Origin of the sequence: Colwellia sp. MB3u-55 (assembly GCF_014076785.1) — a bacterium.
GTDB lineage: Bacteria > Pseudomonadota > Gammaproteobacteria > Enterobacterales > Alteromonadaceae > Colwellia_A.
Map to the genome: position 1 here is coordinate 1 of NZ_JACGUS010000108.1, position 57,671 is coordinate 57,671.

Annotated in this window: 45 protein-coding genes and 3 tRNA genes (1 of these 48 running past the window's edge); 20 read left to right on the plus strand and 28 right to left on the minus strand. The window is 38.4% G+C overall.

Annotation, left to right across the window (positions count from 1 at the left end; genetic code table 11):
* Window positions 1–1,148: 1,148 nt before the first annotated feature.
* Complete coding sequence (locus H4J66_RS20615; RefSeq protein ID WP_409049359.1) at window positions 1,149–1,883, plus strand: PEP-CTERM sorting domain-containing protein; 735 nt, start codon at window positions 1,149–1,151, stop codon at window positions 1,881–1,883.
* A 927-nt stretch (window positions 1,884–2,810) separates the two neighbouring features.
* Here the strand turns inward: H4J66_RS20615 and H4J66_RS07890 are convergent.
* Entirely contained in the window at window positions 2,811–4,772 is a 1,962-nt protein-coding gene (locus H4J66_RS07890; protein WP_182172838.1) for a methyl-accepting chemotaxis protein, read from the minus strand.
* A gap of 483 nt (window positions 4,773–5,255) precedes the next feature.
* On the opposite strand from H4J66_RS07890, the gene H4J66_RS07895 reads away from it, so the two are divergent.
* Window positions 5,256–6,806 carry a response regulator gene (locus H4J66_RS07895; RefSeq protein WP_182172841.1) on the plus strand — a complete coding sequence of 517 codons (1,551 nt, stop codon included), beginning with the start codon at window positions 5,256–5,258 and terminating at the stop codon, window positions 6,804–6,806.
* An 88-nt stretch (window positions 6,807–6,894) separates the two neighbouring features.
* Here the strand turns inward: H4J66_RS07895 and yfbR are convergent, their stop codons facing one another.
* Window positions 6,895–7,488 carry a 5'-deoxynucleotidase gene (gene yfbR, locus H4J66_RS07900; protein WP_182172844.1) on the minus strand — a complete coding sequence of 198 codons (594 nt, stop codon included), beginning with the start codon at window positions 7,486–7,488 and terminating at the stop codon, window positions 6,895–6,897.
* 23 nt (window positions 7,489–7,511) lie between these two features.
* Window positions 7,512–8,726 carry a pyridoxal phosphate-dependent aminotransferase gene (locus H4J66_RS07905; protein ID WP_182172847.1) on the minus strand — a complete coding sequence of 405 codons (1,215 nt, stop codon included), beginning with the start codon at window positions 8,724–8,726 and terminating at the stop codon, window positions 7,512–7,514.
* 169 nt (window positions 8,727–8,895) lie between these two features.
* On the opposite strand from H4J66_RS07905, the gene H4J66_RS07910 reads away from it, so the two are divergent.
* Window positions 8,896–9,486, plus strand: a complete 591-nt coding sequence (locus H4J66_RS07910; protein ID WP_182172850.1) for a hypothetical protein — start codon at window positions 8,896–8,898, stop codon at window positions 9,484–9,486.
* 100 nt (window positions 9,487–9,586) lie between these two features.
* Window positions 9,587–10,909 (plus strand): hypothetical protein, encoded by a 1,323-nt coding sequence (locus H4J66_RS07915; protein ID WP_182172853.1) that lies wholly within the window; start codon window positions 9,587–9,589, stop codon window positions 10,907–10,909.
* Window positions 10,910–11,088: 179 nt separating this feature from the next.
* Here H4J66_RS07915 and H4J66_RS07920 read toward each other — a convergent pair whose 3' ends face one another.
* Complete coding sequence (locus H4J66_RS07920) at window positions 11,089–12,786, minus strand: proline--tRNA ligase (RefSeq protein ID WP_182172856.1); 1,698 nt, start codon at window positions 12,784–12,786, stop codon at window positions 11,089–11,091.
* Between the two features lie 361 nt (window positions 12,787–13,147).
* Between H4J66_RS07920 and H4J66_RS07925 the strand changes: the two genes are divergently transcribed.
* The 3 genes from H4J66_RS07925 to H4J66_RS07935 are packed head-to-tail and all read left to right on the plus strand — an operon-like array spanning window position 13,148 to window position 17,199.
* On the plus strand, window positions 13,148–14,080 hold the full coding sequence (locus H4J66_RS07925; protein WP_182172859.1) for a MoxR family ATPase: 933 nt from the start codon (window positions 13,148–13,150) through the stop codon (window positions 14,078–14,080).
* Between the two features lie 9 nt (window positions 14,081–14,089).
* Window positions 14,090–15,127 (plus strand): DUF58 domain-containing protein, encoded by a 1,038-nt coding sequence (locus tag H4J66_RS07930; RefSeq protein WP_182172862.1) that lies wholly within the window; start codon window positions 14,090–14,092, stop codon window positions 15,125–15,127.
* A complete protein-coding gene (locus H4J66_RS07935; RefSeq protein WP_182172865.1) occupies window positions 15,124–17,199 on the plus strand; it encodes a DUF3488 and transglutaminase-like domain-containing protein in 2,076 nt (691 codons plus the stop codon). The genes H4J66_RS07930 and H4J66_RS07935 overlap by 4 nt, the downstream gene beginning before the upstream one ends.
* Here the strand turns inward: H4J66_RS07935 and H4J66_RS07940 are convergent.
* From H4J66_RS07940 to H4J66_RS07980, 9 genes are all read right to left on the minus strand, one after another.
* The gene (locus H4J66_RS07940) at window positions 17,196–17,921 is read right to left on the minus strand and encodes a DUF2982 domain-containing protein (RefSeq protein ID WP_182172868.1); all 726 of its coding nucleotides are present in this window, start codon (window positions 17,919–17,921) and stop codon (window positions 17,196–17,198) included. The two genes, H4J66_RS07935 and H4J66_RS07940, sit on opposite strands and share 4 nt — an antisense overlap.
* Before the next feature lie 151 nt (window positions 17,922–18,072).
* On the minus strand, window positions 18,073–18,261 hold the full coding sequence (locus H4J66_RS07945) for a hypothetical protein (protein ID WP_182172869.1): 189 nt from the start codon (window positions 18,259–18,261) through the stop codon (window positions 18,073–18,075).
* A gap of 86 nt (window positions 18,262–18,347) precedes the next feature.
* On the minus strand, window positions 18,348–18,959 hold the full coding sequence (gene ureG / locus H4J66_RS07950) for an urease accessory protein UreG (RefSeq protein ID WP_182172872.1): 612 nt from the start codon (window positions 18,957–18,959) through the stop codon (window positions 18,348–18,350).
* Between the two features lie 53 nt (window positions 18,960–19,012).
* Entirely contained in the window at window positions 19,013–19,750 is a 738-nt protein-coding gene (locus H4J66_RS07955) for an urease accessory protein UreF (protein ID WP_182172875.1), read from the minus strand.
* On the minus strand, window positions 19,740–20,192 hold the full coding sequence (locus H4J66_RS07960; protein WP_182172878.1) for an urease accessory protein UreE: 453 nt from the start codon (window positions 20,190–20,192) through the stop codon (window positions 19,740–19,742). The genes H4J66_RS07955 and H4J66_RS07960 overlap by 11 nt, the downstream gene beginning before the upstream one ends.
* A gap of 45 nt (window positions 20,193–20,237) precedes the next feature.
* Window positions 20,238–21,941: an urease subunit alpha gene (gene ureC / locus H4J66_RS07965; RefSeq protein WP_182172881.1), complete on the minus strand. Its 1,704-nt coding sequence runs from the start codon at window positions 21,939–21,941 to the stop codon at window positions 20,238–20,240.
* 2 nt (window positions 21,942–21,943) lie between these two features.
* The gene (locus tag H4J66_RS07970) at window positions 21,944–22,249 is read right to left on the minus strand and encodes an urease subunit beta (protein WP_182172884.1); all 306 of its coding nucleotides are present in this window, start codon (window positions 22,247–22,249) and stop codon (window positions 21,944–21,946) included.
* 61 nt (window positions 22,250–22,310) lie between these two features.
* A complete protein-coding gene (locus tag H4J66_RS07975) occupies window positions 22,311–22,613 on the minus strand; it encodes an urease subunit gamma (RefSeq protein WP_070373972.1) in 303 nt (100 codons plus the stop codon).
* Window positions 22,614–22,667: 54 nt separating this feature from the next.
* Window positions 22,668–23,579 carry an urease accessory protein UreD gene (locus tag H4J66_RS07980; RefSeq protein WP_182172887.1) on the minus strand — a complete coding sequence of 304 codons (912 nt, stop codon included), beginning with the start codon at window positions 23,577–23,579 and terminating at the stop codon, window positions 22,668–22,670.
* Between the two features lie 515 nt (window positions 23,580–24,094).
* Between H4J66_RS07980 and H4J66_RS07985 the strand changes: the two genes are divergently transcribed.
* A complete protein-coding gene (locus H4J66_RS07985) occupies window positions 24,095–25,693 on the plus strand; it encodes a cation:proton antiporter (protein WP_182172889.1) in 1,599 nt (532 codons plus the stop codon).
* Window positions 25,694–26,071: 378 nt separating this feature from the next.
* Entirely contained in the window at window positions 26,072–29,974 is a 3,903-nt protein-coding gene (locus H4J66_RS07990; protein WP_182172892.1) for a response regulator, read from the plus strand.
* 460 nt (window positions 29,975–30,434) lie between these two features.
* Here the strand turns inward: H4J66_RS07990 and rimK are convergent, their stop codons facing one another.
* Complete coding sequence (rimK, locus tag H4J66_RS07995; protein WP_182172895.1) at window positions 30,435–31,361, minus strand: 30S ribosomal protein S6--L-glutamate ligase; 927 nt, start codon at window positions 31,359–31,361, stop codon at window positions 30,435–30,437.
* 301 nt (window positions 31,362–31,662) lie between these two features.
* Between rimK and H4J66_RS08000 the strand changes: the two genes are divergently transcribed.
* Window positions 31,663–31,836 carry an amidohydrolase family protein gene (locus H4J66_RS08000; RefSeq protein WP_220463241.1) on the plus strand — a complete coding sequence of 58 codons (174 nt, stop codon included), beginning with the start codon at window positions 31,663–31,665 and terminating at the stop codon, window positions 31,834–31,836.
* 117 nt (window positions 31,837–31,953) lie between these two features.
* On the opposite strand, the gene H4J66_RS08005 is transcribed toward H4J66_RS08000, so the two are convergent.
* Both H4J66_RS08005 and htpX read right to left on the minus strand, forming a co-directional pair.
* Entirely contained in the window at window positions 31,954–33,672 is a 1,719-nt protein-coding gene (locus tag H4J66_RS08005; RefSeq protein ID WP_182172898.1) for a SulP family inorganic anion transporter, read from the minus strand.
* Between the two features lie 14 nt (window positions 33,673–33,686).
* Window positions 33,687–34,556, minus strand: coding sequence for a protease HtpX (gene htpX, locus H4J66_RS08010; RefSeq protein ID WP_182172901.1), 870 nt, complete (start codon window positions 34,554–34,556; stop codon window positions 33,687–33,689).
* A 323-nt stretch (window positions 34,557–34,879) separates the two neighbouring features.
* On the opposite strand from htpX, the gene H4J66_RS08015 reads away from it, so the two are divergent.
* Entirely contained in the window at window positions 34,880–35,230 is a 351-nt protein-coding gene (locus H4J66_RS08015) for a hypothetical protein (RefSeq protein ID WP_182172904.1), read from the plus strand.
* A 265-nt stretch (window positions 35,231–35,495) separates the two neighbouring features.
* Here the strand turns inward: H4J66_RS08015 and H4J66_RS08020 are convergent, their stop codons facing one another.
* Window positions 35,496–35,942, minus strand: coding sequence for a RimK/LysX family protein (locus tag H4J66_RS08020; protein WP_220463242.1), 447 nt, complete (start codon window positions 35,940–35,942; stop codon window positions 35,496–35,498).
* 265 nt (window positions 35,943–36,207) lie between these two features.
* Entirely contained in the window at window positions 36,208–36,585 is a 378-nt protein-coding gene (locus tag H4J66_RS08025; protein ID WP_182172910.1) for an RNA-binding S4 domain-containing protein, read from the minus strand.
* A gap of 616 nt (window positions 36,586–37,201) precedes the next feature.
* Between H4J66_RS08025 and H4J66_RS08030 the strand changes: the two genes are divergently transcribed.
* Entirely contained in the window at window positions 37,202–37,819 is a 618-nt protein-coding gene (locus H4J66_RS08030; protein WP_182172913.1) for a response regulator transcription factor, read from the plus strand.
* Window positions 37,820–37,927: 108 nt separating this feature from the next.
* Here the strand turns inward: H4J66_RS08030 and H4J66_RS08035 are convergent, their stop codons facing one another.
* Window positions 37,928–40,441 carry a S8 family serine peptidase gene (locus H4J66_RS08035; protein ID WP_182172916.1) on the minus strand — a complete coding sequence of 838 codons (2,514 nt, stop codon included), beginning with the start codon at window positions 40,439–40,441 and terminating at the stop codon, window positions 37,928–37,930.
* 345 nt (window positions 40,442–40,786) lie between these two features.
* On the opposite strand from H4J66_RS08035, the gene H4J66_RS08040 reads away from it, so the two are divergent.
* Window positions 40,787–43,288, plus strand: coding sequence for a S8 family serine peptidase (locus H4J66_RS08040; RefSeq protein ID WP_182172919.1), 2,502 nt, complete (start codon window positions 40,787–40,789; stop codon window positions 43,286–43,288).
* Window positions 43,289–43,815: 527 nt separating this feature from the next.
* On the opposite strand, the gene H4J66_RS20295 is transcribed toward H4J66_RS08040, so the two are convergent.
* The 6 genes from H4J66_RS20295 to H4J66_RS08060 form a co-directional block, all read right to left on the minus strand.
* A complete protein-coding gene (locus tag H4J66_RS20295; RefSeq protein ID WP_259368631.1) occupies window positions 43,816–44,142 on the minus strand; it encodes a S8 family serine peptidase in 327 nt (108 codons plus the stop codon).
* Entirely contained in the window at window positions 44,099–44,785 is a 687-nt protein-coding gene (locus tag H4J66_RS20300; protein WP_259369091.1) for a S8 family serine peptidase, read from the minus strand. The genes H4J66_RS20295 and H4J66_RS20300 overlap by 44 nt, the downstream gene beginning before the upstream one ends.
* 132 nt (window positions 44,786–44,917) lie before the next feature.
* Complete coding sequence (locus H4J66_RS20305) at window positions 44,918–45,223, minus strand: hypothetical protein (protein WP_259368629.1); 306 nt, start codon at window positions 45,221–45,223, stop codon at window positions 44,918–44,920.
* A 387-nt stretch (window positions 45,224–45,610) separates the two neighbouring features.
* Window positions 45,611–45,686, minus strand: a tRNA-Val gene (locus H4J66_RS08050).
* A gap of 38 nt (window positions 45,687–45,724) precedes the next feature.
* Window positions 45,725–45,800: transfer RNA gene (locus tag H4J66_RS08055), tRNA-Val, on the minus strand.
* 30 nt (window positions 45,801–45,830) lie between these two features.
* Window positions 45,831–45,906, minus strand: a tRNA-Val gene (locus H4J66_RS08060).
* Between the two features lie 343 nt (window positions 45,907–46,249).
* Here H4J66_RS08060 and gltX point away from each other — a divergent pair.
* From gltX to H4J66_RS08085, 5 genes are all read left to right on the plus strand, one after another.
* The gene (gene gltX / locus H4J66_RS08065; protein WP_182172922.1) at window positions 46,250–47,662 is read left to right on the plus strand and encodes a glutamate--tRNA ligase; all 1,413 of its coding nucleotides are present in this window, start codon (window positions 46,250–46,252) and stop codon (window positions 47,660–47,662) included.
* Window positions 47,663–47,750: 88 nt separating this feature from the next.
* The gene (locus tag H4J66_RS08070; RefSeq protein WP_182172926.1) at window positions 47,751–48,272 is read left to right on the plus strand and encodes a hypothetical protein; all 522 of its coding nucleotides are present in this window, start codon (window positions 47,751–47,753) and stop codon (window positions 48,270–48,272) included.
* A 141-nt stretch (window positions 48,273–48,413) separates the two neighbouring features.
* Window positions 48,414–49,757, plus strand: coding sequence for a DEAD/DEAH box helicase (locus tag H4J66_RS08075; protein WP_182172929.1), 1,344 nt, complete (start codon window positions 48,414–48,416; stop codon window positions 49,755–49,757).
* Between the two features lie 27 nt (window positions 49,758–49,784).
* A complete protein-coding gene (locus H4J66_RS08080; RefSeq protein WP_182172932.1) occupies window positions 49,785–50,540 on the plus strand; it encodes a transporter substrate-binding domain-containing protein in 756 nt (251 codons plus the stop codon).
* 12 nt (window positions 50,541–50,552) lie between these two features.
* Complete coding sequence (locus H4J66_RS08085; RefSeq protein WP_182172935.1) at window positions 50,553–51,548, plus strand: fatty acid desaturase; 996 nt, start codon at window positions 50,553–50,555, stop codon at window positions 51,546–51,548.
* Window positions 51,549–51,669: 121 nt separating this feature from the next.
* Here H4J66_RS08085 and H4J66_RS08090 read toward each other — a convergent pair whose 3' ends face one another.
* Both H4J66_RS08090 and H4J66_RS08095 read right to left on the minus strand, forming a co-directional pair.
* A complete protein-coding gene (locus H4J66_RS08090) occupies window positions 51,670–52,521 on the minus strand; it encodes a 23S rRNA (adenine(2030)-N(6))-methyltransferase RlmJ (RefSeq protein WP_182172938.1) in 852 nt (283 codons plus the stop codon).
* Between the two features lie 96 nt (window positions 52,522–52,617).
* The gene (locus H4J66_RS08095) at window positions 52,618–54,210 is read right to left on the minus strand and encodes an ABC-F family ATPase (RefSeq protein ID WP_182173038.1); all 1,593 of its coding nucleotides are present in this window, start codon (window positions 54,208–54,210) and stop codon (window positions 52,618–52,620) included.
* Window positions 54,211–54,476: 266 nt separating this feature from the next.
* Between H4J66_RS08095 and H4J66_RS08100 the strand changes: the two genes are divergently transcribed.
* Complete coding sequence (locus H4J66_RS08100) at window positions 54,477–54,809, plus strand: MGMT family protein (RefSeq protein ID WP_182172941.1); 333 nt, start codon at window positions 54,477–54,479, stop codon at window positions 54,807–54,809.
* Between the two features lie 142 nt (window positions 54,810–54,951).
* Here the strand turns inward: H4J66_RS08100 and H4J66_RS08105 are convergent, their stop codons facing one another.
* On the minus strand, window positions 54,952–57,237 hold the full coding sequence (locus H4J66_RS08105) for a TonB-dependent receptor (protein ID WP_182172944.1): 2,286 nt from the start codon (window positions 57,235–57,237) through the stop codon (window positions 54,952–54,954).
* Window positions 57,238–57,623: 386 nt separating this feature from the next.
* Between H4J66_RS08105 and H4J66_RS08110 the strand changes: the two genes are divergently transcribed.
* Window positions 57,624–57,671, plus strand: the 5' end (the start) of a protein-coding gene (locus H4J66_RS08110; RefSeq protein ID WP_182172947.1) for a M20/M25/M40 family metallo-hydrolase. Its footprint extends 1,638 nt past the window's final position; the window shows 48 of its 1,686 coding nt (coding positions 1–48); the start codon lies at window positions 57,624–57,626; its stop codon lies beyond the right edge, outside the window.

The window sequence follows — 57,671 nt, forward strand, 5'->3', positions numbered from 1 at the left end:
GTGTATCAGATAAACTGATTTGTTGTGAACGAGGCTTGGGCATAAAAATCACCACACTTATAAGAGGGTAAATTAAGTGTAGTTTATTGTTGAAAAAACAAACAAGTTATTATGGGTGGCTTAATGGTGGTTAATACGGCGTATCAGATAAAATAATTTGATGTGAACGAGGCTTAGGCATAACAATCACCACACTTAACAGGGGTGATTTAAGTGTAGTTTATTGTTGAAAAAACAAACAAATTATTATGGTTGGCTTAATGAGAGATGTTCGATTTCACTATGGGGGCTCATTGCGTCATAGAATTTAGGATGTGCGCTAAGCGGAATTAATTATTTGATAGTTTAGGGGGGGACAGTCCGTTAAAGGTCATGTTGCTGAACGTATATTTAGGTATATTAACTAAAGTTTTTTCATAATATTTACTGCGATAACACTTCCTAACTAATCTCCTGCTGTGACGTTTAATCAAGTTTGTAAAAGTGAGGGCATTCATATATGACGACCAAAGCTGTTCCAGTTGGTTAATCAAATATAGTGTTTAGTCTTTATTTTGCTGGTATTAAAAAATTTTCTTAACTTGCTGCTCGGTTAGCGCAGGCGATTTAGGTTTTGGTCGATGAAATGGGGTTGTCATCATGGCTGCCAAACCGAAAGTTAGCCAATGAACCGACTACCAGAGGCTCCATGGGAGCATAGCCGATGAAAAAATAAAAAACTTTTTTAGTGTCTGGTTATTTTACACTTCTAACTGACTTATATCAGTGCTTTTTATATGCCCTTGAATTTTAAGTATATTAATGTGTTGGTATGTGTTTTGCTTTTGGTCACATATCACAAGTGATGACGTTTCACTTTTTAGCATTTTCCTTGAATAACAGTGTTTTGAAGGAATAAAAAGGAATATCAAATGAAAACGAAATTTTTAAGCTCCATGCTGGCTGGCATCGCCTTCACTCTTAGTAGCCAATCAGCACTAGCAGGACTAATCTCCTTCGATTACGAAGGACAGATTGTTCAGTATACAGTCAACACAACAGGTACCTACGAGATATTCGCGGCAGGAGCAAGCGGGGGAAAGAGCAGATACCAACAAGGGGGGGCTGGAGCAATTAAAGGAGGCAGTCTGTTTCTAACTACAGGGCAGATGCTCTCCATTGCTGTTGGTGGAAAAGGTATAAATGGTAATCATTCCGGCGGCGATGGTAATTATTCTGGCGGCGGCGGTGGTGGCAGTTTTGTTACTTTAAATTCAGGCCCCACTTTTGATTCTTTAGTTATCGGTGGAGGTGGAGGTGGAGGTAACTACAGCCAAGACTATGGAGTGGGCCAAGATGCGAATTTAGGCACCTCCGGTGATTCAGGAGGTAGGTGTTTTCAGGATGCTGACTACAGTGTTGGCGGAGTAAATGGCAATGGAGGTGAAGGTGCTAACTGCCGTAAAAACAAATCTCCACGAAGGAACGCAGCTGGTGGTGGTGGCTTCTTCACGAACGGGGGTAACGGTGGTGGCGGCGGTGTCGGTGGTGGACAGTCCTTCCTTAATGGGCTTGCAGGCGGCACGAACTATTATCCGAACGGGAGAGGCGGATTCGGTGGCGGCGGCAGCGGTTACAATGGTGGCGGTGGCGGTGGCGGTTATAGTGGTGGCGCCGGTTCCTCAAGATTTTATGGCGGTGGCGGTGGCGGCTCTTTTTTTAGCACTAATGTCGCTTTACAACCCAGTGAATTGACCCCTGTTGGAGGCACTGGACACCGTGGTAATGGCTACGTAACACTTGAACTAATATCGGACACAGTGCCAGTGACAGAACCGACCACGCTTGTTATATTAGGGCTAGGGCTTGCTGGTCTTAGACTGTCACGCCGTAAGAAAACGTAAATATAGCCTACAAAAAAGCCTGCTAGCCCGCAGGTTTTTTTATTTCTGTACGTTGGAAAATTTTTCGAATTAGCAAATAATTAACGTACGGCTCCCACTAATTAACATGCGCTAAGATGCCCTAGTTTAGAGCCCGCTTATATGTATTTCTGAAAAGTGGCATAAGTGAGGGTTAAACCAAATTCCCAATCAGTTTAGTTTTTAGCACTAATATTTGTTGGTGCTAATGCCACCTTGGTGCGCTATAGCGGAAATAAACATCTTCAAGTCTAATAGTTTTTTACAGTTAGGAAAGTGGCATTAGTGAGCCTTAGATAATTAATTTACCGACCATTTTTATGTACTACTGCCAAGGTCTTTTTAGTGTGATTTACGTAAATGAACATAAAAAATTTTTCCTATATTTTCTAATGAATCTATTTTGCTGCTAAATTAATAACTTAATGATAAATTTGGTACGTTTATGTAACATAGGAATTTAGACGCGTTTATCTCAATTAAATCTTCAACCATTTGTTTTTTATCGGTTTATACTGTTTGGAGTATGTGCATAACGTGCCATTTTTGGGATCGAATAACACATAGCCTGTTACTTTTATTCATAAAAGACACTCAAAACAGATAAGCTTGCTGGCCACTTACTAAATCTATTATATAAAGTTTTGTGTGTGAATTAATCAGCTCGATATGTCGACAGTTTAAATCGAAATACACACTAATAAGGCGTTAGGTTACTAAGGAAAGTTTATTAAATGCGCTCACCAGTATTTTTGGTCTATGGGGCGCATTACTTATAATCTTTACTAAGCAATAATAAGGTGTTTAAGTAGGGCAAACAAGTGGGCTAGAGCCTGTAACAAAATCTGTTACAGGTTGGTAATAAATAGTTAAAATATAGTGCTTCGTTATTTAATACTAATATTGGTGTTAATTATTGACTTTAAAGCGACCGACTAAATTTGTTAAATCTTTGGATAAAACAAGTAAGTCATTCGATCCGTCGGCCAATGTATCAGCAGTATTAACAATACCTTTTGCAGATTGATTGATGCCACTAATATCGTCATTGATCAAGTCCGATGAACTGCACTGTTGATCTGCGGCTTGAGTAATACGCGAGATATTTTCTTTCATTTGTCCAACCAAAGTACTGATTTGGTTAAATGATTGATTCGCTTGTTCAATTTTATCGATAGCCTGTTTCGATTGTTCGACATTCACGCCCATTTGTTGAGAAACAACACGTGTTTTATCTAGCAAGTTCATTAATACAGCATCAATTTCTTCGGTAGCGCCTCGCGAGCGTTGCGCTAATGTTCTCACTTCATCTGCGACCACAGCAAAGCCTCGCCCTTGCTCACCCGCTCTTGCCGCTTCAATAGCCGCATTAAGTGCTAACAGATTGGTTTGTTCAGCAATGCTTCTGATAACATCTAATATTTTAGTAATATTCTCACTTTCTAGTTCAAGTGACTTCATCGATTGAGATGATTCACTTAACGATTGATTTAACGAACTCACTTCACTTACCGTGACAGAAATTAACGAAATACCTTTTTTTGAGTACTCTTCAGTTTTCATAATAGTCGTCGAACTTTCTTGGCAGTCGTTTGATGTTTGATGTGCGATATCTGTCATCGTTGCGATAAGGTTATTGACATTATTTATTGATTGTTCTTGTTTATGGCTGACTGATTTTACATCAGCGATTTGTATACCCGATTGATTAGCCACCACATTTAATGTTGATGCACAGGTTTTAATATCAACAACAAGCTGATGAATCGAGTCTAAGAATTGATTAAACCATTGAGCCAATTCACTGACTTCATCTTGACCAATAATCTCTAGTCGCTTAGTTAAATTTCCATCACCTTGTGCAATATCACGTAAACCTTCAGCCACACGGTTAATGGGTTGAACAATACGATTGGCTAACCAAAATCCTATGGCAATAAATAATGTCACCATGATAAAGGCAATCACGGTAATGGTCTGACTCAGATTATATGCAGGCGCCAAAATTTCATCGCTATGGATGACGCCAACAAAACGCCACTTTAGTTCTTTTGAATAATAACTGGCAACGTCAACATCTTCACCTAAATGCTCGGTAGAAAAATGATCTTGATTTGGACTTTTTTGTAATATGGAAAATAATGATGATGATGAAAGATCTTTAATATTTTTGAAGTTATTCTCTGGTGTTTTGGCATCAGCTAATACGGTTCCTGACTCATCAATAAGAATGAGATAGCCGCTTTCACCTAGTTTTGTATTACTTAATATATCCGTTAATGTTGAAAGGGTAACATCTAGACCTTGTACACCTATAATGTCGCCTTGCTTATTTTTGACCACTAATGCAGAAGTTACTACAGGTTTTCCTATGACATCTTGATATGCTTCAGTAATAATTGGAGCGTTGGGAGAGGCTAGCGCCTGTTTGTACCAAGGACGTTGTCTTGGATCATAACCTCCAAGCACCTCTAATGGATATTGAACAAAGCCACCTTCTTTGGTACCTGTGTATACGTATAGTAAATCAGGGTGTGATGAACCAAAATCTTCATATAGCTTATATAAATTTAATTCTTCGACAGAATCATTTTTTGGCTCCATCATATGTTCAGAGTCAATATAAGTATGAGTATTATCAGGAAGTTGGGTTGTCAATTTATTTTGAGCTAAAAATTTTACGTTAGCTTTGATCTGTTGAAAGAACAGTTGAAAGCCGTTGTCTACCTGCCTTAACTCATCGTGAGTGCGTTCCACAAAGCTTGTTGAAGATTTAGAAATTGTCATTGATATACTGACAATTGCAATAGCAATAATTGGTAAAATAACTGTAGCAGCAAAGCTCAACGTTAGTTTAGAGCGAATATTCATAAAAAATTCATTAAATAATCGTAAATGTAGCCATAATATAACTGAGAATGATACTGAGACCAAGCCCAAATGAGTCAGAGTGAAAGTATTGGCTAAACTACAAAACTGTGACCGATTTTACTTCACCACTTCAGTATCTTAAAAATCCAAAAGTTTTCAAAAAAGCTTCAACCAAATTACAGTAAATTCAGGTCCAGTTGAGCCGTTGAAAAAAAGGCTCTTCTCGCAGACACAAAAAAAACACGCCTCAACAAACTTCACGGAAAAATCTCTTGCCATCTATGATTATTAGTTGTGTTTTTTTAGTGAAAGTTTATCAGTGAAGAATAGCCACTTTGCTTTGTCTATAGGTGTTTTAGTTTATATTGCGCATTATTTTAAGGCTTTATTTATTATATTTACCAATTATTTACATAAATAGCAGAAAATATTCTATATATTTATTACACTTAGGGTTAACTATAACAATAATACGAATTAATAATGTCAAACTTTCTCTTTAAAGAAGAATCTGCAGGCGAGTCCTTAACGTCAAAACCAAAGAAGCACAAGGTCTGGCGGATACTTGTCATTGATGATGATGAATCTGTGCATCAAGTCACTCGACTGGTTTTAGCGGATGCTACTATTGAACACAGAAGCTTGGAAATTGTTTCGGCTTATTCTTCTATTGAAGCACGTGAGATATTATTAAAAGATGATACCTTTTGCATGGCCTTTGTTGATGTTGTTATGGAAACTGATCATGCAGGCTTAGAGCTTGTTGAATGGATCCGTAATACCTTAAAAAACCAAGCAATACGTCTTATTCTAAGAACGGGTCAGGCGGGTTCAGCTCCTGAAGCTAAAGTGATTAAAGAATTTGATATTAATGACTACAAAGAAAAAACTGATTTTACTGCCGGTAAAATGACTACAACTGTCTACGCAAGTATTCGCGCTTACCGTGACATAATGACGATACAGCGTAGTTTAGATGCTTTTAAACAGTTAATAAAAGCCACTCATGATCTTTTGAAAATCAATCAATTCAAGCCTTTTGGCTCTGCTGCTTTAGAACACTTACTGACCTTAATGGATGTTGACAGTTCTGCGCTTTATATTGCCCGAAGCCAATTAGAATATGATGAAACTAGTTCAAATCTGATTATTGCCTGTACCGGTAAGTATGTGAGTGAGTCAGATAGTCTTGAAGCGTCAGATATTTCTAGTGATGTTAAACATTTAATCCAGAAAGCGTTCGAAAATAAAAAGCATTATTTCACTGATGAGATATTTGTTGGATATTATGAAACATCAGGGAATTCAGTCTCGGTACTTTATATTGAATTCGAAGATGACGCAGAGCATTTTAAAGCCAGTTTAGCCGAGTTATTTGCCACTAATATTGCCCTTATCCTTGATAGTTTATCTAAACAACATGAGCTAGAAAAAACTCAGAAAGAACTGCTCTATATCGTTGGAGAAGCGATTGAAACGCGTAGTAAAGATACTGGGGCTCACGTTCATCGAGTTGCACTTATTTGTGAACTGTTAGCGAAAAAATTACAACTAAGTGAGGCCTTTATTAATGCTATTCGCTTAGCTGCACCACTGCACGATATTGGTAAGGTGGTTATTCCCGTTAATTTACTTCATAAACCGGGCAAGCTTGATAACAACGAATGGGAAATTATGAAAACTCATGCCGACGCAGGGTTTCAATTATTATCAAAATCTAAAACGAGTGTTTCAAAGTTAGGTGCAAGGTTAGCACGTTATCATCATGAAAATTGGGATGGCAGTGGTTATCCCGATGGCTTAAGTGGTGAAGAAATACCGCTTGAAGCACGTATTATGGCTATTGCCGATGTTTTCGATACCTTGGGCTCTGAAAGTTGTTATAAAGATAAATGGTCTGATACCGAGATAAAAGCTTTCTTAATTGAACAAAGCGGCAAAAAGTTTGAAGCAAAAATGATTTATGTGTTTATAGAAAACTATGATGAGTTTTGCCAAATTAGAGTGTTGAATCCAGGTGAATCTCCATTGTAAAACTGTATAAGCAGCCGAGGTTATTGTTGTCAATTAGTGGAAGAGTAGAACATTTTTATTAATGTTCTACTTTGAAGTTAACATAAACTTAATTTTGGCTAATTTTATCGACGGTAGCTGAACAAGCTTCAAGGAATATATCCATAAAATATTCAACTTCAGGCATTTCTTTTTTTAAGCCATCTAGTTTTATTTCTAAGCGCTCTTTAACGTGTAAAAATTCAGGGTTGTGGTGATTGAGCTCATCGAGTGCTTTGATATAAGCAACTAAAATGTCCGCTGCTTTTACTATCGCTTTATAATGGATTTCAACGTTATCTTGAACAATAATATCCGAAAAAAGTTCTTGAAACTCTTCAGGTAAAGACGCTAAACATTCTTTTTCTGCTAAGTACTCTATCTTCTTGAATTCTCTTGCAATTTCTTTGTTAGCATATTTAGTTGGACTAACAATATCTCCGTAGCGAGTTTCACTTGCCTCATGATATAAAGCGATAGTGGCAACACGGTCAGCATTGATGTTACCTCCAAATTTCTTATTTTTAATGACCGCTAGCAAGTGAGCGACAATCGCAACTTGATGTGAGTGCTCGGCAACGTTTTCTGGCTTCACACAAAACATTAGCGCCCAACGTTTGATTAACGGCATTCTGAACATCCAAGCTAAAAAAGTACTCTGCATGATTATTTCCCTTATATAAGTAGTTATTGGCTATAGGTACTGAAAAAATTCTTAAGTTTGGTCATTGCTGGCACTAATTCGTCAACATGGGGGAGAAAAACCAAACGAAAATAATTTTTCTCCTGAATGTTAAACGCACCGCCATGGACCAAAAGAATTTTTTCTTGTCTGAGTAAATCTAAAATCATTTTTTCATCATCAAGAATATTAAATTTTTCTTGGTCAACTTTAACAAACAAATACAAGGCCCCCATCGCAGGGTTACAAGATAAACCATCAATTTCGTTGATCATTTTATGCGCTAGATTTCGCTGCTTGATTAAACGGCCATCATCCTTTATCAATTCATTAATACTTTGATAACCACCTAATGCTGTTTGAATAGCATGTTGACAAGGGACGTTGGCACATAAACGCATCGAAGCAAGAATATTCAAGCCTTCTAAGTAATCTTCAGCATGGAATTTAGGACCACTAATTACCATCCAGCCAGCACGAAAGCCAGCGATACGGTAATTTTTTGATAAACCGCCCATGGTAATAATTAAGACATCTTGTGCCAAACTCGCGGTAGGTATATGGGTAGCTTGATCGTACAAGATTTTGTCATAAATTTCGTCACTAAAAATAATTAAGTCGTACTTACGTGCTAGTTCAATGATGCCCTTTAACAGCGCTTCACTGTAAACAGCGCCCGTTGGATTATTGGGGTTAATGAGCACAATAGCTTTGGTTTTATCAGTGATCTTGTTCGCCATATCTACTAAGTCAGGAAACCATTGGTTTTCTTCGTCACAGCGATAATGAATAGCTTTACCACCCGATAGCGCTACGGATGCTGTCCACAAGGGGTAATCGGGTGCGGGTATCAAGACTTCATCGTCATTATTTAATAACGCTTGCATCGCCATCACAATTAATTCACTGACACCATTACCGATAAAAATATCTTCAACGCTAACATCTAATATACCTTGTTGCTGAAAATACTGCATCACGGCAACACGTGCCGAATAAATACCTTTAGATTCGCAATACCCTTGAGCTGTCGGTAGGTTGCGAATAACATCTTTTAGAATATCATCGGGAGCAGCAAAACCAAACGGGGCAGGGTTACCGATATTAAGCTTTAATATTTTATGGCCTTCATCTTCTAATTTTCGGGCTTCGGCGGCGATTTGTCCTCTAATTTCATAACAAACATTATTCAATTTTGATGATTTTTTGATGTTTTTCATTAGCGGTGTCTCATAGAATATTTTTAATATTGTGGTTGATGATATATTCCTCATTGTTACTAATAATCAACCGCTTTGAAACAGTTACTTGCAAATTTTTTATAGCATTAATGAAATAAAAGCGTCATCTTGTTATTAATTGAGTGAAATTTAAGCACGGAGGTCAATAATGCCATTACCTTTATTATGGTTAGGGGCTGCTGCAATATCAGCATTCGCGGTAAAAGAGTTAGCCGATGACCTTAAGAAACAGCAAAGAAAACGCTTTTATTATCGTGATGCACAATGTCTTGGTCGGTTTAATGAACATGAATCTCCGGTTGTCCAGTATCCAACCGATTTGTTTACTACTACGGAAAAAGTGAAACCAGAAATTGGCGCAATTGTTTGTTGTGGCGTTGGCGGTATACTTGATCACACCGCTATTTGGGTTGGTGATAATACCATTGTTGAACTCGATGGTAATGGTTTAATTAAAGCTATTTCGGTGCAACGCTTTACTAAGGAGCGCTCAGGAAAGCATATTTTTATTGCTTGTGATTCAACAGCAAAACCTTTTGCCAGTGAACTTGCCGCGCAACGTGCTCAGCAACAAATTTTTCAATACCGAGATTATCATATGATAGAAAATAACTGTCACCAATTTATTTGGCAATGTTTTAAACCCCATGATAAGAATTTAACAACGTTTAAGGCGCTTAATATTCGCTTAGCGAGATTATACGATCGGAAAATTTATTGGGATATTTGTGATTGCTGATCAGTTAATTAGATAAAATAGTGGTATTTATCACTATACTTTTACCGGTAAGGCAATCAGAATATAGCTCAATAATATTGTGTACAATGAAGGTTTACTTTTGAAGCTTTGGTTAAAAAGAATTTTACTCTTGTTCGTTTCACTGTTTTGCTTTGCTATCATTGTCATTTTTATGGCTTTACAGTCAACGCCGCAGTTGCAAAGAACACATCAAATTGATGCTAATTCGGCGACAGAAAATAAACGTATTGCTCAGCGTTTAATTCAGTCCTTAAAGAGTGATCAGCAACCGATTAAATTGCAAGCTACTCAGGCTGAACTTCATGGACTCAGTGCTTTTGGTCACCGAGCCATTCCACAACTAAGCTCTGATGTAGTTTTATTTAAAGACAGTGCTTTAATTAACTTTTCTATAGCCTTGCCTTTACCCAAGCTTATAAAATACCTTAATGTGGAGATGATGCTTGTTTCTTCAAAGGAAGGTCTTGATTTGGGCACCGTTTATATTGGTAATGTTGCGCTACCGGGTAATGGATTACTTAAATTGGCTGAATGGTTTACTAACCTATATGTAAAAGAAGAATTTGGCAGCACGCTATTAAGTATGATCAAAAGTGTTGATATTAGTGCAGAGAAAATTTCTGTAGATATTGTACTTTCAGATGATTTAAAAAATGAGCCATTAAGCAATAAAAATAGTCTTTTTGCTTTACGTGATCAACTTGCCTTATATGGTGATGTTGAGGTAATACGGTTTTACTATCAAAGCCTTGTTGACACGATTGAGCAGTCAAAAACGCTTAAACTTTCGTTTGCTCAATATGTTGGTTTTACTTTTGGTTTAGTAAAACAACGTAATTTAGCCGCAATAACTGATTCACCGGCAAAAGAGAATCGAGCGGCTTTAATGGCCTTAGTGCTTTATTTTGGTACCAATAAGTTTGAGCTCTTAGTAGGGGATATTTCTAAGCTGTCAGCGGAGCAAATACAACAGCGCACAATACGCCGAGCAAGGGTTACGTTACGTGAAAGAGTGGACATTCAAAAGCATTTTATTTACTCCGTTGCTTTGCAGTTATTTGGTACCAGTACCGCAAGTAATGCTATTGGCGAGCTAAAAGAATTTTTAGACTCAAACAGTGGTGGTAGTGGTTTTAGTTTTGCCGACTTAATGGCCGATCGGGCTGGAACTCGCCTGGCAATGCTGGCGACAACCTCTGATGAAAGCGCCTTAAAAGTGCAAGAACACTTGGCTGATATCATTGATGAAACCCTGATTTTACCTGAGTTGACGGGGTTACCCGAAGGTATATCCCAACAGAAATTTGAACAATATTATCGTGATATTGATTCGTTAGTTTATCGTAGCATGCTACAAAGCATTGATGAGCGTTTACGTAAAATTCCTGTTTATCAAAATTAACGACAGCAATAGTCAGCAATAAAAAACGCGACCTTAAGGTCGCGTTTTTATGTTCAATATGAAGGTATATGTTCACAACTGCCTGGGTGTTAGCGCCGAAGATGGTCTTTCTCAAATACCATCAACTCTCTAGTCATTATTACTGAATCCTTGCATCTCACCGCTAAACAATGTGATGTTTAGCTAAATAAAGACATGATATCACTGATTGCCATTAACGATTTTTCACCACTAATACGGTTTTTCACTTCAACGTTCTGTTCATCAAGATTACGTTCACCAACAATTAATAATATTGGCGTACCAATTAATTCATGGTCGGCAAACATCACACCCGGACGTTCTTTGCGGTCATCGAAGATAACTTCAATGCCAGCTTGCTGTAATTGTGTGTATAAAGCTTCTGCGGTGTCTTTAACACGAGCAGACTTTGCCATATTCATTGGAACAATCGCTACTTGAAATGGTGCAATAGCTGCTGGCCATTTTATGCCATTTTCATCATGATTTTGTTCAATAGCCGCTGCAACAATACGTGAAACGCCTATGCCGTAACAGCCCATAGTTAACGTTTGATTTTTACCATTTTCTGTTAATACGCCACAATTCATTGCTTGAGCGTATTTTTCGCCTAACTGGAAAATATGGCCCACTTCAATACCGCGCTTAATGACAATATTACCAAGACCACAAGGGCTAGTATCGCCTTCGACGATGTTACGGATATCTTGAATGTTGATTTCATCACAATCACGTTTCCAGTTAACCCCAGTATAAGATTGACCGTTTACGTTGGCACCACAGACAAAGTCGCTTAGATGAGCAGCACTGCGGTCTACAATAACGTCAACAGATAAGCCTTTAGGGCCTAATGAGGTGATATGGCAGTTAGCAATTGCAGATATTTGTTCATCAGTTGCAAATGTTAAAGGTGAAGCGATAACAGATAAATTTTCAACTTTAACTTCATTTAGTTGATGATCGCCACGAAGCACTAGAGCAATGAATTTTTCTGGCTCACCTTTAGTACTAGAGCCAAGCACTAATAGTGTTTTAACCGTAGTTTTTAAATCTATGTTTGAGGTTTTTATTAATCGTTCAAGCTTTAATTCTACCCTAGTCAATTCCTGAGTTGGCTCTGCTCGTTCGCCTAATGGCGCAATAGCTTCAGCTTTCTCAACGTTTGCGGCAAAATCGCTACCATCACTAAAGGCGATATCGTCTTCGCCAGAATCAGCTAAAACATGAAATTCATGTGAAGCTTCACCACCAATAGAACCTGTATCAGCAATGACTGGACGGTAATCCAAACCTAAACGGTCGAAAATACGGCAATAAGCGTCAAACATAATTTGGTAAGTTTTCTTTAAACACTCTTCACCTAAATGGAAAGAGTAGGCGTCTTTCATTAAAAATTCACGACCACGCATCACACCAAATCGAGGGCGTATTTCATCGCGAAATTTTGTTTGAATTTGAAATATATTCAGCGGTAACTGTTTATAACTATTTATTTCATTAGCGACTAGTTTTGTAATGACTTCTTCGTGCGTTGGACCTAAAACGAAGGCGCGATCATGACGGTCATTTATGCGCAGTAGCTCAGGGCCGTAATCATTTAAACGTCCGGACTCTTCCCATAAATCAGCAGGTTGAACCATAGGCATTAATACTTCAATAGCGCCTGCTCGCTCCATTTCTTCACGAACAATATTTTCAACTTTTCTTAATACTTTGAGACCTGTGGGTAACCAAGTATATAAACCCGAAGCAACATTTCGAACAAGTCCGGCACGTAACATTAATTGGTGACTGATCACTTCGGCGCTGGCTGGCGTTTCTTTCAAGGTAGAAAGCAGGTATTGAGTAGTACGCATTGACTAAAGGTTCCGTAAAATATCAAGTATATAATTGTTAGTTATTCTAGCAGGGCGGGGCGATGGGCAAAAGGAAAATATAAACTCAGATGAATAAAGTTTAACGCATCAAAGAGTCAGTTTTAGCTATCTGCACCGGTTATTTAATTAAATAAAATAAAGTCTAATCATTAAGTGCCAGTTTACATTTTCGTTACTTGATCTCATGCCCGCATCAAGGCCAGGTAAAATGATTGCCCTTTGGTATTAATTACGGGTGTTTATCTTAAGTAATTATTGATATTATTTTGGCAGTTCTGTTACTTTATCGGCAGGTATATTTAATGACAACAACTCTTTTAAATGGCGTGGTGATCACTTTATGCAAGTTTTAGTTACGGCAATTTTAGCTCAGGTCGGCTCGGTTGTTTTAGGTAAGCCTAACGAAATACGTCTAGCTCTGGCATGTTTATTAGCAAAAGGTCATCTTTTAATAGAAGATTTACCGGGCATGGGTAAAACCACGTTAGCGCAGGTGTTAGCACAAACGCTTGGGCTTAGTTATCAACGAACGCAGTTTACCAGTGACTTGTTACCAGCGGATGTTATTGGTATCTCAATATTTAATCCTGACACTAAAAAGTTTGAGCTCCATCGAGGACCAATTTTTAATCAGGTGGTGTTAAGTGACGAAATCAACAGAGCAAGTCCTAAAACACAAAGCGCTTTACTTGAAGCAATGGAAGAGCATCAGGTTAGTATTGATGGGACAACCTACCCACTGCCACAACCTTTTTTTGTTATCGCCACACAAAATCCTTTAATACATGCGGGCACATACCCTTTACCCGAGTCACAACTCGATCGATTTATGATGCGTATATCTTTAGGGTTTCCTGATATAGCGGCAGAAAAACAAATTTTACAAAGTGAAAGTAGCCACGCGAGCTATAAAAAGCTATTACCTTGTGTTGATACCGACAAACTTATCGCCATGCAGGCAGCGGTATCACAAGTGACGGTATCAGATAATATTATTGACTATGTTATCGCCTTAAATCATGTCAGTCGCCAACAGGGGTTTGCTGGTAGACCTTTATCACCAAGAGCCGGACAAGCACTGGTGGCTGCTGCGAAAGCATGGGCTTTTATCGATGAGAGGACCTATGTCATACCCGAAGATATTCAAACCGTCTTTAGCTCGGTCTGTCAGCATAGACTTGAGTTGACCACTCTTGGCTTTGGAGAGCAACAAGAGAACATTTCAGCGCAGGTTATTGCACAAGTTAATGTTTTAAATCCACTGAATTCATAATGTATATCAATGGTGTTAACCATAAATAGCGTTAACTCAACAATAGAGACGACAGTGACAAAATTGGCAATACCGATAAAAAATTATCTTAGTCGCTTTGTTAATAAGCAATTTCATCATTGGCTAAAGCGTCGGATACCGCCTGCAAGAAAGCATAAATTATCAAATCATAATATTTTTATTATGCCAAGCCGCTTTGGTGTTGCTTATCTCTTTTTTGTGGTGTTGTTATTCCTGTTAGCAACCAACTATCAAAATAATGTCATCATGTTATTAAGCTACTTAATGGCGAGTGTGTTCATTACCACTATGATGCAGAGTTTTTTTAACTTATCGGGTCTGGCAATATCTGCAGATAAAACTGCCCTAGGGTATGCAAATCAAAATATACGCTTTGCTATTAATATATCTTCAGCTAATAAACGTCTTGCGATTAACTTTTGCTTTGATGACCAAGCTGTTCTTCATCTCCCTCAAAGTGAGCCTGGCGAACAAACTGTTTATGTTTGCTGCTCCTACCCAAACCGAGGGGTATATAATCCGGGTCGGTTGAAAGTGTCGAGTGAATATTCGTTAGGTTTATTTACCTCCTGGACAAGAATCGATTTTGACCAGCAATGTATTGTTTATCCTCAAGCCATGTCCTTAAGTTATCGACAAAGTGATTTTGGCGATGCAGAACAAGAAAATGTATTTTCACAAAGCAGTAAACCGGGTGTCGAAGATTTTTTTGAACTTAAAGCCTATCTTCCGGGAGAGCCACTTTCTCGTCTTGCTTGGAAACAATTCGCGCGCGGTCAAGGTCGGTTAACTAAGCATTATCATCAACAACAAGGAACCAGGTGTTGGTTAAAGCTTAACGATATGCCCAATCACGGACTGGAGAAGCAACTTGCGTACTTGTGTTTTCTAGTCAGTGAATACCACCGCAGCGAGCAAGTATTTGGTTTAGATTTAGCAGCAGAAAAAATACAGCCTAGCCAAGGTGAACTTCATTTTAAACAATGTTTAATGGCGCTAGCCATTTATCCTAAGTCGCCGCGATGATAAATAATACAGTGACAGGTGAAAAATTTAGCTTATTACCACAACATGCCTGGGTGTTGCTTGTTTGTCAGTGCCTAAATTTAGCCTTACTTGTTAATGAATTAACCCGCTGGATGTTGCTCATTATTGCTGTTTGTTTATGCTGGCGTGGCTTAACACTTATCAAGCCAGCAATAAAACCACAGCGACTCATTATCTTATTACTGGCTTGCTCTGGTTCTATTGCTATAGCACTAAGTGGTCGAGAATTAGGGGTCTTATTAAGCATGTTACATTTGCTTTGCTTTGCTTATGCTTTAAAAAGTTTAGAGTTAACTAGCCGCAAAGATTTTTATCAAATTGTCCTACTGGGTGTTTTTATACTGGCATCAGTGCTTATTTTCTCCCAATCTTTATTTTTGTCGCTTTTCGTCTTTTGCTTACTGGTGTTAAATTTAAGCTTGCTGTTAGCCTACTTTTCAGCGTCACTGAACATTAAAAATAATCTTTCTCAAAGTGCAATAACCGTGTTGAAGAGTATTCCGCTTGCTGTAGTTTTATTTATCGTTTTTCCTCGAGTTGCACCTTTTTGGCAAGTACCATCAGCAAAGTCTGCCCAAACCGGTTTAGCAGAAAGTGTTACACTGGGAGATATAGCCAATTTAGCTAGATCTTCAGCATTGGCCTTTCGAGTGAAATTTTTTACCGATATCCCGCAATACAATCAATTGTACTGGCGAGCAATGGTGATGGATGTTTTTGATGGGCGGACATGGCAACAGAGCAAAAATAGTTGGGCAAATATTGAGGAGCAGGCAAGTTCACTTAGTTTTACCCAGTCGACATTAAACGGAGTACAAACCCTTTATCAAGTCATGGTTGAGCCGAGTTATCAACGTTGGCTTTTTTCTTTAGCCGTGGTTGACCCTAAAAGTTTGACCAATAACCAAGTGACCATCAGGCCATTACCCAATTACACCATTATAAATAGTAAGCCTGTAAGTCAAACAACCAGTTATCAAATCAGTAGTTATACTCAATCATTGCTTAATGAGCCGTTAAGCGACGATCAATGGCTAACAAGTTTACAACTACCTACCGCCAGTAACCCTAAGCTGAAAGCGCAAGGCCAACAACTTAAGTTAAACTACCCAGATGAAATCGAACGTGCACAAGCTATTTTGGATATGATTAGAGAACAAGACTTCTATTATACGCTAACGCCGCCTTTATTAAATCGCGCTAAATTAGGGGATGAATTAGACCAGTTTTTCTATCAAACTAAAAAAGGCTTTTGTGTTCATTATGCCAGTGTCTTTACTTTTATGATGAGAGCGTCTGGTGTTCCTGCTCGCTTGGTCACTGGCTATTTAGGTGGCGAGTATAATAAACAAAGTGGTCATCTTAGTATCTACCAATATGATGCCCATGCATGGGCTGAAATTTGGGTTAATGGCCAAGGTTGGGTAAGGGTAGATCCCACGGCGGCAGTTAACCCAGAACGAGTAGAAAGTGGGCTTTCACAAATGTTACAGCAAGATGCCCTGTTCAATAACGACTTGCTAAATTTACATCGATACAAACACCTCGCTTGGATCAATAATCTGCGCTTACAGCTTGATGCGCTAGATTATCAATGGACAAGATTGGTTTTAGGTTATTCATCAAAAAAACAATATGATTTACTTAAACAATGGTTTGGTGATCTACATGCTTGGAAAGTAGCGGCAATTATTGGTGGCTCATTAATGTTAATGATGGCTGTGTTGTGGTTAGTTAATTTAAAGAGGGGTAAAGGTAACCCGCCGGTAAAATGGTTAACTCAGTATCAGCAAATAATAACGCAATTAAAAGCTAAAGGCTTAATAAAGCCTGACACTATGCCCGCGAGTCAATTTTCAAGGCTAGTTATTGAACGATTTCCTATGTTATCGAAAAACTTCATTGGCTATACCCAATGCTTTGAGGCACTCATGTATCAAGCATTATCCCCTCAGCAAAAAGAGCAGTGCCTAATCGAAATGGATCGCTACCAAAGACAATTAAAAAAACAATTAAAGCAGCTGAAAAAAACATCAACGGGCAGCCATTAATTTACTTGATAAGTTGAGCTTGCCATTTTACATTGTTTTAGTAGTTGGCTGAACTCATTAATGCCGCGGTCAAAACTGTCAGCAGGCAAGAATAAATGGTAACCAAAAGCAGAAGATAATCGTTCACTTTGATGGAGAAATGCCGCAATAGGGCCTTTTACATGCTCTCCAGTTGATAGAATAAAGGGTTCAAAATTCATTTGAGCTTGTTCCATTGTCATTAGCTGATGCAATACCCCATAAACAATTAATCCTTGTTGTTGATGGATTAACCTATTCGCTAATCTAACGGAAATGTTTTTTGCGATATTATCGATATGAACCAATCGTATACCGATATAAGGCAATGTTTCGCGTTCTACACCAACAACTTCAGCAACAATATTAATATTTTGTATATCTTGCCATGTTAATTGCCAGTGACCATAACGGTGATTAAAGGTTATTTTATCAGGCGTCAAATAGAGGCTAATGGCAGGTTCAAAAAGTTTAACTGCACCTACCAAAATAATAACCAGACAGAGAAGGATCATAAAAATGTAGGCGAATCTATATGATTGCCAATAATGTTGAGCGAATAAAAGCGTAGTAAGTAAAAGTAACACGCCAAAAATAACAAGAGAGATGCCGTTATGTTTAGCGATAGGTTTAATTATTATGCTTGGATGTTGCACAGCTTTACCTGTCATTTGACCATCATTATTTTTTATTGATAATGCCAATATGCCTAATTATTTGTGCGGTTAACAGTATATTTTTAAATATACTGTCTCCGATGCTCATTAATATATGTTTATGCCTGCTTGAGTGCATCATATTATCACCACAAATAACTATATTTATCTGTGGTGTCCTATTCACACTTAAAGGATATTAGTTTTTTTGTGAGCGCTTATCGTTAGACCATACGGCGACTTTATAGACAACTAGGACAAATATAGTCCAAAAAATAGCATGATAAAATGCATGAAAAGAGCCTTCACCCAAACCGTGATCATCATGGGCGAATGCTTGCGCCGAAAAGAGGTAAATAAAACTGACAAGTAGGGTTATAAATTTCATGGTTAATCCTTTTTTTAATGTTTAATGTTTAATGTTTAATTTTTGTTGTTTACTAGCAATAGATAATGATGTCGTTATCGCAAACATTACATCTGCAACATGCCTTCTTTTTCGATAAAGGCTATGATCTCGGCCAAACCTTGTTGTGTTTTCATATTTGAGAAAACAAAGGGTTTATCACCGCGCATTTTTTTAGTATCTCTATCCATCACCTCAAGTGATGCGCCGACTAAATCAGCAACATCTATTTTATTAATAATTAATAAATCAGACTTAGTGATACCCGGACCTCCTTTACGTGGGATTTTATCTCCGGCTGAAACATCAATAACATAAAGGGTTAAATCGGAAAGTTCAGGGCTAAACGTTGCGCTTAAGTTGTCACCGCCACTTTCAATTAATACAAAGTCTAGAGTGGGGTGAAGCTCTTGTAGTTCGTCAATGGCTGCTAGGTTCATTGAGGCATCTTCGCGAATCGCCGTATGAGGACAGCCACCGGTTTCAACGCCGATAATTCTGTCTGCTGCGAGAGCGTCATTTTTAGTTAAAAACTCAGCATCTTCACGAGTATAAATATCGTTGGTGACCACTGCCATATCATATTTATTACGTAGCGCTAGACATAGCTGTCGTAATAATGCGGTTTTTCCTGAGCCTACCGGGCCACCAACACCAATGCGTAAAACTTGTTTTATCATTTTTTATTTCTCTTTTTATTTTTATAAAGCATGTTATTAATCAACTTAATATATTAAGAACGAAAAAGTCGTGAATATTGTGTTTCATGCCAAGCACTTGCCATGGCTAAGTGCGGCAGACTGGCACCAATATCGTTATCTGAAATACCGTTTGATTTTTCAATAATTAATGGCGTCTGTTCAGTTAATTCAAATAGGAGATTTTGTGCCTGAGTTTGCCCAAGAGGCACTAATTTTGTTGCTGCCGCGACTTGATTGTCGATGTATGTCCAGCAGTAACCACTTTGTGCTGAAATTAAATCTAAATTAAAGACATAAGCGCAAAGCGCAAAAGCACTAACAAAGCTAATTTCTTTAAGGGTTATTATTGTTTGATAAGCGGCTAAATTAAGGTTGTTTAGCTGTTTCAGTAATCTTATTAAGGCTTTGCCCATTGCTAAATCAGCCAATAATAATTCATGACTTTCTCGACAAGCAATTAAATGGGTATTCCAGTTGTTAAAGTCGTCAAAATCATTTATCGATAACGCGTTAAATAGCCGTTTTAAAATGGCTAAATCGGTTTGTGCTATAGACTCCTCTAAATTAATCTTTATCCAACTTGCGGTCGTTTCTGATGATGTTAACCAACCCATTTCAACGCCATATTCTAATGCTTGTGAAAACGCAAACCCGCCCACGGGTAGGTTTGCGCTGCATAACTGTAATAACCGATTAAGCTTAATCGGCTCGGCGAGTGTTATTTCTGCTGGTACTAGTGACACAGGTTTCACTGCAGGTTTAGTGTGCATGGACGTGGCCTTGGCTACTAACGCCATAAGCACCATTTTCAGGTTCAAATATTGTTGGGGTATTATCAATCGTTAAACCATATTTCTGTGCAAGTTCTTCTAATACGTGATCGGGTTTAAAACGTACCCATAACTCGCCTATTTGCAGTGAGGTGTGTCGATTACCTAAGTGATAACAAACTTTACAAAAGGTTAACCAGTCAGTTGCAATAGCGGTTGATACAGGCTCCGCTTGACCTTTTATTTCAATGAATAATCCACAGTCTGTTTTTAGTACTTCACCGACTAATAATGGCTGTCCACGCGCCATAAAAATACCTATGTCAAAACCACCATCCGTTTTACCTTTAATACGTGCTTTTTTACGGGTGTCTTGATCTAACGTTATTGAGTCAGCTATATTATGGTGAGTATGGTCAAAACGCTGATGTGCTTGTAGCATGTAATTTCCTAATCTTTTAGTTTTATTGAATCACTTATTTCTTATTTAAAATAGGCAGTAAAGTTGTGCAAGTGGCAAGGTTACTGCAGGCTCACAGGTTAATAATTCGCCATTGGCACGTACTTCATATGTTTGAGCATCAACGTCTATTTTTGGCTGCCAACTATTATGAATCATGTCGTTTTTACCAATGTTTCGAGTGTTTTTACAGACACCAATCATCCGTGTCATGCCTATTTTTTCAGGGACATTAGCGTCAATAGATGCTTGTGACATAAAAGTCATTGAGGTTTTGGCTGAAGCACTGCCAAAGGCTGCAAACATTGGGCGGAAATAGACAGGTTGCGGTGTTGGAATAGACGCGTTTGCATCGCCCATTGGCGCTGCTGCTATCATGCCAGATTTTAAAATTAGCGCAGGTTTTATACCAAAAAATGCCGGTTTCCATAACACTAAATCAGCTAGTTTACCGACCTCAATAGAGCCAACCTCATGGCTAATGCCGTGGCTAATAGCAGGGTTTATAGTATATTTAGCGATATAGCGTTTTATACGAAAGTTATCATTTCGTTCAGTATCGGGAGCTAATGGTCCTCGTTGTTGTTTCATTTTATGTGCGGTTTGCCAAGTACGGGTGATCATTTCACCGACTCGTCCCATGGCTTGTGAATCAGAAGCGATCATACTAATAGCGCCTAAATCATGCATAATATCTTCGGCGGCAATACTTTCCTTGCGGATACGTGAATCAGCAAAAGCAATATCTTCAGGAATAGACGGGTCTAAATGATGGCAAACCATTAACATATCCAAATGTTCATCAATAGTATTAATGGTATAAGGGCGTGTTGGGTTGGTGGAAGACGGTAAAACATTAGCCTCACCACATGCTTTAATAATATCAGGTGAATGTCCACCACCAGCACCTTCAGTATGATAGGTATGAATAGTACGGCCTTTAAATGCTCCTAAAGTGTCCTCAACAAAACCAGACTCATTTAAGGTATCGGTATGAATCGCTATTTGAACATCGTAACGGTCGGCAACCGATAAACAATTATCAATTGCCGCGGGGGTTGTTCCCCAATCTTCATGAAGCTTTAAACCACAAACACCCGCTTCAATTTGCTCTTCTAGGGCAAGTGGTAAGCTTGCATTCCCTTTGCCTAAGAAACCAAAATTCATCGGGAAATCATTTGTTGCTTGCAACATTTTATGAATATACCAAGGACCTGGTGTGCAAGTCGTCGCCTTAGTACCTGTTGCTGGGCCTGTACCTCCACCAATCATAGTCGTAACACCCGACATGAGTGCTTCATCTATTTGTTGTGGACAAATAAAATGTATATGGGCGTCGATACCGCCTGCGGTCAGTATTTGCCCTTCGCCGGCTATAACCTCGGTGCCGGGACCCACTTCAATATCGATATTGTCTTGAATATCAGGGTTGCCTGCTTTACCTATAATCGCGATACGACCCTCTTTAATACCAACATCAGCTTTAATTATTCCCCAGTGATCAAGAATAACGGCGTTGGTAATCACTAAATCAACGGTGTCAAAGCATGATGCTTGGCTTTGTCCCATGCCATCTCTAATGACCTTTCCCCCACCAAATTTTACTTCTTCACCGTATTGTGTGAAGTCTTTTTCAACCTCTAACCATAAATCTGTGTCGGCTAAACGAACTCGATCACCGACTGTTGGTCCAAACATATGTGCGTAGGCGTTTTTATCAATACTGGCCATGATTATAAGTTTCCTTGTATTTCACCGCGAAAACCAAAGATCCTGCGTTTGCCTTGAAAGGCAACCAGGCTTACTTGGCGTTCTTGCCCAGGTTCAAAACGAACGGCGGTACCTGAGGTGATATCTAAACGATAACCTTTGGCGTGTTCTCGATTAAAATGCAAGGCAGGGTTTACTTCAAAAAAATGATAATGAGAGCCAACTTGAATGGGTCTATCGCCTGAATTAGCCACGGTAATTTTCAATCGTTCACGGCCTACGTTGAGTTCGTGGTCGCCTTGGTCTGTTTTTATTTCACCTGGGATCATCTTTGCTTCTCTTGTGTTTAATGTCTAACTATGTCTTATGTAACCTTCTTTAGAGGTTTAGTTAAATGATAGGGTTATGAACAGTGACAAGTTTGGTGCCATCTGGAAATGTAGCTTCTACTTGCACATCAGGAATTAATTCTGCAACTCCTTCCATGACTTGATCACGGGTTAACAACGTACGGCCATAATCCATCATTTGAGCGACAGTTTTACCATCTCTGGCCCCTTCAATAATCTCCATTGAAATATAAGCCATAGCTTCAGGATAATTTAATTTCACACCACGCTTTAAGCGTCGCTCTGCTAATAATGCGGCAGTAAAGAGCAATAATTTATCTTTCTCTCTTGGTAGTAAGTCCATGCTGTTGCACCTTTGTTTGTTTATTTAATAGTAAGGGGGTCATTAAGTGTCTGATCAGGTATGCCAAATACGCGGAATGTTTGCTGGTTTTTCTAGGTATACTGGTCTTATTTTTTGCCATAATTTAATAAAAAGTGCTTTGCATTCTTCACTATGTTCACCTAAATAACGTATCACTAATAACTGGCGTATTTGGCTGATACTCACTTTTTCTTCGGCGTTTTCTTCAACCATACAGTCGCGTAATTGCGCTACGAGTGCTTTATTGTCAGCATCGCTAAGGAGACCTGCTGGGGCATAAGCTAAAAAAGTGGCAAAAACACTGTGGCTATTTAAACCTGCGATGTGTTGATGTACTCCATTGCTAGGTTTTATCGAAATTCTATCGTGATAAATTAAAGTGTTTTCACAATAAATACGGTTTAATTGGCTATAATTGCCATATTTAAAGGGTTGATTTGAAAGGGGTAAGCCCAAACAGGTAATATCCCAACCTAAATAAGCGCTATCACTTTTAAAGTGAACATCAACAGTATTAAATCCATCAGCCCCCTCATAAACGATCGTTTCTAAGGGGAAATTTTCACACTTCGCCTGATGGTTAAGAATAATATCAAGGTGTTGAACTTGTTTGGGATCACCAATTGTTAAGTTTGTTCGAGCGCGATAAAAGCGGTTAGCCCCCGGCGTAGTTATTAAACTGTGGGCTTGTCTGTTGAGTTTAATGTTAATGTTTAATTCATCACCTGAAACTATGCCCGCTGGCGGGTGTAACAAATAAATATGTGCGCAATCGACTCCTTCAGGGTAGAAAGCTTTTTGCACGCTTAAAGGTCCATTGCGTTGAGTACGGGTAAGTTGAGTGCCAGTCGATGTAAAACTAAACTCTAAAGATAAGCTGGCAAACCATGCATTTTTAGGTGCAGGGTTAATGGGTAAACTATTGATGGCTGGCTTAGCTGTCATGGTTATATGGGCTACTTTTTATTCTAACTTTCGCTGAAAGTAGAAGGGGATGCATGGCTAAAGCTGTTTTGCACAAACTACGCCAAATAATAAAAGTTAATTATTTCAGTGTTATAACGAGATTGATTGGCTAAAAAAATAATGTCATCTAAGTATGGCTGTTAATTTGTTAAGTTATTGTTTTTAATTCTTTTATTGCGCTGGTGTCAAAGGCAATATCAGTTTGGCTTAAGGGTTTAATTGCGTTTAGGAGACAAAGGTTTAGCTGTGAATTAAATTAAACGCTTATCATGGCGGCTATTTCATCAATAGAATCAAGGAGGGTATTGCACCGCTATGGTGCTTACGCTTTAAAATGGAGCGATTAATTGAGTATTAAAAATAAACAGTGTGTTAGTGATTTTTTAAGTTATTGTATTTAAATGTTAAATTTTAATTTTATATGGTCTGTAATGTGCATAGACGTTAATGAGTTAAATTTTACTATACATCAACAGATGAATTAAAAGGATAATATGGACGCTATACTTGTTATTATTGCAGTCTCGTTAGCACTTGCTAGCGTTATCAATATAGTGTTAACCAAGTTCTCAATTTCGCACATTATTGGCTACATTATTACCGGCACCATAGTAAGCAATATTTTTGATTTCAATGGCAGTGACAATATTTATTCTCTTGAACTTATTGGTGAATTTGGTATTGTTTTTCTTATGTTTACGATTGGCTTGGAAATGTCTTTTGCGAAGCTAGGTAAAATGAAGGAATTGATATTTTTTAATGGTTTTATCCAAGTTACTTTTAGCGCTATTGTTATTTTTATACTTGCATTTTATTTCTTTAATATTGAACCGATACCCTCATTAATTATTGCGCTTTCATTTAGTTTATCTTCAACAGCTATCGTATTACCTTACCTGAAAAAATCAAAAGATATATTGACACCCTACGGTAAAAAATCAGTTGCTATACTGGTTTTTCAAGACTTAGCCGTTATCCCTATTTTACTCTTAATGGGTTTTCTCTCAAATAATGAATTGTCTCTAACCGATGTGCTGCTAAAAACTTTTTTGTATGCCAGTGGTATTATTATTTTTATGTTCACGATAGGTAAAAAAATAATTGCTTGGTTACTGCATTTTTCATCGAATGCGCTAATGGAAGAACTGTTTTTAATATCGGTATTTACTATCGTATTGGGGGCATCAATTATTGCTCATAACCTCGGCTTTACTTATTCTTTAGGCGCCTTCATAGCGGGGATGATTATTGCCGAAACTAAATTTCACATGAAAGTTGAATCCGATATATCTTCATATAAAGATCTTTTTTTAGGTGTTTTTTTCTTTTCTATTGGCACAAAAATAGACGTTGATTATTTTATAACTCATCTTCATTGGGTTGCGAGTGTACTCGTCCTTGTTATGATAATAAAAGCGACGATTATTTATTTTTTGATGAGAAAAAAATCGAATAAAAGCGAATCAATTAAATCTGCTGTTGCCTTATGCCAAGTAGGAGAGTTTTCTTTTGTGATTTTTGCTATGGCAATAAGTCAAAATCTGATAGCAAAAGATTTAGCGAGTTTTCTGATATTAGTTACCGTTTTATCTATGATATTAACTCCCTTTATGGTCAGTAATATTTATAAATTAGCCGCACTTTTTGTCGTTGAATTTTTTGAAGCTGATAAAATAACCACGGTAAAGGTGACTAATCACACCATCGTTTGTGGTTTTGCTATTTTAGGTCGTATTGTAGCGAAAGAGCTGACAAATAATGGCATCAACTTTTTAATTATTTCGGATAATTTACAACATGTATTATTGGCAAGAAAGCGTGGCTATAACGCTTATTTTGGTCACCTAGATAAAACGCCCGTACTTGAGTCATTAAAAGTAGAGCAAACAACAAGTATCATTATTACGGTCAACACATTAAAAAACAAACAAATAATTTGCCAAGCCGTACTCGATTACTATCCTAAGGCAAACTTAGTCGTTAAAGTGAATTCACTTGAGGAGAAAAAGGCACTCGCGGGCATTAATATTAACGTTTTTGTTCATGCTCAACATGAAACTGCGGTGCTATTAGTTAAAGAGAGTATGGTTTAAATTGAAGCCTATGACCTGAGTAACAATAATTTCTTAGCTTGATTGGGGCTGTAATAACTCTCTTGGCAAAATTTTTTCATCGCTAAAATCTATTAAAAACCGGTAGATGACATAATAATATTATTTTAGTCCGCTTTATATCTATTATAATTTCACTTCCATATAGAGATTCATCAATAAAAGTTAGCCAGTAGACCTTGAATAAGTTATTGATTATTTGATCTAATATTTAGTTAATGTGAATATAGGTTCTATACTTGGGCAGAGATAATATTCGACAATTAATTAATGGGTTAAGCTAGCCTCGTTGTCTTAGAGATAGTCAGGTCATTGCTGAAATCGCCGCTGGGCCCGCTAAAGGATTGTAAACAAAATAATATGACTAATATTAAAACGCTTCAACAGAGAATTAAACGTCGTAACTCATTAGCGATAGCTTTAATTGCTGTGTTAATTAGCCTATCATTTTTAAGTTTGATGCTATTATTTAATCAACAAGCCAAAGATGCTGAAACGATTAATCTTGCTGGCGGCCAAAGAATGTTGTCACAAAAAATAGCTTATCTAGCCATTCAGCATTATCACAATATAACTACGGCTGAAATTGATGAGAAGGTGACAAAAAATCTTTTCGATACGGTCAAATTGTTTACGACTAACCAGCAACTTTTAACAATGATGGTGGTTAACGAATCTAATAGCATGCCTAGTGAATTATACTTATGGTATTTTAACGCGCCGACTGATCTTAACAAACGGGTCAATCACTTCGCTGAAAGTGCTATCGCGCTTAGTCTGACTCAAAACAAAAAGAATGCTGAGGCGATAGTTAAAGAAAAATTCAATCTAGAGTCTAATAATAATTTACTGATTTCTTTAGATCTAGTCGTTTCCAAAATAGAGCAGCATACTAATCAGCGTATAGTTAACATAGAAAGACTCGAGGCGTTTTTATGGCTGGTCTCAATGGCCCTATTATTTGCGATAAGCTTCTTCATTTTTAGACCGCTGCAACGGCTCATTAGCAATTATCACCATGAACTTTCACTTTCTAAACAAAAAAGTGTCGAGTTAATGCTGGCGATAAATAAGCACGCGATTGTTTATCGAGTCAATGTCGATGAAAAGGGTACGTTAACGGAAGTTAATCAACGTTTTCTTGATTTCTATCGTTACCGTGAAGAAGAGATCCTTGGTCACAGTGTTGTTGAAATCTGCGCTGAAAGTTATACCCAAGACGATTATAAAAATATATTTCTAACAGCTATCGCTAAAGAATATTGGCATGGCGAATCCATTAATAAAATCAAAGGTGGCCGAGAGCTATGGTTAAGTACCACCATAGTGCCACTGATTAACAATGACAATAAGGCAGAATCTTTTATTGTTATTCAGAACGATATTAGTGGTATTAAGCAAACTGAACTGACTCTTAATAAACTCCATAAAATAACCTCGGATATAGACAAAAGCTTAATTGATAAAATTCAAAACATTTTAGAGCTTGGAAAAAAAATATTTAATTTGCCGCTTGCGTTGATCAGTGAAATTCATCATCAAGAATATCGAGTTGTCTATTGCCATACTCCGAATAATGAAATTAATCCTGGAGATATTTTTGATTTAGGCAATACCTATTGTTTTCATACCTTACATGCAAACCAGCCTATTTCTTTTTACCATGCAGGTGAAAGTGAAATAAAAGATCATCCGTGTTATCAAGCTTTTGGTTTAGAAAGCTATATTGGTGTGCCACTGACTGTTGATGGCAAACTGTTTGGCACATTAAGTTTTTCTGGCCCTGAGGCATCGGCAAGCCCCTTTACCACGAGGGAATTAGACCTAATTCAATTATTTTCTCATTGGATAAGTGTAGAGTTAACACGTGTTAAACATAAAAATAGATTGTTAGGGCAACAATCTTTAATGGAAGGAATGGCACAGCAAGCTCGCATTGGTGTCTGGGAAGTTGACCTAATTAACAACAATGTTTACTGGTCAAAAATGACTAAAGTCATTCATGAAGTGCCTAATGACTATCACCCCGAACTATCTCAGGCAATTAATTTTTATAAAGAAGGAGAAAGTAGAGATAAAGTACAAGCGTTAATTGCCAAGTGTATGAAAGACGGTAGTGCTTACGAGGAAGATATGGAGTTGGTCACTGCCAAAGGTAAAGAAATTTGGGTGTCTGCTCGTGGTCGTTCCGAGTTTACCGATGGGAAATGTGTGCGTTTGTATGGCTCATTTCAAGATATTACTGATAAAAAGGTAAGCCAACAGCGTATTAGCCATCACAACCAACGAATGAGATTAGCAACAGACTCTGCCGGTATCGGTGTGTGGGAACTTAACTTGCTTAGTAATGAATTAAAGTGGGACAATTGGATGTTTAAGCTTTATGGTGTCGACCGTCAACCAGCTTTAAGTGCGAAAGACGTTTGGGACAAAGGTGTACATCCTGAAGATATCGAGAAGGCCGGTCGTGAATTCATTAATGCAATTAAAGTACACGGTCAGTACAATACACAATTTCGAATTATATGGCCAAATGGCGAAATAAAGTATATCAAAGCAGCGGCGATTATCAGTTACGACAATAATAAAAAACCGGTATCAATGATAGGTGTGAACTATGACGTTAGCGCAATCGTTGAGAATGAAATCGCTCTTATTAAAGCGAAAGAGCAAGCAGAAGTAGCGGTAACCGCTAAAAATGAATTTTTTGCTAGTCTGAGCCACGAAATACGAACACCAATGAATGGTGTTATTGGTATGCTGGATTTAGTTAAAGACTCTGTGTTAAGCCAAGAACAAAATCATCGAATAGGTATCGCCAAGCAAAGTGCTCACTCGCTTTTAGCATTAATTAACGACGTTTTAGATTTCTCCAAAATAGACGCTAATAAGTTAGAACTTGAAAATGTTAGTTTTAACATACGTGATATGGTTGGTGACTTAGCCGAATCTTTTGCGCAACAAGCTCAGCACAAAGGCTTAGAGTTAATCGTTGACCTTGTTGATATTGAAGAGTCGCTAGTGGTTGGCGATCCTAATCGACTTCGTCAAATATTGACCAATTTATTAGCTAATGCTATTAAGTTTACCAAACAAGGCGAGGTGGTTATTCGTCTTTGCCAGCAAAATCACTCGACAACGCATTGGCGAATTATTGCTGAAATATCTGATACTGGTATCGGTATACCAAAAGATAAGCAGCAAGGATTGTTTGAAGTGTTTAGTCAAGTTGATGCTTCAACAACACGAGAATATGGCGGCACAGGGCTTGGTCTTGCTATCGTTAAAAAGCTTTGCTTATGTATGCAAGGCAGTGTCGATGTTGATAGTAACCCAGGTGAAGGTAGTACCTTTAGCTGTGATTTATTGTTAGAAAAATCAGCGGATTCTTTATTGTCTCAACCTGTAAAAGCTTTGCAAGGCAAACGTGTGCTGGTTATAGAGCAAAATCCATCCTGCGCTAACGTTATTAAACGCCAATTAAACTGCTGGCATGTAGAAGCTGATATCATAACAACCTTACAACCTGCGCTCACGGCTCTTAATAAGCAAACAGAAAATGACCACTATGATTTGTTGATCATCAATCAACAACTTGCCGACTTAGATGCTTTAGCATTTGTTAAAACAGTGCGCTTAAATCCTGTGCATAAAAATCTAAAAATAATGTTTATGACGCTAATGAGCATTCAGCATGATTTAGCCGATAGCACGGCAAGTGGTATTGATGGTTTTTTTCCTAAACCGGTAATTACCACAGATTTACAACGAGCATTAAACACTTTATTAGCTGAACCTGAAAAACAGCTCATCAGTGAAGTGACTATGGCTAAATCAACACGTTTATCTGATGAGGATAGTAGCTGGACAAAAAAGGTTAAATTACTACTGGTAGAGGATAATCGAGTTAATCAAATGGTTGCTATGGCGGTATTGAAAAAAATAGGAATAACCCAATGTGTTATTGCCATTAACGGTAAAGATGCCATTGAAAAGCTTAAAGCAAGTGATGAGAGCCAGCCATTTACTTTTATTTTTATGGACTGTCAAATGCCTGAAATGGATGGTTACCAAGCGACAGCCTCGATTAGGAAAGGTAATGCAGGAGCTCGCTATCTAAATGTTCCTATCGTTGCTATGACGGCCAATGCGATGGTTGGTGATGAAGAAAAGTGCTTGTCTGCAGGGATGGATGATTACTTGGTTAAGCCGATCAATAAAGAACAAGTGAAAGAGGCAATCAAAATATTTCAATTAAAATAGCCGCTAGGCATAAAAAGTTAAACCAATATTGAGCGTAAGAAAATAGTAAAAATCGCGTAAAAAACAGCCGTCTTAATAGGGAGGTTTGGTCATAATATTAATGTTTATTAGACGGCTCTGTGTTGTTATCACAGCAAAAGTGATTATTTTAAAAATATATTTTAGTGATTTTAGTGATTTTATTGTGAATATCATTGATAGTTTTTTATCTTGTTTTTGAATAATAGAAAACGTCTAATCTATAGGCTAGTAAGCATTCTTGCAATGATGTATACAAACCAACGATAGCTCATTTTATCGTTGGCTTGAAAGCAGAAAACCGTAAATATTCTCTTCAAGTTAAGGTCATGCAGTATGTCAGTGCATTGACCGGTATTGAGTGAACTCAGAGGATGTTGTGGTCGTGAAGACTGAAATATCGGCTGTCACGACCCTAAATTATCGCGATTAAACAATGGGATTACCCTTTACCTTGGGTGCGATTTCGATTGGATTTAGCGCTAGCATTCTTTTCAATAAACTTTTTCTCAATAAACTTGAAGACCATGGTGGCAACATCCTTTTCAGTCGTGGCTTCAATACCGGCTAAACCCGGCGAAGAATTTACTTCCATGACCACAGGGCCACGTTCGGCGCGCAGTAAATCAACACCACAAACGTTCAGCCCCATAATGTTTGCTGCCGATACGGCCGTTGCTCTTTCTTCTGGGGTAAGCTTAACGAGTACCGCTGAACCGCCGCGGTGTAAATTTGATCTAAATTCACCCTCGGCGCCTTGACGCTTCATTGCGGCAACAACACGGTCTCCAACAACAAAACATCGAATATCAGCACCACCGGCTTCTTTGATAAACTCTTGGATTAAAATATCAGCGTTTAAACCCATAAATGCTTCAACAATCGCTTCTGCTGATTTAGTTGTTTCAGCAAGTACGACGCCAATACCTTGTGTACCCTCCAGTAACTTAATCACGCAAGGTGCGCCACCGACGTTCTTAATTAAATCTTTTACATTATCAAGACGATTAGCAAAGCCGGTTCTTGGTAAGCCGATGCCTCTTCTTGACAGAAGTTGCATAGAGCGTAACTTGTCTCTAGAGCGACTAATCGCTACAGATTCATTGACACTAAAAGCACCGGTCATTTCAAATTGACGGACTACAGCGGTGCCATAGAAAGAAATTGATGCGCCAATACGCGGTATAATAGCGTCGTACTGTGGCAGCTCTTTACCTTTATAGCGCACAACAGATCTATCACTAGTGATATCCATATAACAATGCAGTGTATCGATAACGTCAACTTGGTGACCCAGCGCTTCACCTGCTTCTTTTAAACGACGAGTCGAGTACAACTTCTTGTTTCTAGATAATATTGCTATTTTCATGTTTGATTTCCTGTTTTTATAAAGAACAATAGTCTATAGACTAGACTGTTTCTAAATAGTCACAAAAAATAAAAGTTTTTTGACAAAGGCGGTAAACAAGCTCAACTTTATTGTGCATAGTCAATATGACCATTTCAAATTTTATCTGATGAGTACAGCATATATTGTAGACCGATGATAAAGCACCGTCTTCTTTTGGATTAGCTTTATAAAAAAACAAATTCAATGGTTTGTGTTGAATTGGTCGCGAGCCTTTAATGATAGGTATAAAGCTGATATGACATCACAATAAATTTTAAAATTGGCGACGAATAACGCGGCTGATTTAATAGTGATGTCAAAGCGTTTAAGAACACTCGAAGTCGGAAAAGTTGCTGACATTATTACCATGAACGCTAGCCCTTTCGTTGATATTAATGAATTATTAGCTGTTGATTTTGTAATGAAGTCAGATGACATGGTCAAGTCTAAGTAATTGCGTAACCATTAATACAAAGCTTGTTTAATCTTTGTTAAACAGGCTTTGTACTTATCATATTGAGTGATGCTGTTTATTGCAGGACTACCATAAAAAGCATGGCATTATTTTACGCTAAAGCGTCAGTTCTTCTGCGCTGCTGACGGTTTCGGTGATTTGTTTACGTTGGTTCATTCTCAAGGCTAAATACAAATCAGAATGCACATAAATTCCTTCGTGACCTGATTTAATCTCTGCTTTTACAAACCACGCCAACAACTGTCTTTTTCTGCCAGCAAGCTCAAGACGAACCCCGCGCTTTCTAAAAATAACCTCTAAATCTGATAGCATCGCCATCACACTTAAGTCTAAATGAGTAAAACATGGCACAGCATCAATAATTACACACTCAATGTCATCTTTTTGTCTGGCATATTGTTCTAACAATCGGCGTTTAAAGAAACTAGAATTAAAGTAAGTTAAAGGCGAATTAAAACGATAAATAAAAATACCGTTCACCGCTTTTGCCTTATCACTGGCATCTAAACTTCGTACTACACCGTTGATATCAACACCGAGTATATGGTCGGTGGGGCGCATTACCGTCCTAATAAATTGGAATAAACCTAGTAATACAGCAAGGGTAATACCGGGAATAACACCAATAAATAACACCGCTAATAAAGTGGTTAAGGTTAAGTAAAATGCCTGTCGGTCTTTTAGTCTGAGTTTCCAGACCATTTTAAGATCTAGTAGGTGCACAGAAGCAATAATCAAGACAACCCCCAAGGCGGCACTGGGAATAAATTCAAGGGGTGCGGTAAAGAAAATAGCAATAATAGCAATAATGGCTGCGGCTATAATAGAGACTAATTGGGTTTTACCGCCATTGGAATCATTAACTGCGGTGCGAGAAGAGGCGCCACTGACGGCAAAACCCTGTGATAAAGCCGACGCTAAATTAGCAATACCTAAAGCCATAAATTCTTTATCTGCATCAACGTCATAGCCATTTTTTGCGGCAAAGCTGCGAGTGGTGAGCATCATGCTAACAAAACTTATTATTGCTAAATTAAGTGCTGGCATAACAAGCTCACGAATAACACCGACATTAAATTCAGGTGTTTGAAATAAGGGTAAGCCCCCCTCGACAACGCCAATGGTTTTTATACCAAACTGCTCTAATTTAAAAAGCCATACTAAGGCTGCACCTAACGCAATCGCAAACATTGAAGCAGGCCAAGTGGGCTTTAGGCGTTTCATACCAAAATAAATAGCCAGGGTAAATAAGGCGATAGTTAATGTTGGGAAATGTGTTTGTGCTAAGTAATCAGGGACACCGCCCAAACGTTCAAGCAGATACCTTTCATCAAAGGTAAAACCAAATATTTTAGAAAATTGACCAACAATAACTGTTATGGCAACACCATTTAACAGCCCCATTAAAATAGGTTTAGACAAGAAGTCAGCCAATACACCAAGCTTAAATCGACTGGCCAGAATGCACCAAAAACCGGTCATCGCTGTCATGGTAATAACTAACTGCCAATGCTTAGTACTGTCGCCGGCGGCTAAAGGGGTGATCAGTGCCGCAATAACTGCACAAGTTGCCGCATCAGGCCCAACTATTAATTGCTTAGAGGTCCCAAATAATGCATATACCAGCATAGGTAATACACAGGAGTACAAGCCTACTACGGCATTAACTCCGGTGAGTTGTGCATAAGCTATAGCAACCGGTAATGCAACGGCTGCAACCGATAATGCCGCTTTAACATCATCAGCAAACCAACTTCTTTCATAGTTAAAGAAGGTGTTTAAACCTGGCATAAAATCATACAAACGTGACAACACAATAGCTCCCTTATTTATTTAGTGCTCAGCGATACTATGCGTTTTGCTAATGGCGGATGACTCGAAAAGAGTGCGTTCATCTTGCTTAAGCTAATGGCAAAAGCTGACATTTCGGTCGGTAGCTGGGGCAATTTTTGTAGTTGCTCTAGTTTACTGAGTGCTGCAATCATATTTTTTCGGCCCGCAAGGCTTGCACCACCTTCATCTGCTCTAAATTCTCGATAGCGAGAAAACCACATCATTATCATAGTCGCTAATAAGCTCAATATGAGTTGAGAAACTAATGAGACAATCCAAAAGGCAGGTCTGTGACCACTTTTTACGTTAAATACATTGCGGTCAACCACATGACCGATAATGCGTGATAAGAACATCACGAAGGTATTTAACACCCCTTGCAGAAGTGTCATTGTTACCATATCGCCATTGGCGACGTGGCTTATTTCATGAGCAAGAACCGCTTCTACCTCATTTTGACTCATGTGACTTAATAAGCTGGTACTTACCGCGACTAAGGTATTATTTCTACTCCAACCCGCTGCAAAAGCGTTCGGTGAAGGATGATTAAAAATACCGACTTCAGGCATGCCAATATTGGCTTTAAGGGCTTGTTCTTGTACTGTTTTGAGTAGCCAGCGCTCGGTTTGATTACTCGGCGTCACGATAACCTCGACGCCCATACTTCTTTTCGCCATAAACTTAGAAATAAACAAGGAAATAAACGAACCACTAAAGCTAATAACCGTGGCATAAATGAGCAATGATTGAAAATTAAGGTCGACACCATTTTCTGCTAATAAGCTTTCAATACCAAATAAACTAAAGGTAATACTCAAAATCATCATAATGGCAATGTTAGTGGCCAAAAATAGTAAAATTCTCATTGTTCATCTCTTCATTTTGCAATAATAATGCCTTTATAGAAAGGCTGTTAGTCAAATAGTCACAAAGTAATTTAATCAAATAGTGGGCAAGTAATCAAAGTATATTTATTGATAATAAGCGAAGTGTTAAAAATTTATTCAGGTGTTTTATTTAGACTGAAAATAAGTGATGTGTTGACTAGTTTTAGGTTTTACTCTGTCTGCATTATCAATGATTTTTTGTGTTTATGGTTAATGTGACTTTATTTTACTTTCACGAGTCTAAATAGAGGTGGAAAATTATGATCACAATATTAAGAATACAAAACATTTAAAGGAAAGATATGAAAGATCTAATTTTACTGATGGCTATTGTTATGGTTGCTCCTGTTCACGCAACACAAAATATATTCAACGTGCTAGTGCAAGATACAAACTTAGTGAAAGATATTCGCGCTGAGGAAGAAAATATTTGGAGTAAACTGGCAGCCACTAATCTTGCTGATGAAATAATTATACGAATTTCAAGAAAAGATAAAGATTTATATCGTCCATGGTTTAATGGCAGTGTTGATCTTCAATCAAAAGGTTTTCGTGGTAACGATATCTGGTCTGATAGACTTCAGACCCAAGCTAACTTCGTAGAGTATTGGCACAGAGGCCTGTTATTTCTTCATCTTCAGCGCAAGCAATGATATTTTTTGAACAGATATTCATCATTTTTTTAGTCTGTAATTTAGTGGCAGGCTAAATGCTTTCTCATCTGATTCTTTAGTTTGAAGCCATCAACGGCGTAATTATCCATTAATAGACATTGAACTAAACCATCACCAATGATCCTGTCATCTTCGACGCACGCAATATGCGAATTTATCACTCCGCTTACTACAAAATCATCTACGATAAAATGTTAACCTCAAGGTCATATTAAGGCTTTTACTTCATTGATTACTGTTAACGTTACTCAACACTCGGTGATATTTTTTCTACTGAAGCGAGATAACTAAATTCTGGATCGACCAACATTTCACCTTTCATCGCTTCACGTCCCAATAGCATTAGGTGGTTCATGCTTGACCGGTCGGTTAATGAAAGTCTTACTGTCCATGTTAATTCGCCCATTACCGCCAACGTATTGATGATATAGCGACTTTCTTTTTCTCCATTAGAAGATTTTATACGTTTTCTATCGACTATTTTTGCTGAACATTTAATTGTCTTAGTGACATCGTGAGAATCAGGATGAAATTCAAAGTCCAACATGCCAGTGACTTTATTTTCAGAAATATGATCAACATGGAGCGATGAAGTTTGTGCGCCAGTATCAATTCGGGTCGCAACCTCAAATAGCTCTAATTCGGGTAAATCTATAGTTTCTCTAGCACCGACAAGTATTTTTTCTTTCATATTATCCATTTCATTATGTTGTTGTAGCAGACCAAATTATATTTTACGGCACAAGTGCTAAAACAATAGCATATCATTGTTATTAACAAATACTACGCCAAAAAGATATTGCCGTTGTCAGCAACAATGACCACTCTTATTGTTATAAGCGGTATAACTGATGGATAAGCATAGCTTTTTTATTACTAAAGTAAAGTAGGGGGGTGAATTTCCCACCCATTTAAGGAGCGTTTTTCAGCGGGTATACAATTAACTTTGTCTAAACTTAGAATGAAATAGGTCTTCTCTTCGCCGGCAAAGATGATGGTTCAATTGCCTGCTCTGCAGAAACAAAGGTTTCTTTAGTGTTTGATTTACTCTTTTTAAGCGAACTTTTAGTTTCAGCTCCACTGGGCTTTGCAGTCGTTGATGACTTTTGTTTTGGAGTATGGGCAACTTCAAAAATTTCGCCATCAAATTCAACGGTATCGCCATGACGAATTTTCTTTCGTTTTTGAAACTCAACTTCATTGTTAACTAGAACATAACCTTCGCTTATCACTATTTTGGCTTCGCCACCACCACCGACCATATTGGCAATTTTTAGTAATTTACAAAGCTCGATTGGTTCAACCGAAATATTAATGATAGGGTGTGAAGACATGTAACGTTAGCCTAGTGATATTAAATTTAATGGCAACAATTATAACATAAAGAAGTGTGACAAGGATAAGGTATAGATTATTTAGTCGTAAATTTTATTATCGCACTTCGTCAATTAAAACCGGTCTTTTCAAAGCTCACTTAATATTTAGTCTTGATAATTTAAATGTTTGGGTTAATGGTCAAGCTGACTTTCGGCTGATAAAGTTTCTGTCTCTAGCTTTTTTAGCGGCAGTTAGTCGACCGCTTTGACAAACTGATCAAACTTTATGGACATTATTAGCCACAGCAAGGTTTACTTGGCTGAGGAATAAGTTGATGCTTTTTAAATGTTTTATACAATGCTAAAGTTTATAATTATGCCATAATAAAATTTACGGTGAACAGGGTAAATAACTTTTATTACTTGTTAAGAAAACATGAAAATTTGCAGAACAACACTATGCATCCTCCTATTATTAGTGGTGTATTGCATTATTTTTTCTTTACCCAGACACAGAGGCTAATTTGAATAAACTTGAACAAAGTCAATTAAGTGAATTAGTAAAACGCTTGTACAGGTGCATTTTTGTCAAAGATCCCCAAGATGATAGCGGTTATACCATGGCTCTTTCATTATGAGTATTTCACTTGTTGTTGCCGATGACCATGTGCTTATGCGCCAAGCATTAGTGAACTATTTAAAGGCGGGTAACGAGTTTACTATCTTGGCTGAATGTAAAGATGGAATAGAATTAATCAGTCAAACCTTAAAAACCGATCCTGATGTTGTGGTGATGGATATTTCTATGCCAAATATGAGTGGACTGGTGGCAATTGACAAACTGTTGTCGCAACGGCCAACGACAAAAATATTAGTTTTATCCATGCACGACGAACTTGAGTATATTTTAGCGATGCAAAAAGCGGGTGCTAAAGGTTATATCCTCAAAGAGTCGTCCTCAGATCTTCTTATTCATGCTATTAAAGATGTTTATAACGGTAAAACTTTCTTTCCAAGCTTATCTGCCAGTAATTGTCAGCCGGCTTCCAACCCATTAGAAGTATTAACTCGGCGAGAAAGAGAAGTGTTTTTCTCAGTAATTGCCGGAAATACCAGTAAGAAAATAGCAGAATTACTCAATATGAGTGTAAAAACGGTGGAAAATCATCGCACCAAAATATATAAAAAGCTGCAGGTTGGCAGTGTGGCAGAACTACTAAGAATGGCTAATAAAGCAGGTCTTCTTGAATAGTGTTTATTTTATCTCATTTGAACTTTACTAGAGAAAAAAAACGCCCTGCAAGGAGGGCGTTTAATGAATGTAGATGTTATACGTACTCTGCTCTACATTTTGCTGTTATTACTCTGCGTTCGAACTTGTCCCTGAGACAAAGTAATTTTTATCTATTTGATTAGCGATAATCGCATAGCTAGCACGAGTTACACCGTTTTCTGGATTAAATGTAGCTACCATTGTCGGTTGTAAATCAAATTGACCTTGCTTAAGGCTATAGCGAACACCTAACAGACCTTCGTTCAAAGCAATTTGCACATAACCGCGCATATCTTCAGCAATATCACTTTGGTCAGCAATCACGATTGATTCACCATTGTAATTAACCGTGATTTCATGCGCTTCGCCCAAGTCTAATGCCTCTTGAGTTTTACCAATAACTTGTACTAAACTATAAGCTAAGTCAGCACGAGTCACTGCTGATTTTCCGTGGAAGTCGCCATTATTATCAGCCATCATCACGGGACCAAATTGTTGTTTAGCATCTTTCAATGCGGCACCTGACATAGCAACTGATTCAGCAAAAATACGGTATCTAGCGTTAACACCACTTAGGCTTATATCGGCCTCGTTATCTAAACTGCGATGCTGACGTACCGATGCTCCCATAACCAAGGCCTTAGCCAATTCTTGACGATTTAACATCGCATCAGGTGCAAAAGATCTAGCTGAACGACCATCCATAAGACGTTCAAGTACAGCAGTTTCTATTGCTGCTTGCTGGCTATGGCCTGCTACGTCATTCATACCTTCTGTGCCTTTGAAAACATCTTGCCACACCCAATAACTGATATGGTTATCACTGGCTTCATCAGTTTGTGCCTGTTCGTCGTAAGCTGCAGCAGCTGGTGGCACTGATAAACCAAAGGCGTCAGTTTCCATAAACAGTTTCCATGGACCCGCTTGTGCTGGAGCCGTTACAAACGAGTTACTGTCCCAAACTGGGTCGGTAGAGTCGCCTTCAAAACGTTGTCCATCGGGTGCAATAAGTACAGCTTTAACACTTGTTAAGGCCGTTAAGCCAACATGTACGGTTTTTGCATTGGCATCGACTTCAAATTCAATTACTTGCGACTCTAGTGTTTCGAACGCTAAAGCACCTTCAGCAATTTTCATGGCCTGCATATTAATACTGGCCGTGAAATGAGCATCTGCGCTGTTGTTAACAGATTGCTTCTGATCAGCATCGTGTCCCTTGGCTGCCGCGACTGCCGCACGTGCATTAACATAGCCTGCCCCAACTTCCCAAGACTCATAACCTGGCATATTAGTCGCAGACTCTTTCATTAATTGCTTGATTTCATCGATACTTAGCGAAGGGTTAGCTTCCATCATCAGCGCTGCAACACCTGCAGTGTGTGGTGTTGCCATTGATGTACCCGAAATACGGGTATAAAATGGAATATGTGCTGGGTCAAGCACCAAATCAGCATCTCCGCCATTGGCAGCCATATTGGTTGATGAACGCGTTGATACCATGTTGCGCCCTGGTGCGACAATTGTGACTTCGTTAGTGTAAGTCCAGGCCTTACCATCTGGCGTATTAAAATCACCGCTTTCATATTCTAAACCACGAGATGAAAAGTCAACTAAATTACCATTGGTATCGCCAGCACCTACTGACATTCCCCAAGGGATCTGAGCATGAGGGTTATTGCTATTTTCGCCAGAGCCCGAGTTACCCGCAGCAAATACCGATAAAATACCAAATTTGTAAGCTTTATATGACGCCAAGGCTACAGGGCCATTAGCATCAAATTTACCACTTGAACCCCAAGAGTTACTCATAATACGCAGAGGATGTTCATAGTCATAAACGTGGTTAATAGCATAGTCATAGCCGCCAACCGCATCTAAAATAAATAAACCTAACCCTGAGCCGTAACCCACTAAATCAGCATCGGGTGCAACGCCTTTATATTTTCCATCAGACATAGCGCCCGAGCCCGCTATAGTACCGGCACAGTGAGTACCGTGGCCGACATTCAAGTCGGTATTAGGTTGGTTTTTAATAACAAAACCGTCTGTAATACCTGTTTCAGCGAGATCGAGTGAATGTGTTGCCGCTTGCACGTTATCAACCACTACGTCGCCAAAGAATAAATCTTGGTGTGTTGCATCAATACCCGAGTCATTAACCATAATGGTTACGCCTTTACCGGTATATTCTGTGCCGCCATTGCGGTTTGCAAACTCGGTACCTTGAACTTTGTCAACACCGGTAATTTCACGAGAGTTAGCATTAAAATACTCTAACTTACGGTTTAACCATACTGATCGTACATCATCTCGTCCGGCAATCGCTTTGATTTGTGCGACATTAGCAACAACACCCATAATAGGTACGGCAGAAAACTGAACACCCTTACTTATACCTAAGGCTTTTAACGCCCGTATTTGACTCACTGATATTGGCTTCATTTGTTCAAATGTTATCACGGCCATAACTGTTTCTTCGCCCGTCATCGTCGGAAGCACTTGTGCAAGTTGCTCGCCAATAGCAGCATTAGCTAAAGCGTGCGTAGGTAATGTCATTGCCAAAGAGGCTGCAGCCAAGGCACTTAAGGTAAATTTTTTCATTATATTTCAAACTCCAATATGTTTAATACTTGTAGGTTAAATATCTTAAATATTTTTAATTGTTTTTAATTATTTAAATATTTTTATCATCCTTAGTCTCCCAACAAACCATTAAGATGAAAATAGGGGGTTACCCCTATTATTGAATAAATAACTGCTTAATTAGCAAACCTATAAGGTGAGTCATTTTAGAAAAAAAGTATCAGCGAGTTGATTGTCTTACTGATTTTAATTTACCTAATAGTTCACTAGATAGGGGAAACCCCCTATTTACTCAGTACCCCTTAACTCGATAGAGTGCTTAAGTAATTTATAGACCCCTTAATAACTAGAGCGAGTGAAATAATGAAAAAATTTACCTTAAGTGCAATAGCAGCAGCAACCATGGCATTAACTATGCCGTCTCAAGCTTTCGCTAACGCAGCCATTGGCGAGCAGTTAGCTGAGTTTTTACCGACTATGGTTGGTACTCAAACGGTTATGGCCGTAGTAACTTATAACCAATTAGCGCCCGTATCAACAACTCAACTAGAGCATCTTTCTGGACTAGGTATTAGTCAGGCTGTTCAGTTTGCTTCGGTTCCTGTTATTGGCGTAGTCGCTAACTTAGATCAAATTAAAGCCATTGCTCAACGTAGTGATGTGCGCTCGGTATGGTTAAATCGTGAGCTTGAATACTTTAATTCTGATGCTCGCGAGATCACGGGGGTTGATGCGGTTCAAGGTGATGAATTTTTCAAACAAAATGGCATTGAATATACCGGTAAAGGCGTAACTGTAATGGTTAATGACTCGGGTATTGATGCTACCCATCAGGATTTATTCTTTGGCGATAAAGTGATTGATAACGTGCAAGGTCTAACACATGCAAGTTTATTAAGCATAACGGGTGTAACCGAAGGTCTAATACTTAAGAACCAACCTAACACAGATACTAATTCAGGCCACGGTACTCATTGTGCTGGTACTATTGCTGGATATGGTACTATGTCAGATGGCAAGTACCCAGGCGCAGCGCCAGATGCTAAATTAGTAGGCTATGGCTCAGGTGGTGTTATTCTTATTCTTGATACTATAGGCGCTTATGACTATGCCATTACTAAAGGTGATAGTTACGAAAATCCATTGCGCGTAATGAGCAACTCATGGGGTTCAAGTGGTAAGTTCGACCCGACTGGCCCCGTTTCTCTAGCTTCATATAAAGCCCATAAAATGGGTATATTATCTGTGTTTGCAGCAGGTAACTCAGGCTCAGGTGAAGATACGCACAACCCTTATGCACAAATTCCTTGGGGCATGTCTATTGGCGCAGGGGAAAAAGATGGCACACTTGCTGGTTTCTCTTCACGTGGTTATAAGTATGAATCTGGCGAGTTTGTGATGCCAGGTGGTGAAAAATGGACCTACAATAATGAAATTACTATCGTAGCTCCTGGTGTAGACGTTATTTCTACTCGTGCTGTTACTAATGCCGGCGCAAATGGTGGTGAAGCTGATGTAGACGCGATGGACCCTACTCATTTACCTTTCTATACCATGATATCGGGTACGTCGATGGCAACGCCTCATGTTGCTGGTATTGTTGCACTAATGTTAGAAGCTAATCCTGACTTAGATAACATGGCCATCAAAAAATTGTTACAAGAATCTGCGACTAATATGCCAGGTTACGAGCGCTTTGAAGTCGGTGCTGGATTTGTAAACGCCCGTGCAGCAGTAGCCGCAGCGAAAAACTATGATATGAACCACAGTGTCACGGTGAATAACCTACGCGGTAAAGTTTTCAATGCTAATACGCTAGTTGAAATTAGTGAAACAAGCTATGAAACTTCTATCTGGTCAACACCCAATGGCGTCACAGAGCCACTAGGACTGCAAAACTCATTTGAATTTCAGGTTGATAGTGAAGCATTGTGGGTTAAGGGCTCTGCGAGCTCATTGGCTAATACGGCTAAATTAGTTTTAATTGACCCTAAGGGCACTGAGTATTTTGGTAACTTAACTTTACCTGTGCTTGGAACTGATATGCGTGTTACGGCACCTGGAATGGCAGGTAAGTGGACGGTTCGAGTTGACGGACTAACCTCTTTATCTGGCGTAAATCCAGATCCACTTGACCTAACTAATGGTCCAATGGCTCCTGAAAACTTCGACGTTAGCATAAATTTTGAAGACTTAATTGGCTTTAAAGGGGTAAACGATATAGCCGCTCATCGTTATGAAAATGCGATAAAATATGCAGTGAGCAAAAGACTAATGGATGGCTTGAAGAATGATAATTTCAACCCTGACGCAAAGTTAAAACGTAAAGATTTAGCTAAGTACCTAGTCATGGGCGGCGCTGTTCGTCAATACCGTGCATTAGACAACGAGCTAGAGCCAACCCTTAATACAGTACCTAATGGTTACCAAGCGTTTATTGAATCGGTATCGGTTGTTGGTGGTGCATTAAAAGATAGCTTACGTAAACAGCAGCCAGTTATGCTTAGTCAAAATGGTGAGTTTGCACATAACGGTCGTGTATCTAAAGTAGACCTAGCTTACAGCTTAGTACAAATTCTAGGACTAGAATCAACGGCTAAAGCGTTTGATCTCAAAAATGACATTACGGTTGACTATAAGGGTCAGACTATTGTGCTAGCAGATCAAGACAACATTGACGACGATATGAAAGGTTATGTGCAACTTGCCATACAGCTTTCATTATTGAATGTTCACTTTGATGTTACTCAAGGTACTTACGACTTAACGCCACAGTTGAATGCTAGCTTTGGTGGAGATTATAACGTCACTCGTGCAGAATATGCTTTAACTGCCGGTCGTCTTTTTGGTCAATACTTTCAGTAAATACTTTCAGTAATTACTTTCGGTAACTAGTACCGGATATTAATCAGGAGGCCATTTGGCCTCCTTTTCTTTACCGGTTAACCACACCCCCTTGCCGGTCACACTGTTAATCATGGTTTCTCCTTTTTTAAGCATCGTTTTGATAAGCTAATGCTATGTTAAGCAACATCATTGACAACTTTTTAAGTGATCTCTTATTTGTTCTCTGCAGAGGTGAGCTGGTTCTATTTTTCTCGTTAGGCATTGCCTTGCGGTTGATAGTCGGCAATCGATAGTTGGCAGTTAATAGTCATTAGGTATAGCTATCGCATTGGAATACTGGTTGCTGGAGTGGGCTAATATTATCTTCCCCGAGACCTGTTTATGCCAGGGCGTTGTTGTTAATATCTACTCTTTTGTCACTGCTGCGAGAAAAAATTCAATAAAATGTTAGGCTAAAGTTAAAGACGCTAAACTACTTTCGTTGTTTACTAGTGCGGTGACATCAGTCTTTGTACAGTATAGACCGACAGTGTTGTCGTGATTGATTATTTATACGCTTTAACATATGTTTTTGCTGCAGCAACAGCGGCTTGTATATCAATATAGCCGGCACCAACTTCCCACGCTTGGTATCCAAGCATCTGAGTTGCAGACTTTGCTATTAATTGTTTGATTTCCTCGATACTTAATAATGGATTAGCTTCCATCATAAGAGCGGCAACACCCGCCGTATATGATGTTGCTATTGAAGTACCAGAAAAACGGCTATAAAAAGGGGAATAGGTGGAGTCAAAAAGAAAATCATCATCTGCGCTGTAGGCCAGGCCATTATTCGATGTTCGGGTGAGACCATGTAGTGACCGGGGCGACAACTGTGACTTGGTTATTATAAGTCCATTCTTGCTTATCTGGCATGGTAAAGCTGCCCGTTTTATAAGATAAATCACGAGAAGAAAAGTCAACTAAGTGACCATGACTATTACCGGCACCGACTGATATTACCCAAGGGAGTTGAGCATAAGGGTTATGACTACTTTTACCTGCCCCTGAATTTCTGGCAGAAAATATTGACAATATCCCCAAGGTATAAGCTTTATATGAGGCTAAACCAATTGGGCTGTTCGCATCAAATTTTCCGGTTGAACCCCAAGCATTACTGATAATACGCAATGGACTTTGATAATCGTAGCGGTGATTAATCGCATAATCATAGCCACTAACCGCATCTAAAATAGTTAAATCAGCACCTGAGCCGTAACCGGTTAGTTTGGCATCGGAAGCGATACCTTTATATTTACCATCAGACATGGCCCCAGAGCCTGCAATAATGCCAGCACAATGGGTACCGTGGTCTGTGTTTACATCAGTATTATATTGACCTCGACTGATAAAGGTCTCGGTTGTGCTCATTTTAGCCAAAGCTGATGATTCTATGGCCGCCTCAACATCATCTATGACCACGTCGCCAAAAAATAGATCTAGATACGCGGCATCAATCCCTGAGTCATTGACCATAATAGTCACACCCTTATCACTATAATCGGTATTACTATTAATATTAACAAAGTCTGTTCCTTGAATTTTATTAACACCGGAGTTTTGCCGTGAGTTAGCTATAAAATAGCTTAATTTTCGGTTTAACCATATTTAACAGACATCGTCGCGCGCGGAGATCGCTTTGATTTGTGCAGCATTAGCGACCACGCCTATTACAGGCAGTGCAGAAGACTTAACGCCTTTACTAATACCTAAAGCTATTAGCGCCTGTATTTGATTCATTGAGAGTGGCTGCATTTGTTGAAAGGTTATTACCGCGAGGATTGTTTCTTTGTCAGTCATCGTAGGAAGGGTTTGTGCGAATTGCTCGCCAATAATACTTTCAGCCAATGCTTTTGTAGGCATTGTTAATGCTAAAGAGGCTATAAGCCATGCACTTAAAGTTAATTTACTCATGATAACCAAACTCCGTTTGTTAAATCATTGCAATTATTTCTATCACAGCTAGTTTCCCAATAAACAGGTAGCTTGAAAATAGGGGGTTACTTAAGTGTATTTAGGTAAATATGCTGTGAGTTTATTCGTGGGTGTGCTTTAAATAAAGGGCGTTTTGCTGACTTTGAACGTTTTAACTAATTGAAATTGTAGTTTTATAGTAGTGGGTTGGCAGGCAGTAGCAACAAAAAAAGAGCAGGGATTGTGATCGAATTGAAATATGCAATAGCAGATAAAATGATATTAAAAAGAGTCTTTAAGATAAATGATTTAAAATTTAATATATTAATTAAAATTATGATCAGTGATTTAATTTTTAAGTAGATGATGTAAGAATGAGAAAAAAGATGGTGGACGATACTGGGCTTGAACCAGTGACCCCCGCCTTGTAAGGGCGGTGCTCTCCCAACTGAGCTAATCGTCCGTATAGATTATCTAAAGAAAAGTCTATAGGTGTAATTATGGTGGGCGATACTGGGCTTGAACCAGTGACCCCCGCCTTGTAAGGGCGGTGCTCTCCCAACTGAGCTAATCGCCCATAATTACTTTAATCTTTGAAAATTAAGATTGGTGGGCGATACTGGGCTTGAACCAGTGACCCCCGCCTTGTAAGGGCGGTGCTCTCCCAACTGAGCTAATCGCCCAATCTTAGATTTCCTGAATCGTTAAAGGTCTAATTAATTAAACACTGTCTGCGTTTCAGTGGGGCGTATTATAGGGAGATGAGAAAAGCTGTCAACATAAAACAAAGATTTTTCTGCTTTTTTTTCAGTTTGATTGATATATTTAATTTTTTTGCTGTAAAATTAAACAGCTTGCTTGTTTTATCCTCGTTGGCGGTTTTCTTTTCTTTGTTTCGTTCAGCAAATGAAGTTTTCCTTAGCTATACCTGATAAAATATCGACAATTTTTATCGTACCAATTGTAGACTTTAAGCCTTGTCTTTAAACATAGCCTTTAAGTCTTAAACTTTATAGTGAGATTTTTATGAGCTTAACAACTCGATTTGCGCCAAGCCCGACCGGTTATTTACATGTTGGTGGGGCACGTACTGCCCTTTATAGTTGGTTATATGCCAAGAAAAATGGCGGTGATTTCGTTTTACGTATCGAAGACACTGATGTAGAACGTTCAAGCCAAGCATCCGTTGATGCCATTATGGACGGTATGAATTGGTTGAATCTTGAATGGACACATGGTCCGTATTTTCAAACCCAACGTTTCGACCGCTATAAAGAAGTTATTGAGCAGTTACTTGCCTCAGGTAATGCTTATCGCTGTTATAGCACCAGTGACGAAGTTGAAGCAATGCGTGAACAGGCTCGTGAAACCGGGGCGAAAGAAAAGTATAACGGTTTGTGGCGTGACCGCACTGACTATCCTGCCGATAAGCCTTATGTGATTCGTTTTAAAAACCCGCTTGATGGCGAAGTCGTTATCAAAGATATGGTGAAAGGCGATATAACGATAGCTAATGAAGAATTAGATGATTTAATTCTTGCGCGTAGCGATGGCACACCGACTTATAACTTAACGGTTGTTGTTGATGATTGGGATATGAAAATCACCCATGTTGTACGTGGTGATGACCATATTAGTAATACGCCAAAACAAATTAATATTTTACTCGCTTTAGAGGCAACACTCCCAGAGTATGCCCACATCCCAATGATTTTAGGTGATGACGGTAAGCGATTATCAAAACGTCATGGTGCTGTCGGTGTTATGCAATACCGTGATGATGGTTATTTACCTGAAGCCTTATTAAACTACTTAGTGCGTTTAGGTTGGTCTCATGGCGATAAAGAAATATTTTCTCGTGAAGAAATGATTGAACTCTTTGATTTAAAAGATTGTAACCGTGCTGCTTCAGGTTTTAATACTGATAAATTAATTTGGGTCAACCAACATTATATGAAAACTATGGAGCCAAGTTATGTCGCAAAACATTTAGCCTGGCACATGAATGAGCAAGGTATCAATATTGAAAATGGTCCATCACTTGAAGAAATTGTTAAAATTCAAGCCGACCGTGTAAAAACTTTAAAAGAGATGGCGCAAATTTCGCGCTACTTTTACGAAGACTTCAGCGAACTAGAAGCATCAGCGGTTAAGAAACATTTACGCCCTGTTGTTAAAGAGCCTCTTATATTAGTTAAAGCTAAACTTGCAGCATTGAGCGAATGGTCACCTGAACTTATTCATGCGGCAATTAATGATACAGCAACAGAGCTTGAAGTTGGTATGGGTAAAGTAGGTATGCCATTGCGTGTTGCGGCGACCGGTGGTGGTAATTCACCCTCTCTCGATGTTACTTTGGCTTTATTGGATAAAGATAAAGTACTTGCCCGTATTGACCACGCTATTGAAGTGGTTGAAGCAAGAATAGCAAACAGCTAATTAAATAAATTTTTATGCTAACAAGATATAAGGTCGTTGATGGTTAGCTGTCAACGGCCTTATTGTATTGAAAAAGGCGAGATTAAAGATGAACCAAAGCGAATTATTAAATAGATTAAAAGCCTTTGAGCATAAAGAGGTGTTTTTTGGTCCACAGGGTTTTAGCGTTATTTCTAAAATGGCAACATTAAATAAAGCCCAGATTGGCTATTCGGTTGATAAAAAAGGCGCTAGTTTAGTCAACAAGGATATTGGCAATTGGCAAAGTTCATGGGTTGTTATCGCCACAGATACCGAATTAGGTGATCCGTATTTTATTGACTTGGCCGATGAACATTTAGCGGTTTATACCGCGATTGCTGAAGAAGAAAATCAATGGCAAGCAACCCTAGTGAGTGTATCTTTGGTGGGTTTTGAACAGTGCTTAACGGCTATATATCAACAGTGTCGGCAAAAATCTGCCATGTACCTTCCCGATGAAAGCTGTATTTTTGATCTCCAGATATTAGAAACCTTTGGTAAAAAGCTGGTTGAATTTTCGCAAACCAACGATTTTTGGCAACACTTTTTTGTTGGTTATGTTGATTGGCTTCGCGACGAACATGTTTAATAGCGCCATAAGATGAATAAGTCTGTGGTACTTTTTTAAGTTTTTCATTTTTTTAACACCCTGATAAAATACTATACGTCATTCTTGTCGTTAGCAGGGTATAATCACAACGTTTTTATTGGTTCTTTTTTGGAGTGTAGTTTGCAGTTTACAGATTTTGGTTTAGACAGTCGTTTAATGTCAACGGTTGAGCATTTAGGTTTTTTAGAGCCGACAGAAATTCAGCAGCAAGCTATTCCTGCTGCTATGGCCGGGCATGATTTAATTGCCTCATCAAAAACTGGCTCAGGTAAAACCTTAGCGTTTATTATTCCTGCGATGCAACGCTTAATTCGAAATAGGGCTTTGTCTAAACGTGATCCTCGTGTCCTTATTCTTATGCCAACACGAGAATTAGCCAAACAAGTTTTTACTCAACTACGTTTATTTACCACCGGCTCACAGTTTAAAGCTGTGCTTATTTTGGGTGGTGAAAACTTTAATGATCAAGTAAAAACACTGCACAAAGACCCCCATTTTATTGTTGCGACACCGGGTCGATTGTCTGACCATTTATCGCAAGGGCATTTCTATTTAAAGGGCTTAGAGCTCCTTATTCTTGATGAAGCCGATCGGATGTTAGACTTAGGCTTTTCAAAACAATTAAAACAAATTAATAGCGCTGCCGATCATCGTAAGCGTCAAACACTGATGTTTTCTGCAACACTCGATCACGCACAAGTCAATGAGTTCGCACTAGCGTTATTAAAAAAACCAAAACGAATTGCCATAGGCTCTGCACATACCGAGCATAAAGATATTACTAAACGCTTTTACCTATGCGATAACTTAGACCACAAACAAGACTTGCTTGAACACTTTTTGAAAACTGAAAGCTATCAACAAGTGATTATTTTCACTGCAACACGAAGTGATACCGACCGATTATCAAAGCTGCTCAGTGAACAGAGCTTAAGTACGGTCGCCTTAAGTGGTGAGCTTAATCAAGGTCAGCGTAATCAAATAATGGATGGCTTTAGTAAGGGACAACAAAAGATATTGATCACGACTGATTTAGCGTCTCGAGGTTTAGATTTAGTTAACGTCTCGCACGTCTTTAACTTTGATATGCCAAAGCACACTGAAGAATTCGTGCATCGTATTGGCCGGACAGGTCGAGCGGGTAGCACCGGTGATGCGATCTCCTTTGTTGGTCCTAAAGACTGGATTAGCTTTAAAAATGTTGAAGGTTTTTTACAGCAAACCTTTAAATTTGATGTTGTTGATAGCTTAAAAGCTACATTCAAGGGCATAAAACCTAAAAAGCCAAAAGTGGCTGCTAAGTCAAAATCTTCAACGAAAATTAACGAAAAACCGCAAAGAGCTCAGCCTAAAAAAGTGATTAAAAGAGTCTTTGTTGCTCAAGATGTTGGTGAGTTACCTGTGTTACGTAAAAAGACGATAACGCCAGTAAGTGAAATAGACAGCGATTCTGAAATCGATTAACTGTTTCGAGTATAAGGTATTAATAAAATGAAATTTTTCTTTTTTATTTGTAGTTTTTTACTTTGTTTAAACGCGCAAGCTCAGCATGTAAATCAGCAACAAGTTATCACGTTAACGATTGCAGCCCCTGAAATTCGCCCTTTTATTTATAGTAATGAAAAGGGTGAAAACAAGGGCTTGTTAATTGAGACGATGAATAAACTCAATACCAGTGGAAAATTTAAGGTATCAGTCACCATCATGCCTTGGGCAAGAGCATTAAAAGCAGTTGAACAGGGAATGTTTGATGCATTAATGCCGACGGTTTATACACCAGAACGCAGCTTTTTTTTGAGTTTTCCTCAAAGTCCTTTAATTAATTTTTATGGCTCTGAAATATTCAAAAGAGCAGATGATAATTTTGTTTATCAAGGTATTCCAATAATTGATAAAAGTAAAATACTTGTCAAAGTTCGTTCAACCCATGTTGATAGCCACTTAGAAGAAGCCTTTAAAGATGCCTCTATAACGTTTTTTGAAGCGACTCGCTTAGAAGATGCCTTCAATATGCTTATTTACGGTCGCGTTGATTTATTGGTGGCCGATAGTGCCATTGCAAATACAACCATTGATAATATGGCGGTTAATGGACAAGTCGAAGGGTTCTCGTTGTCTGATCAAGTTGACTCTTCTTTTCTTGCTTTTTCAAAGCAATATTCAATGTCTCACGATATCAATGAAGTGATGAAAGAAATTAATATGATTAATGATGCCGATAGTTATCACCTTTCGAGTAAAAATTAGTGAATACTTAGGATGAGTTCAACAACAGACGCTGAAAAAATTAAAAATATTGTTCAGGGCGTTAAAGCCGAAGAACAGCGCTTACGCAAAAAATATGTGTTTTTAGCTAAGCAAGACAGTATTGGTTTACTCATTCTTTTACTGTCACTTACAGGCATGATCACCAGTGGTTTATTATATTACTATGCCTTTATCCCTGCCTGGATTTGTATCATGCTAGCGGCAATTTTTGCCTCTATTTCTCATGAGTTAGAACATGACTTAATTCATAAACTTTACTTTCGTCAGCAACCTATTATACATAATCTTATGATGGCCATTGTTTGGTTAATGCGCCCAAGTACGATTAATCCTTGGTATCGTCGCAAAATTCATTTATTGCACCATAAAACCTCGGGTACAAAACAAGATTTAGAAGAACGACTGGTCGGCAATGGTATTGCTAATATATTTGTTCGCTATATCGTAATTTTTGATGGTTTATTTGGGCTGATTTTACAAAGAAAGCACTTGAATAGGGAAGTGAAAGCCTTTAATTTTTTGAGTGTTTTTAATGGCGGATTCCCACTGACGATACTTTATTATATCTTCGGTTATGGCTTTATATTGTTTCACAGTGTCGATTTTTTTATTGCCAGCGATTTTATCTATCCGCCATGGTTACAAACCTTTTCAGCGTTGAGCAATCTGTTGATGGTGGTTATTATTGCGCCTAATTTTCTACGCTCAGGCTGTTTAAATTTAGTGACTTCTTATTTGCACTACTATGGTGGTGTTAATAATGTATTACAGCAAACGCAAGTCTTTAAAGGTTTGCTTATTTGGCCACTTAATCTGTTTACCTTTAACTTTGCTGGTACGCATGCCATTCATCACTTTGTTGTACAACAACCGTTTTATTTGCGTCAAATGTTAGCAAGTACTGCACATAAGGTGATGAAAGAAAATGGTGTTAGATTTAATGATGTTAGTACATTTTCAAATGCAAATAGATATCGCGCTTTGTAAGGCAGGGCAATAGCGGTAAAACTTTAATTATCTTATTTCTTGTTAATTATCAACTGATTACAAAAGGCTGATAAGCGGCGCTGTTTAATTGAGATGCGCCGTAATTTTAGTTTAAGGCGAGTTATTCAGCAATAAGCTGCGCTAATGTAAAGCTAGTCTCAGCCTGTCCTAAGGTTGCCTTCATAAAAGGAAGTATCTCTTCGAGCTGCTTTTTTAACTGCCAAGGAGGATTAACAATAAATAAGCCGGTACCTGTCATACCATATTCATCACTGTCGGCTTGTAAACAAAATTCAACTTGTAATAAATTTTTCACCTCACTACGGGTAAAGTCTTTTTCCATGGCATGAATACGCTCACGGGTAACCACAGGATACCAAAGAATATAAGTCCCGGAATTGAATTTTTTATAGGCTTTTACGATAGTCTTAACCGCTTTAGCGTAATCTTCTTTTAACTCATAAGGGGGATCGATAAGCACGACACCTCGGCGACTGGGTGGCGGTACTAACCCCAATACACCTTGATAACCATCAGACTGTTTTACATGTGATTTTTTCCAGCGTGTGCAGAATTCTGTCAAATGTTGAATATCGGTAGGGTGTAACTCAAAGAGATGAGTACTGTCTTGGCGGCGCATCAGTTGCTTAGCAACACCAGGAGAGCCAGGATAAATTTCTAGCTCACTATTTTCAGTGTTTAAGCGCTGAATTAGCTCAACATAGGGTGTTAATGCTTCAGGAAAATTATCATCAGTTAGTGCGGCAATAATTTTAGCGATACCGCCTTTGTATTCAGCTGTTTTTTGAGCGTATTCATCTTTTAGTGAATACATGCCAGCACCCGAGTGGCTATCGATATAGGTAAAGCCTTTTTCTTTACGCACCATATATTCTAGTACGAGCGTTAAAACCGAATGTTTTAAAACATCAGCGAAGTTTCCTGCGTGAAAAGCATGACGATAACTGAGCAAAAGGAATTCCTTAATCTAAAATGGGTAGGGGAAGTCATAGATAAAACACTCTTTGATCAGTGTTTTATCTATTTGTATAAACGGTGTTATTTGTGTCTACGCTTGGCTTGCTAAGTACTCATCATAAGTACCGGCAAAGTCAATGTAACCATCTTTGGTTAATTCAATAATACGCGTCGCTAAGCTCGAAACAAACTCACGGTCATGGCTAACAAACACTAAAGTACCTTCGTAGTTTTCTAATGCCATATTAAGTGATTCAATAGACTCCATATCCATGTGGTTGGTCGGTTCGTCCATCACAAGAATATTAGGCAGTTGCATCATCAGTTTACCAAAAAGCATTCTGCCTTTTTCTCCTCCTGATAATATTTTAACTGATTTTAGAATATCGTCAGCTGAAAATAATAAACGCCCCAAATAACCACGAACAGCTTGTTCGTCGTCAGTAGGCTGACGCCATTGGCTCATCCAGTCAAACAAGGTCATGTCATGCTCAAATTCAAACTCATGGTCTTGTGCGTAATAACCAATATTTGAATTTTCAGACCAAGTAAAATCACCAGAAGTTGCTTCGTAGCCGACTTCATTTAATAAAGTGCGTAAAAAGGTGGTTTTACCTATGCCGTTTTCGCCGATCACCGCAATACGTTCACCGACTTCAGCCAAAAGAGAAATATCTTTTAGTACATGAGCATCATTAAATTTCTTGTTTAATTTTTCTATGACTAAGGCATTACGAAATAATTTTTTCTCTTGCTCAAAGCGAATAAAGGGGTTGGTACGGCTTGAAGGTTTAACTTCTTCTAGTTGAATCTTGTCGATACGTTTTGCACGAGAAGTCGCTTGTTTAGCTTTTGAAGCATTCGCAGAAAAACGTGCAACGAAAGCTTGTAGCTCACCTATTTGCGCTTTTTTCTTAGCATTGTCAGCAAGTAAGTTAGCTCGTGCTTGTGTTGCTGCTAGCATGTATTCGTCATAGTTACCTGAGAAAACTCTAAGTTCTCCGTAATCTAAATCGGCCATATGGGTGCAAACACTGTTTAAAAAATGTCTATCATGCGAAATGATGATCATGGTTGAATCACGGGCATTCAAGGTTTCTTCAAGCCATTGAATAGTATGAATATCCAGGTTGTTGGTTGGCTCATCAAGTAATAAAATATCAGGATCTGAGAATAGCGCCTGTGCTAACAAAATACGCAGTTTAAAACCTGGGGCTATTTCGCTCATTAAACCATAATGTTGGTTAATAGCAATTCCTACGCCCATTAATAGTTCGCCGGCACGTGCTTCGGCACTGTAACCGTCCATCTCAGCATATTCTGATTCTAAATCGCCTACTTTCATGCCATCGGCTTCACTCATTTCTGGTAAAGCATAAATACGGTCACGTTCTTCTTTTACCGCCCATAACTCAGTATGTCCCATAATAACGGTATCAATAACACTGAAGTGCTCAAAGGCAAATTGGTCCTGGCTTAATTTACCCAAACGTTCGTTAGGGTCTAAGCTTACATTGCCTGAGGTCTGCTCTAAGTCACCACCTAAGATTTTTATAAGTGTTGATTTACCACAACCGTTGGCACCAATTAAACCGTAACGATTACCACCACCAAATTTTTGTGAAATATTTTCAAAAAGAGGTTTTGCGCCGAATTGTTGGGTAATATTATTTGCTTGTAGGATAAGCTGATTCCTTGGTTGTGCATTTAAGCTGGTAAGTCAATAGCGCGCGATTATACACAAAAAACATCGACTTCAATAGGCTAAAATTTGTCTATTTGGCTGGTGCGGATGATAAATTAACAACAAGTTATTCAATGTTCGATAAATTTTCTTATTTTAGTAAAAGTTGCTAAGTAGCCTGTTATCGTCTGTTGGCAAGATGCTAAGATAATTTTCAGTATCTTTTTAAACGTAATTAAGCCGTTTTTATGAAATGAGTCGCCACGATGTTAAAAAATAATAAGCGCCCGGTAAACGTTAATTACCCTCGTATTTGGCAAACAGTGCAGTTAATACCTTATGGCAAGGTCGCTTGCTATGGACAGATTGCTGATCTTGCTGGCTTGCCTGGTAAAGCGAGGTTAGTTGGGAAAGCGTTAGGTAAAGTCCCTAATGGTGGTTGGAACGTAAAAAGTGTTCCTTGGCACAGAATTATTAACTCTCAAGGGAAAATATCATTTGCTGTTGAAAGTGAACTTTTCGCCAAACAAAGTGCACTGCTTCAAGAAGAACAAGTGGTGGTTATAGGTAATCGCGTTAAGTTAACAGATTTTCAGTGACAACCCGATTTGGTGGAATTACTTTTTAAACTCACTTATTAAATACCAGAACTTCGCGGCTATTGAGTCTTGTATTTAGGCATTAAAAATAAAAAGGCGACTAGTCATAGTCGCCTTTTATCATTCAAATTAGCCGTTTAGCTTAATAGAAATTAACTTTAAATTCTGCACCAAAAAAGCGCTCTTCATTAACAATAGCGGTATTGTTACTAAAGTCTACAGCGCCTATAGCGATTTGTTCATCCGTTATGTTACGAACAAATAAGGCAACTTCATACTCTTTATCATCACCGTCCCAGGTATAACCGGTACGAGCGCCACCTTCAAATAATGATTTTCCATTAAATTCTTTTGATTCATATAAAAAGAAACTAATGTCATCTCGGTAAGACCAATCCGTGTAAGCATAGAATTCACCGTCTGCAATTTCACGAGAATAACGCAAGGTAAAGTTAAAAATCCACTCAGGTGCATGTGGTAAACTATTACCGTCTACTTCGGCAAATCTATTACCCATATCATCAGTGTAGAAATTATCGGTAATAGTACATGATTTACAAGCAGCAACGGCTAGGTCACTGTCATTGATTTCGGTATTATTATAACTAACACTTGCGGTTAGCCAAAAATTATCGGTTAGCATAAACTCTGAGTCGATTTCAAAACCGTAACCGGTCGTTTCTTCAGCGTTAAGTAAACTCGCCGTATTGCCACCACCACCAACAGACGTTAGCTGCTGATCATCCATGGTAAAATAAAATACCGAGGCATTGATACGACCAAAGCCGTCTAAAATATCAGATTTAATACCGGTTTCTAAAGATAAAATAGTTTCTGAGTCAGCAACAGAAATACCATTTCCAAAGGCGAATAACGAACGCCCTTGAATACTTGGCGCTCTGAAAGTATCAGCAATGCGTGCATATAAGTTTATGTCATCGGTATATTTATGCGTAACACTGATATCCCAGCTAACATGTGAATCACTTGGGTTTACTTCACCTGATACGACATCAGGAAAACCTAACCATGCCAATGGAGACTTCGTTCTTTGGTTACTATAGTCTTTGTCATCATCAGAATAACGTAAGCCCAAGGTTACTGAGGTTTTGTCGTTATAGTCATAATCAAACGAACCAAAAACAGCCCATGCAGTGGTTTCTTGTTCTTGAATAACGTAACCGGTTTGAGCGCCACTGCTAAATAAAGGATCGAAGGCAAAGCTTTCAATGGTTAAATCTTCATTAAAGTAAAAAGCGCCCACTTGGTAATTAAATTGGCCATCAAAGTTGCTTGATAAGCGAATTTCTTGTGTTAGTTGCTCGTGATCTGGAATAGCATCGGCTGTTTCTGAGTCAAGTGCGATAATACCAGGTCCTGAAGGCTCCGCATAAACTGCGCCATAACCACCATCAACATCGGCACGAGAATAAAGCTCTGCGCTTTCATAGCCTGAAATTGACGTTAGGGTATATTCACCTAATTCAAATTCCAATTTTAAACTGCCGCCTTCGGTTTCAACTTGTTGTGTCGCTCTTGATGCCGAATCATGGTAAACAGTATCTCTTTCAAAATTACTAACCAGTTCGTTACTTCCTGGTTTAAACGCATTTGCATAGAAAGCTACCGGCTTGCCATTTAAGTCGCGCATGTGGTAATTAAATAATGCGGTGAAGGCGTCATCTTCATAAAGAAATTGAATACGAGCCGCTTTGTCATTGTAGCCACCTAAAACTTCTTTTTGTTCAAAACCGGGTGCTTGGTTATCTATGTAGTCATCTCGGGTTTGATTAAGTAATGAAACACGAGCAGATAATTTATCAGTTAACCCACCACCAACAGCCGCACGCATATCGGTAGTGTTATTACTGCCGTATGAAAGTGAGCCAAAGCCATCAAAATCTTGTGATGGTTTTACTGATTCAAACTTAATTAAACCGGCAGGGGTGTTACGACCAAATAGTGTTCCTTGTGGACCACGTAATACTTCTACGCGGCCAACATCAAATACGGGGAAACCTTTCAAAATTGGGTTTTCTTGTACAACTTCATCCACTACTAAAGAAACGGGCTGTGATGCGTTTAAATCAAAATCGGAATTACCTAAACCACGCATATAAAAACGTGGAAAAGTACGACCAAAAGAAGATTCAACAGTAAGACTCGGCACGCGGGCATTTAAAAAACGAATGTCCATAGCGGCAGAACTTAACACATTCAGTTTTTCACCTTGGAGCGCACTAATAGCTACAGGGACTTCTTGAACATTCTCTACTCTTTTACGCGCGGTTACTTCAATAATTTCTAAACCAACAACTTTTTCCTCGGCATTTTCTTCCGCTAAAGTTACTGCAGAAAAACCAACTGTTGATGTTAAAACAGCGAGTTTAACCGCTGTAGCCAAAGTGGAATTTTTGAACAAATTCATTAATATTCTCCAAGAGTGCGATGTTTTTTAGGTAAACTAAACTTTATTGTTATTTTGATACCAGTTAGGGTAGCCGAAATTTACACATTTCTAAATAGAAAGTAACTATTTTTATACGTTTTAACATAGTTTACTTTATAGGAAGTTGTTATGTTATTTTTTGCACAATTAAGCTAAGCAGATGCCTTGTTAATTTTTTAAATTAAAATGGTTAATGTAAAGTGAATATAAAGACTGCACTGCTACTTAACCTTATTATTACCTGCTGCTTCTCAGTTAATACCAACGGTCTCTTATTCGATGGAGTTCGTCTTATCTGTCTTTTTAATTATTATTTTTTGTACTAAATTAATCATGACAAAAAATATAATAATTAGGAAACAATAATGAAAAAATTCGTATTATCTTTATTATGCCTCTCTTTATCGACTGCT

What these genes read in the sequence shown, in the direction of transcription:
- H4J66_RS20615 (WP_409049359.1), top strand. Translation starts at nt 1,149, where the DNA reads ATGCTCTCCATTGCTGTTGGTGGAAAAGGTATAAATGGTAATCATTCC.
- H4J66_RS07890 (WP_182172838.1), bottom strand. Translation starts at nt 4,772, where the DNA reads ATGAATATTCGCTCTAAACTAACGTTGAGCTTTGCTGCTACAGTTATT.
- H4J66_RS07895 (WP_182172841.1), top strand. Translation starts at nt 5,256, where the DNA reads ATGTCAAACTTTCTCTTTAAAGAAGAATCTGCAGGCGAGTCCTTAACG.
- yfbR (WP_182172844.1), bottom strand. Translation starts at nt 7,488, where the DNA reads ATGCAGAGTACTTTTTTAGCTTGGATGTTCAGAATGCCGTTAATCAAA.
- H4J66_RS07905 (WP_182172847.1), bottom strand. Translation starts at nt 8,726, where the DNA reads ATGAAAAACATCAAAAAATCATCAAAATTGAATAATGTTTGTTATGAA.
- H4J66_RS07910 (WP_182172850.1), top strand. Translation starts at nt 8,896, where the DNA reads ATGCCATTACCTTTATTATGGTTAGGGGCTGCTGCAATATCAGCATTC.
- H4J66_RS07920 (WP_182172856.1), bottom strand. Translation starts at nt 12,786, where the DNA reads ATGCGTACTACTCAATACCTGCTTTCTACCTTGAAAGAAACGCCAGCC.
- H4J66_RS07925 (WP_182172859.1), top strand. Translation starts at nt 13,148, where the DNA reads ATGCAAGTTTTAGTTACGGCAATTTTAGCTCAGGTCGGCTCGGTTGTT.
- H4J66_RS07930 (WP_182172862.1), top strand. Translation starts at nt 14,090, where the DNA reads ATGGTGTTAACCATAAATAGCGTTAACTCAACAATAGAGACGACAGTG.
- H4J66_RS07935 (WP_182172865.1), top strand. Translation starts at nt 15,124, where the DNA reads ATGATAAATAATACAGTGACAGGTGAAAAATTTAGCTTATTACCACAA.
- H4J66_RS07945 (WP_182172869.1), bottom strand. Translation starts at nt 18,261, where the DNA reads ATGAAATTTATAACCCTACTTGTCAGTTTTATTTACCTCTTTTCGGCG.
- ureG (WP_182172872.1), bottom strand. Translation starts at nt 18,959, where the DNA reads ATGATAAAACAAGTTTTACGCATTGGTGTTGGTGGCCCGGTAGGCTCA.
- H4J66_RS07955 (WP_182172875.1), bottom strand. Translation starts at nt 19,750, where the DNA reads ATGCACACTAAACCTGCAGTGAAACCTGTGTCACTAGTACCAGCAGAA.
- H4J66_RS07960 (WP_182172878.1), bottom strand. Translation starts at nt 20,192, where the DNA reads ATGCTACAAGCACATCAGCGTTTTGACCATACTCACCATAATATAGCT.
- ureC (WP_182172881.1), bottom strand. Translation starts at nt 21,941, where the DNA reads ATGGCCAGTATTGATAAAAACGCCTACGCACATATGTTTGGACCAACA.
- H4J66_RS07970 (WP_182172884.1), bottom strand. Translation starts at nt 22,249, where the DNA reads ATGATCCCAGGTGAAATAAAAACAGACCAAGGCGACCACGAACTCAAC.
- H4J66_RS07975 (WP_070373972.1), bottom strand. Translation starts at nt 22,613, where the DNA reads ATGGACTTACTACCAAGAGAGAAAGATAAATTATTGCTCTTTACTGCC.
- H4J66_RS07980 (WP_182172887.1), bottom strand. Translation starts at nt 23,579, where the DNA reads ATGACAGCTAAGCCAGCCATCAATAGTTTACCCATTAACCCTGCACCT.
- H4J66_RS07985 (WP_182172889.1), top strand. Translation starts at nt 24,095, where the DNA reads ATGGACGCTATACTTGTTATTATTGCAGTCTCGTTAGCACTTGCTAGC.
- H4J66_RS07990 (WP_182172892.1), top strand. Translation starts at nt 26,072, where the DNA reads ATGACTAATATTAAAACGCTTCAACAGAGAATTAAACGTCGTAACTCA.
- rimK (WP_182172895.1), bottom strand. Translation starts at nt 31,361, where the DNA reads ATGAAAATAGCAATATTATCTAGAAACAAGAAGTTGTACTCGACTCGT.
- htpX (WP_182172901.1), bottom strand. Translation starts at nt 34,556, where the DNA reads ATGAGAATTTTACTATTTTTGGCCACTAACATTGCCATTATGATGATT.
- H4J66_RS08015 (WP_182172904.1), top strand. Translation starts at nt 34,880, where the DNA reads ATGAAAGATCTAATTTTACTGATGGCTATTGTTATGGTTGCTCCTGTT.
- H4J66_RS08020 (WP_220463242.1), bottom strand. Translation starts at nt 35,942, where the DNA reads ATGAAAGAAAAAATACTTGTCGGTGCTAGAGAAACTATAGATTTACCC.
- H4J66_RS08025 (WP_182172910.1), bottom strand. Translation starts at nt 36,585, where the DNA reads ATGTCTTCACACCCTATCATTAATATTTCGGTTGAACCAATCGAGCTT.
- H4J66_RS08030 (WP_182172913.1), top strand. Translation starts at nt 37,202, where the DNA reads ATGAGTATTTCACTTGTTGTTGCCGATGACCATGTGCTTATGCGCCAA.
- H4J66_RS08035 (WP_182172916.1), bottom strand. Translation starts at nt 40,441, where the DNA reads ATGAAAAAATTTACCTTAAGTGCCTTGGCTGCAGCCTCTTTGGCAATG.
- H4J66_RS08040 (WP_182172919.1), top strand. Translation starts at nt 40,787, where the DNA reads ATGAAAAAATTTACCTTAAGTGCAATAGCAGCAGCAACCATGGCATTA.
- H4J66_RS20300 (WP_259369091.1), bottom strand. Translation starts at nt 44,785, where the DNA reads ATGGTCAATGACTCAGGGATTGATGCCGCGTATCTAGATCTATTTTTT.
- H4J66_RS20305 (WP_259368629.1), bottom strand. Translation starts at nt 45,223, where the DNA reads ATGAGTAAATTAACTTTAAGTGCATGGCTTATAGCCTCTTTAGCATTA.
- gltX (WP_182172922.1), top strand. Translation starts at nt 46,250, where the DNA reads ATGAGCTTAACAACTCGATTTGCGCCAAGCCCGACCGGTTATTTACAT.
- H4J66_RS08070 (WP_182172926.1), top strand. Translation starts at nt 47,751, where the DNA reads ATGAACCAAAGCGAATTATTAAATAGATTAAAAGCCTTTGAGCATAAA.
- H4J66_RS08080 (WP_182172932.1), top strand. Translation starts at nt 49,785, where the DNA reads ATGAAATTTTTCTTTTTTATTTGTAGTTTTTTACTTTGTTTAAACGCG.
- H4J66_RS08085 (WP_182172935.1), top strand. Translation starts at nt 50,553, where the DNA reads ATGAGTTCAACAACAGACGCTGAAAAAATTAAAAATATTGTTCAGGGC.
- H4J66_RS08100 (WP_182172941.1), top strand. Translation starts at nt 54,477, where the DNA reads ATGTTAAAAAATAATAAGCGCCCGGTAAACGTTAATTACCCTCGTATT.
- H4J66_RS08105 (WP_182172944.1), bottom strand. Translation starts at nt 57,237, where the DNA reads ATGAATTTGTTCAAAAATTCCACTTTGGCTACAGCGGTTAAACTCGCT.